51 protein-coding genes and 1 pseudogene are annotated in these 57,420 nt (G+C 66.3%); 30 read left to right on the top strand and 22 right to left on the bottom strand.

Annotation, left to right across the window (positions count from 1 at the left end; genetic code table 11):
* The first annotated feature begins 99 nt into the window (after nt 1-99).
* From pobA to HWW87_RS35565, 7 genes are all read left to right on the top strand, one after another.
* Nucleotides 100-1,332, top strand: a complete 1,233-nt coding sequence (gene pobA, locus HWW87_RS35595; protein WP_175824195.1) for a 4-hydroxybenzoate 3-monooxygenase — start codon at nt 100-102, stop codon at nt 1,330-1,332.
* A gap of 143 nt (nt 1,333-1,475) precedes the next feature.
* Complete coding sequence (locus tag HWW87_RS35590; RefSeq protein WP_174390191.1) at nt 1,476-2,192, top strand: 3-oxoacid CoA-transferase subunit A; 717 nt, start codon at nt 1,476-1,478, stop codon at nt 2,190-2,192.
* A gap of 69 nt (nt 2,193-2,261) precedes the next feature.
* A complete protein-coding gene (locus HWW87_RS35585) occupies nt 2,262-2,918 on the top strand; it encodes a CoA transferase subunit B (RefSeq protein ID WP_175824194.1) in 657 nt (218 codons plus the stop codon).
* A gap of 88 nt (nt 2,919-3,006) precedes the next feature.
* A complete protein-coding gene (locus HWW87_RS35580; RefSeq protein ID WP_175824193.1) occupies nt 3,007-4,365 on the top strand; it encodes a 3-carboxy-cis,cis-muconate cycloisomerase in 1,359 nt (452 codons plus the stop codon).
* Nucleotides 4,366-4,381: 16 nt separating this feature from the next.
* Entirely contained in the window at nt 4,382-5,167 is a 786-nt protein-coding gene (gene pcaD, locus HWW87_RS35575; protein WP_174390188.1) for a 3-oxoadipate enol-lactonase, read from the top strand.
* 10 nt (nt 5,168-5,177) lie between these two features.
* Nucleotides 5,178-5,564: a 4-carboxymuconolactone decarboxylase gene (pcaC, locus tag HWW87_RS35570; RefSeq protein ID WP_089443676.1), complete on the top strand. Its 387-nt coding sequence runs from the start codon at nt 5,178-5,180 to the stop codon at nt 5,562-5,564.
* A 267-nt stretch (nt 5,565-5,831) separates the two neighbouring features.
* A complete protein-coding gene (locus tag HWW87_RS35565; RefSeq protein WP_175824192.1) occupies nt 5,832-7,190 on the top strand; it encodes an MFS transporter in 1,359 nt (452 codons plus the stop codon).
* Nucleotides 7,191-7,324: 134 nt separating this feature from the next.
* Here the strand turns inward: HWW87_RS35565 and HWW87_RS35560 are convergent, their stop codons facing one another.
* The 8 genes from HWW87_RS35560 to HWW87_RS35530 form a co-directional block, all read right to left on the bottom strand.
* A complete protein-coding gene (locus HWW87_RS35560) occupies nt 7,325-7,573 on the bottom strand; it encodes a hypothetical protein (protein ID WP_174390186.1) in 249 nt (82 codons plus the stop codon).
* 110 nt (nt 7,574-7,683) lie between these two features.
* Entirely contained in the window at nt 7,684-8,301 is a 618-nt protein-coding gene (locus HWW87_RS35555; RefSeq protein ID WP_175824191.1) for a LysE family translocator, read from the bottom strand.
* 254 nt (nt 8,302-8,555) lie between these two features.
* On the bottom strand, nt 8,556-9,071 hold the full coding sequence (locus HWW87_RS35550) for a RidA family protein (protein WP_175824190.1): 516 nt from the start codon (nt 9,069-9,071) through the stop codon (nt 8,556-8,558).
* Nucleotides 9,072-9,100: 29 nt separating this feature from the next.
* A complete protein-coding gene (locus HWW87_RS35545) occupies nt 9,101-10,333 on the bottom strand; it encodes an acyl-CoA dehydrogenase family protein (protein WP_175824243.1) in 1,233 nt (410 codons plus the stop codon).
* Nucleotides 10,333-11,472, bottom strand: a complete 1,140-nt coding sequence (locus tag HWW87_RS37035) for a class I SAM-dependent methyltransferase (protein WP_244107406.1) — start codon at nt 11,470-11,472, stop codon at nt 10,333-10,335. The genes HWW87_RS35545 and HWW87_RS37035 overlap by 1 nt, the downstream gene beginning before the upstream one ends.
* Nucleotides 11,367-12,875 carry a class I adenylate-forming enzyme family protein gene (locus tag HWW87_RS37030; protein WP_208449974.1) on the bottom strand — a complete coding sequence of 503 codons (1,509 nt, stop codon included), beginning with the start codon at nt 12,873-12,875 and terminating at the stop codon, nt 11,367-11,369. Before HWW87_RS37030 ends, HWW87_RS37035 begins: the two co-directional genes overlap by 106 nt.
* 4 nt (nt 12,876-12,879) lie before the next feature.
* Nucleotides 12,880-14,100 (bottom strand): MFS transporter, encoded by a 1,221-nt coding sequence (locus HWW87_RS35535; protein ID WP_175824189.1) that lies wholly within the window; start codon nt 14,098-14,100, stop codon nt 12,880-12,882.
* A 107-nt stretch (nt 14,101-14,207) separates the two neighbouring features.
* The gene (locus tag HWW87_RS35530) at nt 14,208-14,594 is read right to left on the bottom strand and encodes an ectoine synthase (protein WP_174433576.1); all 387 of its coding nucleotides are present in this window, start codon (nt 14,592-14,594) and stop codon (nt 14,208-14,210) included.
* 469 nt (nt 14,595-15,063) lie between these two features.
* On the opposite strand from HWW87_RS35530, the gene HWW87_RS35525 reads away from it, so the two are divergent.
* Both HWW87_RS35525 and HWW87_RS35520 read left to right on the top strand, forming a co-directional pair.
* Nucleotides 15,064-15,270 (top strand): hypothetical protein, encoded by a 207-nt coding sequence (locus HWW87_RS35525; RefSeq protein ID WP_175824155.1) that lies wholly within the window; start codon nt 15,064-15,066, stop codon nt 15,268-15,270.
* Nucleotides 15,271-15,276: 6 nt separating this feature from the next.
* The gene (locus HWW87_RS35520) at nt 15,277-16,527 is read left to right on the top strand and encodes an MFS transporter (protein ID WP_175824188.1); all 1,251 of its coding nucleotides are present in this window, start codon (nt 15,277-15,279) and stop codon (nt 16,525-16,527) included.
* Between the two features lie 41 nt (nt 16,528-16,568).
* On the opposite strand, the gene HWW87_RS35515 is transcribed toward HWW87_RS35520, so the two are convergent.
* Nucleotides 16,569-17,687 (bottom strand): LuxR C-terminal-related transcriptional regulator, encoded by a 1,119-nt coding sequence (locus HWW87_RS35515; RefSeq protein ID WP_175824187.1) that lies wholly within the window; start codon nt 17,685-17,687, stop codon nt 16,569-16,571.
* 237 nt (nt 17,688-17,924) lie between these two features.
* On the opposite strand from HWW87_RS35515, the gene HWW87_RS35510 reads away from it, so the two are divergent.
* Complete coding sequence (locus HWW87_RS35510) at nt 17,925-20,006, top strand: hypothetical protein (protein ID WP_175824186.1); 2,082 nt, start codon at nt 17,925-17,927, stop codon at nt 20,004-20,006.
* A 170-nt stretch (nt 20,007-20,176) separates the two neighbouring features.
* On the opposite strand, the pseudogene HWW87_RS37360 reads toward HWW87_RS35510, so the two are convergent.
* Nucleotides 20,177-20,380 (bottom strand): annotated as a pseudogene (locus tag HWW87_RS37360) (polysaccharide deacetylase family protein); the annotation flags it as partial.
* A 485-nt stretch (nt 20,381-20,865) separates the two neighbouring features.
* On the opposite strand from HWW87_RS37360, the gene HWW87_RS35505 reads away from it, so the two are divergent.
* From HWW87_RS35505 to HWW87_RS35495, 3 genes are all read left to right on the top strand, one after another.
* Complete coding sequence (locus HWW87_RS35505) at nt 20,866-22,161, top strand: dicarboxylate/amino acid:cation symporter (RefSeq protein WP_175824185.1); 1,296 nt, start codon at nt 20,866-20,868, stop codon at nt 22,159-22,161.
* Between the two features lie 443 nt (nt 22,162-22,604).
* Nucleotides 22,605-24,539, top strand: a complete 1,935-nt coding sequence (locus HWW87_RS35500) for an SMP-30/gluconolactonase/LRE family protein (RefSeq protein ID WP_175824184.1) — start codon at nt 22,605-22,607, stop codon at nt 24,537-24,539.
* 275 nt (nt 24,540-24,814) lie between these two features.
* Nucleotides 24,815-25,645 carry a peptidyl-prolyl cis-trans isomerase gene (locus tag HWW87_RS35495; RefSeq protein WP_175824183.1) on the top strand — a complete coding sequence of 277 codons (831 nt, stop codon included), beginning with the start codon at nt 24,815-24,817 and terminating at the stop codon, nt 25,643-25,645.
* A 30-nt stretch (nt 25,646-25,675) separates the two neighbouring features.
* Here HWW87_RS35495 and HWW87_RS35490 read toward each other — a convergent pair whose 3' ends face one another.
* Nucleotides 25,676-26,113, bottom strand: coding sequence for a GNAT family N-acetyltransferase (locus HWW87_RS35490; protein WP_175824182.1), 438 nt, complete (start codon nt 26,111-26,113; stop codon nt 25,676-25,678).
* 42 nt (nt 26,114-26,155) lie between these two features.
* Complete coding sequence (locus HWW87_RS35485; protein WP_175824181.1) at nt 26,156-27,109, bottom strand: hypothetical protein; 954 nt, start codon at nt 27,107-27,109, stop codon at nt 26,156-26,158.
* Nucleotides 27,110-27,415: 306 nt separating this feature from the next.
* Between HWW87_RS35485 and HWW87_RS35480 the strand changes: the two genes are divergently transcribed.
* Nucleotides 27,416-28,708 (top strand): MASE1 domain-containing protein, encoded by a 1,293-nt coding sequence (locus HWW87_RS35480; protein WP_175824180.1) that lies wholly within the window; start codon nt 27,416-27,418, stop codon nt 28,706-28,708.
* Nucleotides 28,709-28,721: 13 nt separating this feature from the next.
* A complete protein-coding gene (locus HWW87_RS35475) occupies nt 28,722-29,537 on the top strand; it encodes an alpha/beta fold hydrolase (protein WP_175824179.1) in 816 nt (271 codons plus the stop codon).
* A gap of 7 nt (nt 29,538-29,544) precedes the next feature.
* On the opposite strand, the gene HWW87_RS35470 is transcribed toward HWW87_RS35475, so the two are convergent.
* Nucleotides 29,545-30,567, bottom strand: a complete 1,023-nt coding sequence (locus tag HWW87_RS35470) for a MerR family transcriptional regulator (protein ID WP_175824178.1) — start codon at nt 30,565-30,567, stop codon at nt 29,545-29,547.
* Nucleotides 30,568-30,726: 159 nt separating this feature from the next.
* On the opposite strand from HWW87_RS35470, the gene HWW87_RS35465 reads away from it, so the two are divergent.
* The 4 genes from HWW87_RS35465 to HWW87_RS35450 all read left to right on the top strand — a co-directional run bounded on the left by HWW87_RS35465 (nt 30,727) and on the right by HWW87_RS35450 (nt 36,131).
* Nucleotides 30,727-31,830, top strand: coding sequence for a LysR family transcriptional regulator (locus tag HWW87_RS35465; protein ID WP_244107405.1), 1,104 nt, complete (start codon nt 30,727-30,729; stop codon nt 31,828-31,830).
* A gap of 153 nt (nt 31,831-31,983) precedes the next feature.
* Nucleotides 31,984-33,672, top strand: coding sequence for a GMC oxidoreductase (locus tag HWW87_RS35460; protein WP_175824177.1), 1,689 nt, complete (start codon nt 31,984-31,986; stop codon nt 33,670-33,672).
* A gap of 12 nt (nt 33,673-33,684) precedes the next feature.
* Nucleotides 33,685-35,142 carry an aldehyde dehydrogenase family protein gene (locus HWW87_RS35455; protein WP_175824176.1) on the top strand — a complete coding sequence of 486 codons (1,458 nt, stop codon included), beginning with the start codon at nt 33,685-33,687 and terminating at the stop codon, nt 35,140-35,142.
* On the top strand, nt 35,139-36,131 hold the full coding sequence (locus HWW87_RS35450; RefSeq protein WP_175824175.1) for an amidohydrolase family protein: 993 nt from the start codon (nt 35,139-35,141) through the stop codon (nt 36,129-36,131). The genes HWW87_RS35455 and HWW87_RS35450 overlap by 4 nt, the downstream gene beginning before the upstream one ends.
* 106 nt (nt 36,132-36,237) lie before the next feature.
* Here the strand turns inward: HWW87_RS35450 and HWW87_RS35445 are convergent, their stop codons facing one another.
* The 6 genes from HWW87_RS35445 to HWW87_RS35420 form a co-directional block, all read right to left on the bottom strand.
* Complete coding sequence (locus tag HWW87_RS35445) at nt 36,238-37,221, bottom strand: amidohydrolase family protein (protein WP_175824174.1); 984 nt, start codon at nt 37,219-37,221, stop codon at nt 36,238-36,240.
* Nucleotides 37,199-38,146, bottom strand: coding sequence for a YncE family protein (locus HWW87_RS35440; protein ID WP_175824173.1), 948 nt, complete (start codon nt 38,144-38,146; stop codon nt 37,199-37,201). Before HWW87_RS35440 ends, HWW87_RS35445 begins: the two co-directional genes overlap by 23 nt.
* A 46-nt stretch (nt 38,147-38,192) precedes the next feature.
* A complete protein-coding gene (locus HWW87_RS35435) occupies nt 38,193-39,476 on the bottom strand; it encodes an MFS transporter (protein ID WP_175824172.1) in 1,284 nt (427 codons plus the stop codon).
* Nucleotides 39,477-39,583: 107 nt separating this feature from the next.
* A complete protein-coding gene (locus HWW87_RS35430) occupies nt 39,584-40,501 on the bottom strand; it encodes a dihydrodipicolinate synthase family protein (protein WP_175824171.1) in 918 nt (305 codons plus the stop codon).
* A gap of 8 nt (nt 40,502-40,509) precedes the next feature.
* The gene (locus HWW87_RS35425; RefSeq protein WP_175824170.1) at nt 40,510-41,682 is read right to left on the bottom strand and encodes an L-rhamnonate dehydratase; all 1,173 of its coding nucleotides are present in this window, start codon (nt 41,680-41,682) and stop codon (nt 40,510-40,512) included.
* A gap of 49 nt (nt 41,683-41,731) precedes the next feature.
* Entirely contained in the window at nt 41,732-42,787 is a 1,056-nt protein-coding gene (locus HWW87_RS35420; protein ID WP_175824169.1) for a 4-hydroxythreonine-4-phosphate dehydrogenase PdxA, read from the bottom strand.
* A 115-nt stretch (nt 42,788-42,902) separates the two neighbouring features.
* Between HWW87_RS35420 and HWW87_RS35415 the strand changes: the two genes are divergently transcribed.
* Nucleotides 42,903-43,850 (top strand): LysR family transcriptional regulator, encoded by a 948-nt coding sequence (locus HWW87_RS35415; RefSeq protein WP_175824168.1) that lies wholly within the window; start codon nt 42,903-42,905, stop codon nt 43,848-43,850.
* The gene (locus tag HWW87_RS37355) at nt 43,834-44,193 is read left to right on the top strand and encodes a hypothetical protein (protein ID WP_244107404.1); all 360 of its coding nucleotides are present in this window, start codon (nt 43,834-43,836) and stop codon (nt 44,191-44,193) included. The genes HWW87_RS35415 and HWW87_RS37355 overlap by 17 nt, the downstream gene beginning before the upstream one ends.
* 57 nt (nt 44,194-44,250) lie before the next feature.
* On the opposite strand, the gene HWW87_RS35405 is transcribed toward HWW87_RS37355, so the two are convergent.
* Nucleotides 44,251-45,522, bottom strand: a complete 1,272-nt coding sequence (locus tag HWW87_RS35405; protein ID WP_175824166.1) for an MFS transporter — start codon at nt 45,520-45,522, stop codon at nt 44,251-44,253.
* A gap of 181 nt (nt 45,523-45,703) precedes the next feature.
* On the opposite strand from HWW87_RS35405, the gene HWW87_RS35400 reads away from it, so the two are divergent.
* Nucleotides 45,704-46,390: a hypothetical protein gene (locus HWW87_RS35400; protein WP_175824165.1), complete on the top strand. Its 687-nt coding sequence runs from the start codon at nt 45,704-45,706 to the stop codon at nt 46,388-46,390.
* 17 nt (nt 46,391-46,407) lie between these two features.
* Here the strand turns inward: HWW87_RS35400 and HWW87_RS35395 are convergent, their stop codons facing one another.
* Both HWW87_RS35395 and HWW87_RS35390 read right to left on the bottom strand, forming a co-directional pair.
* Nucleotides 46,408-47,493 carry an ATP-binding protein gene (locus HWW87_RS35395; RefSeq protein WP_175824164.1) on the bottom strand — a complete coding sequence of 362 codons (1,086 nt, stop codon included), beginning with the start codon at nt 47,491-47,493 and terminating at the stop codon, nt 46,408-46,410.
* Complete coding sequence (locus HWW87_RS35390; protein WP_175824163.1) at nt 47,490-48,227, bottom strand: response regulator; 738 nt, start codon at nt 48,225-48,227, stop codon at nt 47,490-47,492. Before HWW87_RS35390 ends, HWW87_RS35395 begins: the two co-directional genes overlap by 4 nt.
* 442 nt (nt 48,228-48,669) lie before the next feature.
* Between HWW87_RS35390 and HWW87_RS35385 the strand changes: the two genes are divergently transcribed.
* The 8 genes from HWW87_RS35385 to HWW87_RS35350 all read left to right on the top strand — a co-directional run bounded on the left by HWW87_RS35385 (nt 48,670) and on the right by HWW87_RS35350 (nt 57,248).
* Nucleotides 48,670-50,154, top strand: a complete 1,485-nt coding sequence (locus tag HWW87_RS35385; RefSeq protein ID WP_175824162.1) for an FAD-dependent oxidoreductase — start codon at nt 48,670-48,672, stop codon at nt 50,152-50,154.
* A gap of 10 nt (nt 50,155-50,164) precedes the next feature.
* Nucleotides 50,165-50,824 carry a c-type cytochrome gene (locus tag HWW87_RS35380; RefSeq protein ID WP_175824161.1) on the top strand — a complete coding sequence of 220 codons (660 nt, stop codon included), beginning with the start codon at nt 50,165-50,167 and terminating at the stop codon, nt 50,822-50,824.
* Nucleotides 50,825-50,859: 35 nt separating this feature from the next.
* Nucleotides 50,860-51,534: a hypothetical protein gene (locus HWW87_RS35375; protein WP_175824160.1), complete on the top strand. Its 675-nt coding sequence runs from the start codon at nt 50,860-50,862 to the stop codon at nt 51,532-51,534.
* A gap of 76 nt (nt 51,535-51,610) precedes the next feature.
* Complete coding sequence (locus tag HWW87_RS35370; RefSeq protein ID WP_175824159.1) at nt 51,611-52,231, top strand: TetR family transcriptional regulator; 621 nt, start codon at nt 51,611-51,613, stop codon at nt 52,229-52,231.
* A gap of 244 nt (nt 52,232-52,475) precedes the next feature.
* Complete coding sequence (locus HWW87_RS35365) at nt 52,476-53,309, top strand: phytanoyl-CoA dioxygenase family protein (RefSeq protein WP_175824158.1); 834 nt, start codon at nt 52,476-52,478, stop codon at nt 53,307-53,309.
* Nucleotides 53,310-53,325: 16 nt separating this feature from the next.
* Nucleotides 53,326-53,739, top strand: a complete 414-nt coding sequence (locus HWW87_RS35360; RefSeq protein ID WP_174385554.1) for a RidA family protein — start codon at nt 53,326-53,328, stop codon at nt 53,737-53,739.
* A 218-nt stretch (nt 53,740-53,957) separates the two neighbouring features.
* Nucleotides 53,958-55,325 carry a DUF1329 domain-containing protein gene (locus HWW87_RS35355; protein WP_175824157.1) on the top strand — a complete coding sequence of 456 codons (1,368 nt, stop codon included), beginning with the start codon at nt 53,958-53,960 and terminating at the stop codon, nt 55,323-55,325.
* A 78-nt stretch (nt 55,326-55,403) separates the two neighbouring features.
* Complete coding sequence (locus HWW87_RS35350; protein WP_175824156.1) at nt 55,404-57,248, top strand: DUF1302 domain-containing protein; 1,845 nt, start codon at nt 55,404-55,406, stop codon at nt 57,246-57,248.
* Nucleotides 57,249-57,420: the final 172 nt, after the last annotated feature.

The following is a 57,420-nucleotide window of genomic DNA, read 5'->3' as shown; positions in this document are numbered from 1 at the left end:
GGAAACGTATACAACTTATCTCCAAAATCGCGTTGCCGCATAGTCGGGAAAGCGCTCAAATTGTTTCCACTACTCGAACCAAAGTTCTGGAGACGAACAATGCGCACCCAAGTCGCCATCATCGGCGCCGGCCCGTCCGGCCTTCTGCTTTCCCATCTGCTGCGCCTGCAAGGCGTCGATTCCATCCTCGTCGAAGCGCGTTCGCGCGAATACTGCGAGAACCGCATTCGCGCCGGCGTGCTGGAGCAGGGCACGGTCGACACGCTGAACGAAGCCGGCCTCGGCGACCGGATGCGCCGCGAAGGGCTCGAACATCACGGCATCGAGCTGCTGTTCGACGGCCAGCGCCATCGCATCGACCTGTCCGAACTGACCGGCGGGCGCGCGATCACCGTCTACAGCCAGCACGAAGTGGTGCGCGACCTGATCGCGGCCGGCGTCGAGCACGGTCATCAGATGCATTTCGAAGTCAGCGACGTCGCGCTGCACGATGTCGAAAGCGAGCACCCGTTCGTCACGTTCAAGCACGCGGACGGCCGCGCGGACCGCATCGACTGCGATTACATCGCCGGCTGCGACGGCTTCCACGGCATCGCGCGCCAGACGATTCCCGCCGAGCGGCTGAACACGTTCGAGCGCGTCTATCCGTTCGCGTGGCTCGGCATCCTCGCCGACGCGGCGCCGTCGCTCGACGAACTCGTGTACGCGCACCACGACAACGGCTTCGCGCTGTTCTCGATGCGCTCGCCGACGGTCACGCGCCTGTACCTGCAGTGCAAGCCCGACGAGGATCTTGCCGAATGGTCCGACGCGCGGATCTGGGACGAACTGCACACGCGCTTCTCGAACGACACCGGCTGGACGCCGACCGAGGGCCGGATCACGCAGAAGAGCGTGACGCCGATGCGCAGCTTCGTGTCGGAGACGATGCAGCACGGGCGCCTGTTCCTCGCCGGCGACGCCGCGCACATCGTGCCGCCGACCGGCGCGAAGGGCATGAACCTCGCGGTGGCCGACGTCCGCGCGCTGTCCCGCGCGCTCGGCGCGCGCTACCGCAACGGCGACGCGACGCCGCTCGAGCGCTATTCGGCGACCTGCCTCGAACGCGTGTGGCGCGCCGAGCACTTCTCGTACTTCATGACGAACATGCTGCATGCGTCGCCGGACGACTCGCCGTTCGTCAATCGCCTGAAGTTTGCCGAGCTGAAATACGTGACGCGTTCGCGCGCCGCCGCGCAGTCGCTCGCCGAAAACTACGTCGGCTTGCCGTTCGACGACGCGACCGCCCCCGAGGGAACCCGCCTTGACAACGCGCTGTGCGCGACTCTATGATCGGCCATCGTTCGCTAATCGAATCTAGGTTCGACTAGCGAACAAATGCCGAGGGTCGACTCAGGCCTCCGGCGCGGCACGCGGCACACGCGTGTCCCCTCGACAGGCCGCGCACGAGCCGCGGGTTCGCATCAGGAAGAGACATGGTCAACAAGATTTTCGAATCGCTTCAGTCGGCGGTCGCCGACGTCCACGATGGCGCGACAATCATGATCGGCGGTTTCGGCACGGCCGGCATGCCGTCCGAGCTGATCGACGCGCTGATCGAACAGGGCGCGCGCGACCTGACGATCGTCAACAACAACGCGGGCAACGGCGAGACGGGTCTCGCGGCGCTCCTGAAGGCGAAACAGGTGCGCAAGATCATCTGTTCGTTCCCGCGCCAGAGCGACTCGCAGGTGTTCGACGCGCTGTACCGCGCGGGCGAGATCGAGCTGGAACTGGTGCCGCAGGGCAACCTCGCAGAGCGCATCCGCGCGGCGGGCGCCGGCATCGGCGGTTTCTTCACGCCGACGGGCTACGGCACCAAGCTCGCGGAAGGCAAGGAAACGCGCGTGATCGACGGCAAGCCGTATGTGTTCGAGACGCCGATCCACGCCGATTTCGCGCTCGTGAAGGCGTACAAGGGCGATCGCTGGGGCAATCTCGTGTATCGCAAGACCGCGCGCAATTTCGGACCGATCATGGCCAGCGCCGCGAAGGTCGCGATCGTCCAGGTGTCGGAAGTCGTGCCGCTCGGCGCGCTGAACCCGGAACACATCGTGACGCCGGGCATTTTCGTGCAGCGCGTCGTCGAAGTGCCGCAGGCCGCGCATGCGGCCGAGCTGGCCGCCGAACACGCAGCATCGCAAGCCGCCTGACCGCCCTGAACTTTGTATGGGACCGGAGTAAGCGCTGAAGCGCCAACTCCGGTCGACAGGAGACCCGACATGAAACGACTGACCCGCGATGAAATGGCCAAGCGCGTCGCCCAGGACATCCCCGAAGGCGCGTACGTGAACCTCGGCATCGGCGTGCCGACGCTGGTGGCGAACCACCTCGATCAAGCCAAGGAGATCTTCCTGCACAGCGAGAACGGCCTGCTCGGCATGGGCCCGGCGCCCGCGCCCGGCGAGGAAGACGACGAACTGATCAACGCCGGCAAGCAGCACGTGACGCTGCTCACCGGCGGCGCGTATTTCCACCACTCGGATTCGTTCGCGATGATGCGCGGCGGCCACCTCGACTACTGCGTGCTCGGCGCGTTCCAGGTGTCGGCGAACGGCGACCTCGCGAACTGGCATACGGGCGCGCCCGATGCGATTCCGGCCGTCGGCGGCGCGATGGACCTCGCGATCGGCGCGAAGCAGGTATTCGTGATGATGGAGCACCTGACGAAGCAGGGCGAAAGCAAGATCGTCGCGCAGTGCTCGTATCCGGTCACCGGCGTGCAATGCGTGAGCCGTATCTATACCGATCTCGCCGTGCTCGACGTGACGGCAGACGGCCTCGCGGTGAGCGAGATTTTCACCGACCTGTCGTTCGACGAACTGCAGAAGCTGACCGGCGTGCCGCTGATCGACGCGACGCAGAAGGCCGCCGCCTGAACGGCAAGCGTGCCGGTGCGCGCATTCGAGCGCACGCCGGCACGCTTGGGTAGACAATAGGCGCACGCCGCTTCCCCATTCTGATGCCATGCTCGAAGACAGCGCCCGCCTGACCTCCCTGATCTGCGGCACCGAGCCGCTCAACCGGATCTGGTCGCCCCGCGCGACGATCCAGCGAATGCTCGACGTCGAGGCCGCGCTTGCGCGCGCGCTCGCCGCGCAGCAGGTGATTCCCGCCGCCGCGGTCGCGCCGATCGAACGCGCGTGCGATGCCGGCCGGCTCGACGCCGACGCGCTCGCGCACGGTGCGGCGCTCGGCGGCAATCTCGCGATTCCGCTCGTCAAGCAGCTCACCGCGCAAGTGAAGGCCGACGACCCGGAGGCCGCGAAGTTCGTGCATTGGGGTGCGACGAGCCAGGACATCATCGATACCGCGACCGTGCTGCAGTTGCGCGACACGCTCGACGTGCTCGAACCGATGCTCGACGAAGCCTGCGCGTCGCTCGCGGCGCTCGCGCGCACGCATCGCGCGACGCCGATGATCGGCCGCACGTGGCTGCAGCAGGCGCTGCCGATCACGCTCGGCCTCAAATTCGCGCAATGGCTCGATGCGCTGCTGCGCCATCGCGCGCGCTTTGCCGAATTGCGCGAGCGGGCGCTCGTGCTGCAGTTCGGCGGCGCGGCCGGCACGCTGGCGAGCCTGCGTGAACACGCGGCCGGCGTGACGTCCGCGCTCGCGGCCGACCTGAAGCTCGCGGCGCCGGCCGTGCCGTGGCATACGCAGCGCGACCGCATCGCGGAAGCCGCATCGTGCTTCGGCATGCTGACCGGCACGCTCGGCAAGATCGCGCGCGACGTGTCGCTGCAGATGCAGACCGAAGTCGGCGAGCTCGGCGAACCGGCCGCGGCCGGCAAGGGCGGCTCGTCGACGATGCCGCACAAGCGCAACCCGGTCGGCTGCGCGGCCGTGCTGACCGCCGCGGTGCGCGCGCCGAACCTCGTCGCGACCGTGTTCGCGGGGATGGTGCAGGAGCATGAGCGCGCGCTCGGCGGCTGGCAGGCCGAATGGGACGCGTTGCCCGACCTCGCGCGCCTCACCGGCGGCGCGCTCGCGCAGATCGCGCAGATCGTCGCGGGCCTCGACGTCAACACCGAACGCCTCGCCGCGAACCTCGACCTCACGCACGGGCTGATCCTCGGCGAAGCCGTGATGCTCGCGCTCGGCGACCGTATCGGCCGGCTCGATGCGCATCACGTCGTCGAGCACGCGTCGAAGGAAGCCGTGCGCACCGGCGCGACGCTGTTCGACGTGCTCGCCGCCGATGCGACCGTGTCGGCTCACCTGTCGCGCGACGCGCTCGCGCGACTGCTCGATCCCGCACATTACGTCGGCGAGGCGCAGGCCTATGTCGACGCCGTGCTCGCGCTGCATGCGGGCGCGCAATAACCAGGAGAACCTTGAGATGCCTTTCGCCACTGTCAACGGCGTGAAACTGCATTACCGGATCGACCGTGCCGCACGCGACGACGCGCCGTGGCTCGTCTTCTCGAACTCGCTCGGCGCCGACCTGCAGATGTGGGCGCCGCAGATCCGTCCGCTCACGCAGCACTTCAATATCCTGCGCTACGACACGCGCGGCCATGGCCATTCCGACGCGCCGGCTGGTTCGTACACGATCGAGCAACTGGCGGGCGACGTGATCGGCCTGCTCGACCACGTCGGCATCGAGCGTGCGCATTTCTGCGGGATCTCGATGGGCGGGCTGACGGGCGCCGCGCTCGCCGCACGCTACCCGTCGCGCATCGTGCGCGCGGTGCTGTCGAACACCGCCGCGAAGATCGGCTCGCCGGAAGTGTGGGCGCCGCGTGCGCAGAAGGCGCGTACCGAAGGGATGGCCGCGCTGGCTGATGCGGTGCTGCCGCGCTGGTTCACCGACGCGTTCGTCGAGCGCGAGCCGCGCCTGTTCGACGCGATCCGCGACACCTTCGTGCATACCGACAAGGACGGCTATGCGGCGAACTGCGACGCGCTGAACGCGGCCGACCTGCGCGAGGAGGTGAAGGGCATCGCGTTGCCGGTGCTCGTCGTGACCGGCGCGAAGGACATGTCGACGCCGCCCGACCAGGGCCGCGCGCTCGCCGCCGCGATTCCCGGTGCGCTGCACGTCGAATTCGACGCCGCGCACATTTCGAACATCGAATGCACCGGCGGTTTCAACCGCGCGCTGCTCGATTTCCTGACTGCGTGAGGCATTGGCGATGGACGACCAGGAACGTTATGAAGCAGGGATGAAGGTGCGTCGCGCGGTGCTCGGCGACGCGCACGTCGACCGTTCGATCGAGAACCGCACCGAGGTGACCGACGAATTCCAGAACCTGATCACGCGCTATGCATGGGGCGAGATCTGGACCCGCGACGGGCTGCCGCGCCATACGCGCAGCCTGCTGACCATCGCGATGATGGTCGCGCTGAACCGCGGCGAGGAACTGGCGCTGCACCTGCGCGCCGCGCGCAACAACGGCGTGACGCGCGACGAGATCAAGGAAGTGCTGCTGCAGACCGCGATCTATTGCGGCGTGCCGGCCGCGAATTCCGCGTTCCATCTCGCGGACAAGATCTTCAAGGAACAGGACGGGGCCGCCTAGGCGGGGCCGCCGCGTAAGACGGCCGGTCACGCGCGGCCGGATGAGGGCGGCCGCAACCGATCGTACGGCCTGCTTTCGCAAGCGGGCCGTCGACGACGGGATCGATGAACGCGCCGGCAGAGCATCGGCGCGCGGCGCACCGGATGGCTGGTGCGCGAACAAAGGAAGGGCGCGGCTGCCATGCCGTATTGCTCATACATATATTAGCGTTGCATGGGACCGGAGTAAGCGCTGAAGCGCCCACTTCGGCCGACAAGGAGACAAGCGATGAATCGCGCACCCGTGGTCGATGTCCAGACCTTCATCAACGAGCAGCCGTTCGGCGGCTTTCAATGGCTCGTATTCCTCATGTGTTTCGTGATCGTGCTGCTCGACGGCTTCGATACGGCCGCGATCGGCTTTATCGCGCCGTCGCTGCTCGGCGAATGGAACCTCACCAAGCCCGATCTCGCGCCCGTGCTCAGTGCCGCGCTGTTCGGCCTTGCATGTGGCGCGCTCGTATCGGGCCCGCTGTCCGACCGGCTCGGCCGCCGCTCGCTGTTGCTCGGCTCGGTGTTCCTGTTCGGCGTCGCGTGCCTGATGTCCGCGTTCTCGAACACGATCGGACACCTGACGATCCTGCGCTTCATCACCGGCGTCGGGCTCGGCGCCGCGATGCCGAACGCGGTCACGATGATGGGCGAATTCTGCCCGGACAAGCGCCGCGCGACCGTGATCAACCTGATGTTCTGCGGCTTCCCGCTCGGAGCTGCGTTCGGCGGTTTTCTCGCCGCGTGGATGATTCCGCATTTCGGCTGGCGCAGCGTGCTGATGCTCGGCGGCGTGACGCCGCTGCTGCTCGGCGTGCTGTTGCTGCTGAAGATGCCGGAATCGGTGCGCTTCATGGTCGCGAGCGGCCAGTCCATCGACAAGATCCGCGCCACGCTCGCGCGCATCTCGCGCGACGCGCTGAACGCCGGCTCGTTCGCATTGACCGAAGCCGTGCCGCAGACCGGCGGCAAGGGCCTCGGTGTCGTGCTGTCGCGCTCGTACATCGTCGGCTCGGTGATGCTGTGGCTCGCGTACTTCATGGGCCTCGTGATCTTCTACGCATCGATCAACTGGATGCCGATCCTGCTGAAGGATGCGGGCCTGACGCCGAAGAGCGCGACGCTGATCTCGGCGCTGTTCCCGCTCGGCGGCGTGGGCGCCGTGCTGTGCGGCGTGCTGATGGACCGCTTCAACGCGAACCGCGTGATCGCCGTGTGCTATGCGCTGACGGCGGTGAGCGTGTATGCGATCGGGCAGGCGGCCGGCAACGTCGGGCTGCTGGTGCTGGTCGTGTTCGTGGCCGGCGTGCTGATGAACACCGCGCAATCGTCGATGCCGGCGCTGGCCGCCGCGTTCTATCCGACCGAAGGGCGCGGCACGGGTGTCGCGTGGATGCTCGGCGTCGGCCGCTTCGGCGGGATCGCGGGGTCGTTCCTCGTCGCCGAACTGACGCGCCGGCACTTCTCGTTTGCGGGTGTGTTCGCGACGATCGCCGTCGCGGGCGTGCTCGCGTGTATAGCGCTGCTGATCAAGCAGATGGCGCGGCCGCATGGTGTCGCGCAGCCGGCAGGCAAGATCGAGTCGCTCGGGCATTGAGCGACGGACGGGCCGGTGCGTGTTGTTCCGGCCCTATGCATGATGGATGCAGGCCGGCGGTGAGCAGATCGACCGGCGCACGACAGCAGACCGGGCCGCCTTCGCGGCCCGTCGACATTCCGGCCGTCGCACCGTTACTCCTCCGCGTCGTGCTCCTTGACGAAGTTGCGCAGATACGCGCGCAACGCGGCTTCCTGGCTGCGATGATCGTCGTGATTCGCGGCGCCCATCTCTTCCTCGTCGCCGAACAGCGTCGGCGGCGCGCAGTAAGTGCCGACTTCGATGTTCTCGCGCAGCACGCGGATATCGTGCGTGAGCGGGTGATACTCGGCGATCCAGTGCATGCCCTCGATGTGCTCGCCCGCTCTGAGCATTGGCTTCATCAGCAATCTCCATGCAGAGCGGCGGTGCAACTGCCGAAGCGGTTGCACGCGCCCGTACCGAAAGGGTACGCCTGCATCCCGTGAAGCTCAACGGGCGCGCTTGTGAGCGCTTACTGCGGCAGCAGATGGGCGACCAGCGGATACAGCGACAGGATCAGCAGCACGGCCATCGTCACGTTGAAGATGCGCAGCGCTCGGGGATTCGACAGGAAGCGCCGCAGGCCGAGGCCGAACGCAGCCCACAGGCAGATGCACGGGAAGCCGATCAGGATGAACACGACGGACATCCACGCGGCGTTCATTCCATAGTCGGCGGACAGCTGGACCGTCGTCGCGGCGGTCAGCACCATCATCCACGCTTTCGGGTTGACCCACTGGAACGCGGCGGCTTCGATGAACGTCATCGGCCGCGGCTTGGCGCCGTGCGCCTTCACTTCGCCCGACGTGCCGATGCGCCACGCGAGGTACAGCAGGTACGCGACGCTCGCGGCTTCGAGGATCGTGTACAGCAGCGGCAGGCGCTTGAACGCTTCGCCGAGGCCGAAGCCGACGCACAGCATCAGGATCGCGACGCCGGTGCTGATGCCGAACAAGTGCGGCATCGTGCGGCGGAAACCGAAGTTGACGCCGGACGCGAGCAGCATCGTGTTGTTCGGGCCGGGCGTGATCGACGTGACGAGCGCGAACAGCATGCCGGCAGGCAATGCGCTGAGGGTGAGGAATTCCATCGCGGATTCTCCATTCGGTTCGATGGCTGGGATGGGGATCAGTTTAGCGACGGTTTTCTGTACAGTACCGGTACAGTTGGATTGACGATTGCCGGTACGGGGGGCTTGCTGGGGGAGGAGAGGTCACCACCCCTTTGTTGTCTCTCAGAAAAGATGTCCGCAGTCTCAATATGTTGTCTTTGAATTGATGATGAAAACACCTCGAAATAATCTGCTTTTAACCGCCGCAATTTTTGGAATTTTGCGTCTGCACCTTACCCCCTCGCCGTGAGCCTCCCTTCAGCGGAATCCTGCCAGACGAATGCAACCAGATCCACTTCGACCGCAGCGTATCGAGGCAGCCGGAATGCGCTGAGTGACGTTCTGGCGTGTACGCCCGCTTCGCCGAACACGGAATACACTACCTCCGATGCGCCATCGGCGACGGCACTGTGTTCTTCGAATGCAGGGTCGCTTTGCATGTAGACGCCGATGCGCGGAACTGCCCGGACCCGATCGAGGGTGCCGAGTGACCGTTGTAATAGCGCGATGCAGCGAGCGGCACAGATCATCGCGCCGCGCCGACCACTGTCCACCGACACTTCCGATCCGATCAAACCGCGAATGATGATTTCGCCGTTAAGCTTCGGAATTTGTCCACTGACGAAGATCTGGTTATCACAGCGCATGAGCGGAGCGTACCGCCCGGCCGCACCAAGGTCCTCGTCTACGGCGAGTCCCAGCGCATCGGCAATTCCGCGGAATATCGCGTCCCGGTTCATGTCGATCATCTCCGTTTCGTCGTCCGGCGCCGCGGTATTCATTGATACCCCGGCGGGGAATCGCGGGAGGTGCCCGTCGAATGCGCGATCGCGTGGCCGCCATACGCAACAGCCGCCGCGTCCCAGCCGACGTCGATGTGCGATGCCATGACCTGCAGGTCGCGCCAGTGACGTTGTGCAGGATGGGCGTCGAATGCCACGGCGGTGCCCATGCTGCCGATCAGTCGTCGGATCGCGTCGACGCAAAGCTGCGCGATGAATGCGCGATCACGCCTGATGCGGACCGTCTCGGCAGGCGACACCGCGCGCCGCGCGATGCCGGCCGTGTGCAAGGTGCGGACCAGCGCGTCGTAGAGACGACCCGCGCAGGCGAGCTCCGCGTCGCTTTTCGCGATGTGCCCGCAAAGCACCGCGTCGCCGCTTCTACCGCGGCTGCGGAGCGTATTGATGCAGTGCATATACGCGCTCTGTGCGCAGCCCAGAATCGGTCCGATGATCCACGTCGTGCTGTACGGGATGAGCGGCACGTCGTACAGATACGCGTCGGGATGCAGGTCGGCGCCGGCGGGATGCGGGCCAAAATAGTTCGAACGAGCGAAGATCCACTCGTCCGATACGTACAGCTTGTCGAATGCAATATCCCTGGAACCTGTCGCGCGCATGCCGGACACGTGCCACGTGTCGAGCGCACGGACGTCTTCGCGTCGAACCACGACCTTGAAGATCTCCTGGGCCTCCGGTGCGTCCGTCCCGCTGAGTCGTGCCGAGACGATCACCCAGGTTGCGTGATCGATGCCCGAGCTGTAGCGCCAGATGCCGTTCAACCGGAATCCGCTGCCGTCCCTGACGAACGTGCCGTTCTGAACCGTGGCCGTCGCGAACAGCTGTCGCGGCCCGTTCGCGAAGATGATGTCCTGGCAGGCGGCGGGCAGGCGCGCCGCAGTCGTCACATGTCCGCCGACGACACTCAACATCCAGGCCGTGGACGCGCACGCGGTGGCCGCGAGCCGCGCAGCTTCGACGAGTGTCGGAAAGTCCTGCTGCAATCCGCCGTAGCGGCGCGGTGTCAGCAGGTGGAGGAGCCCGGTGTCGTGCAGCTCGGCCATTGTCTCGGGCGACAGGCGCGCGAACTGATCGGCGGCCTGTGCGCGAGCCTGCCAGCGCGGGAGCAGTTGTTCGATGCGTCGTCCGATCTGCGTGCGCTCGAGTTCGAGCCCGTCCACGCATGACTGGATCGTATCCATCGACGGGAGGTCATCATGCAGCGGCATCACGTCGCGTCTCCTCGCGGCCCGGCCACTCTGCGCGGTACGGGGTGATCGAAGCAGAACACGGGCTCGATGCAGGGTTCGCCGAGCAGCGAGACGAATGCCTCGATCGATCGTGCGTCGTTGGAGGCGACGAACTCGTGAAAATTCGTCCCGTTCCAGAGCAGATAGACATGTTCGAACTGCTCGTGGATCGACGCGACGAGCGTATCGAACGTCACCTGTCCGTTTTGCATCTGCGAAAGCATCTGGTTGCGCTTCCAGTCGATTTCCTCGCGGCTGAAGTAATGACGCTTGTGCAGTTCGTCCTTGACGCTCTCGCGCTTGTCGTACTCGTCGAGCGAATCGCAGTTGAGCTTCTCGAAGAAAAAGATCAATCCGTTCGGCTTGAGCAGACGCGCGACATGACGAATCTGGTCCGCGCGATCCACGCCATAGAACTGAAATGCGGCAGTCTCGTAGATATAGTCGAACGTGCCGGAGAAGCGGCCGAGGCGCGCATGCTCCCGGAACAGCCGGGGGGTGACGTGGGCGAATGCCTGCGGGTGGAACGTCGAGAAGTCGTGATTGGCGAACTGGTTGAACGCCGTTTCGTTGGCCGGATTGGGCGAGTTCGTGAAAGTGCGGATCAGGCCGTTCGATCGTTTTGCCAGCGTTCTGCCGTTGGTGCCGTCGAAGGCATCGACTTCGTAAAACTCGAAGTGCTGATCCGCGTGCTGCCTGCGGCGTTCGGAGTACCGCGTGAGCGCGACGCCGACGCGCGACATTTCCTCCAGTATGGCCGGCACGCTGGCAAGGAAATGCGTGAACAGCGGCCCGGCTTCGGCGACCATCAGGTCGTGATACGCAAGCACGTCCGGATCGCGCAGCAAATGGCGGATGCGGCTCGCGACCGATTGTTTCGGCACCTGCGTCGCGCCCGTCGCCAGGCTGTGAAAATAACTTGCCATCCGGATCATCGGCGCGCTTTCCAGGTATTGCTCCGCGCCGTCCTCGATTCCGCTTGACGTCATGGTTGACCTCTTCGCATGTGGTATCAGTTCAAGCCCTGGGCGGACACCTTGCCGCCGAACGTCCTTGGCAGCGCTCGCAGAAAGTCGATGCTTGCCGGAACCGCGGCGGAATCCAGATGGCGGCGACAATGATCGAGCAGCTCGATTGCATTGGCCGCAGATGTCGCAGCCGGAACGACATAGGCTTTGGGGACGCGTGCGCCGTCGGACCGGGAAACCGGTACGACGAGCGCTTCCGTAACGGATTCGTGGTCGAGCAATACCCGCTCGACGGCGCGCGGATTCACCGGCACGCCGTCTCGATCGAACAGGTCGCCCTTCCTGCATTGAAAGAACAGGAATCCGTCCTCGTCCATCGCGAACAGATCACCGGTCATGAACACGCGCGATTCACCGAAGCATCCTTTGCGAATGACGCGGGCGGTATCGCTTTCGCGCCCCCAGTATTTCTCCATCAGCAGATCGCCGGCTACCGCCAGTTCACCGACCTGCCAGGGCTGGACCACGAGCGCATCGTCGTTGCCGACGAGGTAGGTTCTGATGCCCGGAATGGCTTTGCCGACCGAGCCGATACGTCGATCGAGTTCGGCGGGCGGCAGGTAGGCGACGCGTTTGCACTCGGTCGAACCGTAGTTGCAGTAGATCAGGACAGCCGGTAGCGCACGCCTGAGCTGGCGAATGTACTTGCCGGGCAACGCCTGTCCGCTGGTCGAGACATACCTCAGCGATTGCAGTCTCGAGGCAGGCAGGTCGCCCGATTCGCACAGACGGAAAAGCGCCGGCGGAAAGACGTGCAGGCCGGTTACGCCGTGTCGCTCGATGATGTCGACGATGGCGGCGGCCGACGCGGGCAACGCCGTCTCGACCACGGCACGGCCCCCGAACAGCAGCGGCATGACCGTGTTGTAAAAGCCGTAGTCCGAGCTCAAGCCCGGGGAGAAACTGAGCACGATGTCGCGTTCGCTATTGGCGAGATAGCCGGAGACCGAGCGGAACGCGGCAATCATGTTCCGGTGCGTGACGAGCACACCCTTCGAATCGCCGGTCGAGCCGGATGTGTAGAAGATCGTTGCGGCGTCATCCATGGAGGGATTGCCCGCTTCGGATGCGCCGTCGGTCGCGAAGCAGACGACATATTCCGACAGGTCGCCGCGGGTCGCGTCGATCGTGACCGCGCGATGACGGGATGCGACGCGGGGCGAGGTCGATCGCGATGCCACGAGCGCGCTGGCGCCGCAATCCGCGATCTGCTGCTCCAGTTCGGCGGTGTCGATCGTGTGCCTGATGCATGCCAGTACGCATCCCGCCTTCAGGATGCCGAATGCAGCCGCCACCGCATGCACGGACATCTCCGAATAGAGCGCGACGCGCGCGCCGGCGGGAATGCCGAGACGGCGAAGCGTATCGGCTATCGTCAACGTCACGTCCAGCAATTCGCCGTAGGTTGCCGAACGTCCGTCGACCACCAGCGCGACTTTGTCTCGCCGGCTGCTCGCGCTGCGCTCGAAGTATGTCGGGAATCGTTCAATCATGGCATCAGCCTTCACGTGAGGACACCGAGGCCGACGAGGGGCTGTGGTCCTTGCGAATGCGGGGCGCGAGCGAGACCAGCAACCCGAGGCAACCCATGCACACGGACAGCACCATGATCACCGTGTCTGGTCCGAAACGCGTCGAGAATGCGCCTACCGCGACGCCCGCGAGCGGCTGTGTCATGTTGTTGAGGAGGATGACGACTCCCGTCGTCTTGCCGTAGTCGCGCGCGGGGATGATCTTCTGCCGCGTGCTCCGGATGTACACGTTGAACATCTTGTCGAATCCGACGATCAGCAGGAAGCCGAAAACGTACCCCGCAATTCCCGGGCTGGCTGCCGCGATAACGCCGCCGACACAGATCGAACCGAAGCCGACGAGGCCGAGGACGCGCCTCGGGACATGCAACCTCGCCGTCATCAGCAGAATCGCGATCGTCACGCACGCGCCTGCCGTTTGCAGTCCTGCGTAATAGCGTCCGCTTTCGTGATGAAAGCCGGTGACCATCGCGGCGGATGTCGCGAGCGTGACGCCGATCACGAGGTTCTCCGCGGCAGCCAGCATGATGACGGACTTGAGGCCCGGGAGACGGGCGACGTGAGACAAGGCCGTCTTGATCGGCGTGAACCAGGTGCCGTGCGTGCCTTCCGGCATCGCGAATTCGAACGCGCTGGCCTTTTGCCAATAGGCGAGCGCGACGTCGGCTGTGACAAACAGCACGGCCGCGGCCGCCACGACGAATTCCCAGCGCCACCAGGACAGCAGGATCGCCGCGAGCATGGGGCCGAGCACCAGGCCAAGCTGGTCGGCCAATTGCGAATACGACAGCACTTTTTCGAAGCGATGGCTGCTGAATATCTGCGGCAGCATCACCTCGCGCGCCACGATGCCCTGACTCGTCAGCATGCCGCACAACGCGGACAGCGCGATCAGCCATCCGATGCCGCCGACGAGGTCGTAGGCGGCGACGCCCGCGACGCATACCGCCGCGCGGAGAACCTGACTGACGCGCATCAGTTTCGTGGGCGAATACCGGTCGCAAAGCGCGCCTAGAAACGGGAAGCACAGGTATCTCGGCAGTGTTTCGAGCGAAAACGCGATGCCCGACCAGGACACGCGCCCTGTCATCTGAAAGATGACCAGCGGCACGAGAAACAACAGAATCTGGTCGGCGAGGCGGGCAAGGAAAAGCGAATGGAAAAAGGCTTGATGCTGGGCGCGCACGAACAGTCACCTTTCTTTTGCGCGGAGCACGCGATGCATGCGCGCTCCTGCGGACGTTGCCGGGAGGGCGGGTACCCCGGGGCCTCCCGGAATGAGCGTATCGAGCTTCAGTAAGCGGACGCTTCCGCAGACTCCAGGTTATGCCGTTCGTGTCCCTTGAGCGGGGGATTGAAGACGCTGACAAGCACCAGATCCCCGTCTTTGCCGCCGCGCAGGTAATGCTGGTCGTGTCGATCGAGCACGTAGAGGGTGCCCGGGCGGATCGGAAAGACGTTACCGTTCATGTCCTCGACCTCGCCTTCGCCTGCAATGCAATAACAGGCTTCGAGATGGTTGCGGTATTGCAGGAGCGATTCCGTACCCGCACGCACCACCGTATGGCAGACGCCGTAGCCCATGCCGTCCTTTTCCGTCAACAAGCGATGGCTTGTGCCGGAGCCCCATTCGACAAGCAGTCCATCTTTTTCGACATCTCTCAGGTTCCTGACAAACATATTCGCACTCCTTTCTTTTGTGTAAGAAATTACTGTCCTGCTCTCGGCGGAAGCGAAGCCACGAAAAAGAAAGCCAGTGCTCGTAACAGAATGGCCGGCTAAATCATGTAGTTTTTCAACATTAACCGCTGATGGCGTGGCTGGTCAAGGGCGGGATATGGGAGAATTCCCGGTGATTAATGTCAATATGCCTTGTGGGTATTGGGGGTGGAGCTGGGTAGATGCTATGTAGTTTATCTACATTTTTGGTGGATTGCATGGCGTGCCGACATAAAATACGTGGCGGTGTCATCTGACTCTCACGCGCGATCTTGCTATCAAAATGTAAGGCGCGACGCCCTGAAGTATTCGATATCGGGATTGATTCAAAGGCGTCTTGATGAGGGGTGTTTTAATAATTTGGGAAGAGTTGAGTGTTCTATCTTCGATGGATGTATTAAACCTGCCATTTCTGCGAGGTGCGTGATCCTTGATTATCGAATTGATGCTGATTGGTAATTGTAAAGAACGCGAGGGCATTGTTCCATTGTTCGCACGGCCGCTGAAGGATTTCCTCGATACCGTGGTCGTGAACGACGCCGTGCTGTACCCGAGTGCCAATGCCGTTCAGCAAGCCAACCCTGACGAACTCGCGTTCCGGGACATGTTGCTGATTTCCTTTTCCTCAGCGAGATGAGCTGACATGAAATCCGAGCTGGTTCTAGAAAAACGCGCTTCGTCTTCGTTGACGCAGTTGTACGTCTGGTTGTCGTTCAAGACGATCTCCGACATCAGTTCGACGATGATCAGCATCGTTCTGGCGACCTACGCGCTCGAGGTCACGGGCTCTGCCGCGCTGCTCGGCCTGACGATGGCGTCGCGTCTGCTGGGTGCGGTCGCGGGCGGTGCCGCAGTGCCGCGGCTGAGCCGGTTCTCCCGCCGTACCCTGATCTTCGCCGCGGAAGCGGGCAGTGCACTGGCGATCGGCGTGCTGGCTACGTCGTCGCGTGCCGCCGACGCGTCGCTCATCTATTTCGTGCCTTTCTTCATCGGCCTTTTTCAGGGGATGTACCGGGTGTCCATCATGTCCGAGGTTCCGGAAATGGTCGGGCAGGAGGGCCGGCATCGTTTCAATGCGATCCTCAGTGCGACCGATGGCGTGTCGGTGGTCGGCGGCAGCCTGCTTGCATCGGTGATCACGCAGTACCTGGCCTACAAGCGCGTATTCCTGATCGATTCGATCACGTTTGCGGTCTCCGCCATTGCATTCCTGATGCTGGTGGGCAACATGCCGCGCCGACATCGACCGGCCGACGAGGCACACGCTGCCGCCGAGGCCGGCGCACTGCCAGGCGCGGCGCGTTATCTGTCGGCCATCGTGATGCTGGTGATCGGCGCGCGCTTCGTCGAAGCGTTCGGCTCCGGTACGCACAATGTCGGCTTCCCGATCAGGTCGCAGCTGTTCGACGCGAATCAGCCCGCGTTTCTGTACGGCTGGCTGATGGCGGTGTGGGGTGTCGGACGGCTCGTTTCCGCGGCAGTGACGCCGCGCTTGCTGGAGCGTCTCGAATCGCGTCACCAGCCGCTCGAGCCGTATTTCATCGCGTTGCTGATCTTGACCTTCGCGTGCTTCCTCGGCGTCTTCGAGGTGCGTGGTATGCCGGGCATGTTGGGTTTCGTCTTGCTGGCAGGCATTTTCGATGCCGCCACGGAGACGATCTACTATTCGCTCCTGCAATCGACACCGGCCGCGTCACGCGATCGCGTGATCGGTATCTCGTACGTTGCGGAGCGCACCGGCCTCGGATTGGGCATGCTGGCGGTCGGGTTCGTGTTCTCCCGGCTGGGAACGGATGTGACGGCGCTGCTGTTCTATTGTGGATCCATCGCGCTGGCCGGCTTGGCGTTCGTGGGCGTCAAAAGACGGTTGGCGCAGGGGGCAGCGGTCCGGTAGATCGACTGAGCCAGATACGACCCGCTAGCCCCTTCGACGTCTCAATCCTCGCGCTTGTACTGCGGGAGCACCCAAAGCATTCGCCCGACCGCTTCGGCCTGATTCCGCGAATGTGTCTTTTCATAGATCGCCCGCAATTGGGTGCGAACCGTCGCCAGCGACACACCAGCGCTCGCAGCACATTCATCAGGCGTCTTGCCGTTGATCAGCGCTTCCGCCACCGCGGCTTCGGCGCTCGACAAACCGAACGACTGCCGCAACTGTTGCGCGACGACCAGCGGGGCGGCGCTGCGTCGCCTGACCGTGATCAGCATCGTCGCATCGCCGAACGTCGCATGGAGCGCTTGTCCGGACAGCGCCGCGATGCTGAGAAAAATTTCATGCGCCGCCACCAACGTGCCGGAAAGCGCAAGGCTCTCGCCCTTGCGGGTCTTCGCGACACGCGTCAACGCCGCCTTGAATGCATCGTTCTGCGGCGCGCTCGTCGCGCTCAGGCATCCGTTCTCGATCTTGAGGCAGGTGGTGGCGCGCAGCATCGACTCGGCCGCCCGGTTGACGAAGACGACGCGCGCGTGCCTGTCCAGTGCAAAGACGGAAAGACCCAGCTCCTCCATCAGTTCGGCGCCGAGCGTGGCGTCGCGATGCAACACGCGCGCGTCTCGCCACAGGTTGATCGAGCGTTGCAGATGCCCGGCCATACCGGTCAGGGTCGCGCGTTCTTCCGACGAATACGGCGTGCGGCCGTGCGCTCGCAGTAACCCGAGCAGAATGTTGTCGCTGCCGGGGCGCGCGAAGCGAATCCCCATCAGGTAGCGAAATCCCGACGGAATCTGGAAGTCCTGGAAGAACTCGCTGCGTTCGACGTCGCAGTCGGTGAGGTGATCCTGACAGCACACGAATTCGCCGAGCGGTGCGTTCTCGACGAAGCCGCGGCGTGGATCGAGCGCGCCGTAATACTGGTCGTAGCGGGCGATGATCTCGTCGAATTCCGCGCGCGGCGAATAGATCGAGAATTGCGGCGCATTGCGCGCGGCGTCCCAACTGAACATGTGAAAAACGTTTGCGCCGAGCGATTCGGATACTCGATGAAAAACTTCGAGAAAACCGTCCGGTTGCAGCGCGGCCTCATAGAGGTCCCCGATGAGTTGGTCCCGTTGCATGCTTCCCCCGTCGCTTCGCGATCTTCGTATGTGGATTTTGTCTGACGATATTGCTTCGAATACCGAATTTTTTTCAGGCTAACACAGGTTATTTGCGTTTCATGTGGTGTTATTTCCCGATTTTCATCCACCTGAATGATGATCGCAAAAATCGGCTTTGCGAGAATCCTCGCCGTCCAGCGTGCATGAGCGGTGCATATGACACGCATCAACCAGAAGGATGTCGGGGGAAACGCAATGAAACTCACGCCTGTCGTATCCGGTATTGCAGCGCTCGTCCTGTCGGCGTGCGGTGGTAGCGACAGTTCTTCGTCGCCGCCCGGGGCACCCGCGGCGCAGACGGTCAGCGGGGTCGCGGCCGCCGGCGCGGCGATGCAGGGCGCCACCGTTAAGCTGGTCGATGCGACCGGCAAGGCGGTCGACTGCCCGGCCGATGCGTCAACCGGCGGGTTTCATTGCGCGGTGACTGGCCTGACCGCACCTTTTGCGTTGTCCGCATACGGCAACGTCGCCGATTCGCAGGCCACGCTGATCGCGCTCAGCGCCACGGCCGGCACGCAGACGATCAACATCACGCCGATCACGAACGCGATCGCCGCCACGATCATCGGGGACAATCCGACGAAGCTGATGGCCGATACCGGTTTGCTGCAAAGCAAGGTTACGGCCCAGGCGGTTGCCGGCACGGTGCAGGCTTATTCGTCGGTGTTGGCCGACCTGCTGGCCGCTACCGGCAATACGGGCGTCGACCTGATTTCCGGCCCGTTGACCGCGGGTGCGCCGGGGCTCGACCGGTTGCTCGATCAGGTGAAGATCAACGTCCTGCCGGACGGCGGCGTCCAGATCAGCTCGGTGGCGGGCGCGTCCAGCGATACGCCGGTGCAGCTTCAGCTCGCGCCCGGCGTCGCGCCGCAGGCGAGCGACAAGGCCAGCCTGCCGGCCGCCGCGACGATCAATGGCGCGGTGGTGTCGAACCTGCCGAGCGCCAGCGATCTGGCGGCGTTGCAGCGCGTGCTCAACCAGTGTTTCGCCGGTTCGACCGGCGCGGCGCGCACGGGCGGCAGCGTATCGGCATGCGGCCAGATCTTCGTCGACGATGTCGGATCCGGCGCGCTGAATGCAGGCGTGCCCGCCGCGTATCTCAACAACGGGATGTCGGTCGACCAGGAATTCGGTGCGCCCGCCGGCGGCACGCCGGGCATCGTGGCCGACGATGCGATGAACAACGCCAGCTTCAGCTTGCCGGAAGTCATCCGCGTCGTCGCCAGCGACACGATGTGGGTCAAGCTCGCGTGGACGCGCAGCGACGGCATTCGCGACGGCATGCAGCAACATGTGCAGCTCGCGGTGCGGGCGGGCAGTCTCGCGAATGGCGATACCGGCTGGCGCGTGATCGGCAACCAGCGCGCGGTACTGAGCAAGGTCAACGCGAACGCGCAGAAGTGGGACTGGTTGAATCCGGCCATCCCGTCGACGGGGACCAACGCGTTCGTCGATTCGCTCAACCTGCAGGTGGGGGCCGTCGACGCGGCCGGCACCGCGGTGGACTTCGCGATCGTCAACGGCCCCGGCTTGCGCAACGGCGTGTTCCTCCAGCCGTCGAGCGGCACCTGCGACACGCTGAACATCCGTGCGCAGATCGCAAGCGGGCAGACGCCGGCGCAGCTCGCCGCCCTGGCGAAGAGCGCGCAGTGCCGCAACAACTTCCGCCTGGCCGGCGTCGCGCAGGACCCGGCCAACCAGGGCCTGTTCACGTGGCCCGGCGACGCGCCGCGCAACAACACCGCGTGGGCGAAACCGCAACTGAGCGCCGCCGAGCTGGCCGACATCAAGCCGTTCAGCGCCTATACGATCGACGTCTACCAGAACGGCAACACGTCGACGCCGGCCAGGCACTACACGGTGCGGGTGCGTACGCCGTCGCCGTCGCCCGACGCGCTGCGTCAGTACGCGTGGCACGATCTCGCGCAGTCCACGCGCGACAAGCTGACGCCGGGTTCCGCCGGCACGTTCGCGGGCGGCACGATCTTCCCGCTGGGCTGGACGTCGAAAGCGGGGCTGCCGTTCGTCAAGCGCGGCAACGTGCAGATTCGCGCAACCGCGGCCGGGCAGACCGTGGCGACGTTCGTCAACGGTACGGCATCGGCGCCGCCGGTCCAGCCGGGTGCGGCGGTGACGCTCAACGTGCCGGGCGATCAGGGCGTCGCGTTCCCATCGGTGGCCGGCTGGGGCGGCAGCACGGACTTCTCGTTCGTGAGCCTGACCTGGTCCGATTCGATCGACACGGTCTTCACCGAGTCCTTCGAATACGACCGGTAACGGACAGCCGGGCCGATGCGTCCGGCGAGCACATGGCCGGCGGGACGATTCGCGATCCCGTCGGCGCGTTCCCGCTCGCCGGTTTGACCTGACGGCGAGGCCCGTCCGTGCGCACGCATGGCAAGGACGGGTATCGAGAGGTCGGTGGATGAGTCGCGTTCCGACGCATGCTATCCGCGCGACGCAAACCGCCCCTTCGCGCACTTGAACCACAGCCCCACAGCGCCGACCCCGCCCGCCACCGGAATCCGCGGCAGCAGAAACGGATCGTCGGCCGCACCGGCACATCCGCGGCGGGTCGTCGTCGCATTGCCGTAACCGGCAGCGATGACCTGGTCGCGCACGCGTGCGTCGAGATCCCCGTACGGATAACAGAGCGGTTACGTGCGGTAGTGTCGATGTCTGCGCATCTTTGTGACGATGTGTCGCGATCGCTGGATCGTGTCGGCCCGTGTGCGACGGTTTCCCGCGAAAGCGATCGTGACCGGCATGGCGGCCGACACCTGCGTGTTGGTTGCCTGACGCCCGGCGTCGCCGGCCTGCCGCGTCTTTTCGGGCCGGCCGCCTTCTGCGTGACTCACTGACATTCCCCGGCATCCCGCCGCACAGGAAGCGGGCCGGACCGCGACGACACGTCCTTTCCCGACGACATCAGGACGCAAATCAACCCGCGCCGCTTTCAGAATTGAAAGCCGGGGCGCCATTTGCGTTAGAATGCCCCCCCTGTCCGCCCTGGTGACCGCCGGAGACCGCCCGAAGCGGACAGATCGCCCGCATGGCGACACAGGTTTCGATTCGCAGCCGGACGCGACTGATTGACCAGCCGTTAGCAACATACGCCTTGTAATTTGGACCACTAATGAAGAAGAAGCACAACATTACCAAGTACATCGTTGTCGCGATGATTCTTGGCATCGCCGTAGGTTACGCGTGCCATAGCGCGTTTCCCGACCCGAAGATGGCGAAGGAAGTCGCCGGTTACGTGTCGTTGCTGTCCGACGTGTTCCTGCGCTTGATCAAGATGATCATCGCGCCGCTGGTGTTCGCGACGCTGACCGTGGGCATCGCGCAGATGGGCGACGGCAGCGCGGTGGGCCGCGTGGGCGTCAAGGCGTTCGGCTGGTTCTTCATCGCGTCGTTCACGTCGCTGCTGCTCGGCCTGCTGACCGCGACGCTCCTGCAGCCGGGCAGCCACCTGAGCCTGCCGCTGCCGCCGTCCGATGCGGCGCTCAACCTGAAGACGGGCGCGTTCACGCTGAAGGATTTCGTGGTGCACCTGGTGCCGAAGTCGATCGCCGAGGCGATGGCGAACAACGAAATCCTGCAGATCGTCGTGTTCTCGATCTTCTTCGGCACCGCGCTGTCCGCGCTCGGCGAATCGGGCAAGCGCCTGACCGGCGTGATCGACGATCTCGCGCAGGTGATGCTGAAGGTGACGGGGGCGGTGATGTTGTTCGCGCCGGTCGCGGTGTTCGCGGCGCTGGCATCGACGATCACGACCGAAGGGCTCGGCATCCTGCTCACGTTCGCGAAGTTCATGGCGAGCTTCTATCTGGCGCTCGTGCTGCTGTGGGCCGTGCTGACGCTCGCCGGCGTGACGTTCCTCGGCAAGCGTGCGTTCACGCTGCTCCGGCTGATTCGCGAGCCGTTCCTGCTGTCGTTCGCGACGGCCAGCTCCGAGGCCGCGTATCCGAAGCTGCTGGACGCGCTCGACCGCTTCGGCGTGAACCGCAAGATCTCGAGCTTCGTGCTGCCGATCGGCTATTCGTTCAACCTCGACGGCTCGATGATGTACTGCACGTTCGCGGTGTTGTTCATCGCGCAGGTGTACGGCATCCATCTGCCGCTCGGCACGCAGATCACGATGCTGCTGATGCTGATGGTGACGTCGAAGGGGATGGCCGGCGTGCCGCGCGCGTCGCTGGTCGTGATCGCGGCGACGCTCAACCAGTTCAACCTGCCCGAAGCCGGCTTGCTGCTGATCATGGGCGTCGACATGTTCCTCGACATGGGGCGCTCGGCCACCAACGCGGTCGGCAACTCGATCGCGGCGGCCGTGGTCGCGAAGTGGGAAGGGCAGCTCGACGCGCCGCGCGACGACGATTCGGACGGCGCGCGTGTAGCCGAAGTGAAGGTGCGCGAAACGTCGGCATGATGCATGGCAACGCGACGACGCGTTGCCTGCCCCGTAGTCAATGACGATCGCCGGCCTGGATTCGATACGGATTCAGGTCGGCGATTTGTTTCGTGCAGTGGTTTTTCCGATACTTCCGGAATGGCATTCGTCGTTTCAATTTATCGACGCCGAATTGGCGGCGATATTCCCGCAGGTAACAGCCTGATTCTTCCGATTCCCGATTCGGCGTGGAAGTGACCATTCACTGACGCGCGGCGGCGCTTGTCGCAAGCGCGGGTGATTCGCAATTTTTTTTGATTTATATAACGCTATTCTCGCCCTGCGCATTATCGAATGCATGCCGTACATCATACCGACCGCGCCGGATGATTCGGGGAAGAATTTACATCTCGCGGACTTCAAGCCATCTGGCCGGCCGATCCCTTATGTGAATGACTACCCCATTCAGGAGAGCATCCGTCATGGTCGTCAGAAAACCCATCCGGGCTGCGCTCGTTGCCGCAGCGATCGCCGCGCTTGCGCCCGCTGCTCACGCAACCAACACCACCGACTGGATCGCGAATACGTACGGCACGCTCGCGGCGCACGTGGGCAACGTCGCGCGCGCGATGTGGGTCGCGCCCGAAGGCGTGATCTACACGGCGTCGATGTGGGACGAGGATGAAGGCGGCGTCGCGATCTACCAGAACGGCAAGAGCCTCGGCTCGATCGGCGCGCATTCGGAATTCCAGGGCAGCGCGATCACCGGCAATGCGACGTCGCTGTTCGTCGCGCTGCAGCCCGGTAAGACGTACGGCAGCGGCGCGGTGGGGCGCTACAACCGCGCGACGAAGTATCGCGACCTCGTGATCCAGGTCAGCGCGGCGACCAACCAGCCGCGCATCGACGTCGTCACCGGACTCGCGACGGCCGGCTCGCTGCTCTATGCGAGCGACTTCTACGGCAATCGCGTGCGCGTGTTCACCACCGATGGCGTGTGGCAGCGGGACATCGGCGTGTCGGCGCCGGGCGCGCTCGCGGTGGACAGCGCGGGCAACGTGTGGGTCGCGCAGAAGAGTGCCGGCTCGATCGTCGGCTTCAGCCCGGCCGGCGCGCTGCTGAACACGATCCGGATGCCGGCCGGCTCGCACCCGTCGGCGCTGTATGTCGATGCGGCGGCCGGGCAACTGTTGGTGGGCGACGAAGGCCCCGACCAGAACATCAAGCGTTATTCGATCTCGGGCCGGCCCGCGCTGGCCGGCACGTTCGGCGTACGCGGCGGCTATCTCGACACGACGACGGGCATCAAGGGGCAGGTCGGCCCGCAACGCTTCACGCGCATCGTCGGGATCGGCAAGGACACCGGCGGCAACCTCTATGTGCTCAACAACCCGTGGGGCGGCAGCTGGGATCTCGGCCGCAACGGCGCGACCGACATTCACGCGTACGGCAGCAGCGGCAACCTGCGCTGGACGCTGCAGTCGCTGAACTTCGAAGGCATCGCCGCGCCGGACCCGGTCACGGACGGCGCGCTGTTCTACGGCGGCACGCATATCTACAGCGGCAGCGCGGGCGGCAAGTTCGTCGCGAACACCGTCGATCCGTTCACGTATCCGTCGGACCCGCGCATCAACATGAGCGATACGCAGCGCGACGAACACTTCGGGCTGCTCACGTCGGTCGGCGCGAACCGGATCCTCGTCGCGGCCGGCCAGAATCCACCGATCTTCTACTTCTATCATTTCAACGCGGCGAACGGCTACATCGCGATTCCGGACGGCTCGATTCCGGGCCCCGCGTTCAACACGACGCAGCGCGTGACGGGCGGCTTCAGCGTCGACAGCCAGGGCGGCGTATGGGCCGGCCTCGACAAGACCGGCGCGATCACGCATTACCCGCTGACCGGCTTCGACGCGAACGGCAAGCCGTCGTGGGGAGCCGGCGTCGCGACCCGCATTCCGGCCAGCATCCAGCCGCTCACGCGCATCGTCTATCTCGCGGACAGCGACACGATGGTGCTCGCGCAGGGCGCGGTCGGCAGCAACGACTGGACGTCGATCGGCACGCGCATCGAGGTGTATCACGGCTGGCGCGCGGGCAATACGACGAAGCCGGACCCGGTGATCACGCTGCCGCACAGCGGCGCGAAATCGATCGACGCGGCGGGCAACCACCTGTTCGTCGGCTACTGGTTCAGCAGCAGCGGGCCGCTGTGGCCGAACGTCGACGCGTTCAACCTCAGCACCGGCAATCTCGACACGACGCTGGTCAACGCGAGCCCCGCGACCGTCGATACCAGCAGCGCGATCGATGCGATGTACAGCATCCGCGCGTACCGCCGCTCGAACGGCGAGTACGTGGTGATGAAGAACAACGTGAAGGGGAACAGCATCACCGTGTACCGGTGGACGCCCTGACGTGCTGAACGTGCGGCCGCTTCGGGCGGCGGCCGTAGTCGCGAAGTCGTGAAAGCAATCGTGAGCATTTCCGCGGATTGTTGCTCAACGTGCATGCAATGAACTGCGGGCACAATGCGTGCGGCGCCGCGTCGGACCCGCTTCCCCGACCTCCCGACGTGGAAACGCGGTTCCGTGCACAATGACAGCGGCTCCCGCAGACGTCGTGCGGGCGTGCACGATGAACGGGCGCGGCTGCCCTCTGCCGCGTTTCTTATGCTTGAAGCGACATCACGATGAAAATGAAAACGATACCGAACCGCCTGTTGACGATCGTCGCGCTGGCCGGCGCACTGAGCGGCCCTGTCCACGCGCAGACGGCGGCGACCGTCGCGACCGTCAACGGCACGCCGATCACGCAGGCCGACGTCGATACGCTGCTGCGCGCGTCCGGGCAGCCCGATTCGCCGCAGATCCGCCAGGCGATCAAGAACCAGCTGATCACGCGCGTGCTGGTTCAGCAGGCGGCCGAGAAGGCGAACTACGCGGACAAGCCCGAGGTCAAGGCGGCGATGCAGCAGGCGAAGGTGACGGCCGAGGTGCAACTGTACCTGCGCGACAACGTGAAGCCGGAGCCGGTGACCGACGAGCAGGTCAAGGCGCGCTACGACGAACTCGTCGCGGCGCTCGGCAAGAACGAATACAAGCCGCGCGTGATCGTCGTCAAGGATGCGGTCGCGGCGGCGACGGTGCTGAGCGAACTGAAAGCGGGCAAGTCGTTCGACGGGCTGGCACGCCAGTACAGCCTGGCGCCGAGCCGCGATACCGGCGGCGAGCTGCCGTGGGTGAGCTTCAACACGCCGGCGGCGGAAGGCAAGACGGCCGGGTTGCCGCTGCCGGTCGCGCAGGCGCTCGAGAAACTGACGGTCGGCGCGGCGACGAAGGATTCGATTCCGGTCGATGGCGCGCGGGCGATCGTGAAGCTGGATGCGAAGCGGCCGACGCAGGTGCCGGGTTTCGAAACCGCGAAGCCGACGCTTCAGCAGCAGTTGCAGGCGATCGCGGCCGAGAAGGCGAGTGCGCAGATGATCGGCAATCTGCTGAAGGACGCGAAGATCACGCAGTAATGGAATGCGGTGGCGTCGAAACGACGCGCGTCACGCGTGCCGGATCAGGTTCGCGCTCGTGTCGGTTTCCGACGCGACGCGGAAGCCGAGGCGTTCATAGAGCCGTCGCGCCGGGTTGCCGTGCAGCACGCTGAGCGACGCCGGCACGTGCGCGCGTGCCGCGTCGGTCAGCAATGCGTTCAGCACGGCCTCGCCGATTCCGCGGCCCTGGCGCGCGGGGAGGATCTGGATCTGATGGACGTGCCATTCGCCGGCGGCGCGCGTCACCTTCAGCAGGCCGATGGCGTCGGCGCCTTCGCAGACGATCATCGCGTCGTCGAAGTTCGCACGGATGCGCCGGTCGTGCGCTTCATCGTCGGTCGGCGCGCCGACGCGCTGCAGGTGCTCGGTCATCGTGAGTCGACGGAGCGTCAGCAGGAACGGGAGATCTTCCTGAGACGCCGTACGCAGATGGATCGCCGGTTTCACGAGTGATGAGAAGTTGCGTCGGGTGCGAGGCGTCGGTGTGGATCACATGCCCGGCAACCGAATTTGCAGGCCGGCCGGGCGATGTTCGAGGACATCCGTGACCTCGTACTCGGTTTTTGCCCCGTCCGAAGTTTGCCACTGCTGCATACGGACATTGCACAACAGCACGTCTCCCTTGCTGAAACTGATCTGGCTGTTGTTCACGCGCGACAGGAAGCCGGCATCGGTGATCGTCGCGTGAATCGTCGACGTGCCGTCGTACAGGCGCCACTTGTTGTCGTCCTTGAACGCGAGCGACACGATCGAGAACGCCATCTTGCGATGCTCGTCGAGCAGGAGCGCATCGGTTGGCTCGGGCGCATGAAACCATGCGATCTCGTTGCGGGTGACCGTCTCGTACACCTCGGTATCGGTGCCGGCCGCGAAAATCTCGATGCCTTCGCGCGCGAGCGGCGCAAGCACTTGCGCGATAGCTTGGCGAACGCGGACGTCACTCAGCAGCGTGAGGACGGGCAGGTCGATTTCGAGTTCGTCGCCGTCGACGTCCAGCACCGCGGTGTGGGCCTGCATCCGCACGTGCGTGATCTCGCGCCCGCGCAGCCATTTGACGACGGCGAAAAGCCCCTTCCTCGCCCTGGGCGCGGCGATGCCGAGCGCGGTCAGGATCGTGACCGCATTGGCGAGCGCCGTGCCTTCGTTGCCGCTCAGCATGTCGCGCATGCGGCCGAGCAGCGAGGTCGCGAGTGTGAAGTCGATGCCGAAGCTGCCGGTCTTGAAGCTGCCGCGCACGTTGACCTGCGGTCGTACCTGAGCGCCGCACAGTGCGCGGGTGGACGCGTCTAGCAAATCGCCGAACGCCAGCAGCGCGGGCGCGAGTTCGCGCACGTCCATCTCCGACGAGTCGAGCGTGGGCCCGTCGTACGTGATGCGAAATCGGCTCATGGTGCCGAAGGGGCCGATATCGGCCGGGTCGGTACTGTTTTCATGTGCGGTCATGTGGAATGCGGGTGTGAGAGGTGGACGATACCCGAAACGAACGCTTTCGGATGCCTTTCATGGTAGGGGCGAACGGCCGGCCGCGCGCGATTTTGGCCATCCGGACAAGGCGGCTTGCGGACGTGTCCCGATAGCGCCCGGCAAGCAACGAACTTTTCCGATACTTTCCCGGTCACACTCGCCAGCTTGCGGGGGGCGCGCCGGTGCCCCGAACGTGCTGCCGCCTGCCGGTATTCCGCCGTTCGACCCGCCCGCCTATCATGCGCACATCGCTCGCACGCACGGCGCAATACACAGGGATTCTCGATGGACACCAAACGACCGCGGCCGGGGCTCGTCGCCGCGCTGCTCTGGGCGGCGCTGTATCTCGCGACCGGCTACATCTCGCACGAATTCAACGGCCCCGTCCGGCTGACCGGCTACATCTGGCTGCCGGCCGGCGTGACGGTCGGCGCGTTCATGCTGCGGCCGGTGCGCGAATGGCTGACGCTGGCCGGCGCGTTCCTGGTCGGGCAGCTCGCGCTGACCGGCATCGAGCACGGCAGCCTCGTCAACGCGGTGCTGTTCACGGTCGACGAGGTCGGCGCGGCCGCGCTCGCGGTCTGGCTCGTGCAGCGCGTGCGCTTTTCGCTCGAAGGGCTGTACTTCCTGCGCTCGGTGATCCTCGCCGGCTTGATCGCGGGCGTCGTCGGCGCGATCGGCGGCGCGGCGTGGTACACGACGGTCAAGGGGGCGCCGTTCTTCGACGTGTGGTGGGTGTGGGCCGCGTCCGATTTCGTCGGCGTGCTGCTGGTCACGCCGGTGCTCGCGTCGTGGTCGCGCTTTCGCGCGCACCGCTCGGGCGACCACGAGCGCTTCGACCTGATGCTCGGCATCGTCGCGTTCGCGCTGCTCGCGGTCGTCGCGCTCGTGATCTTCGACGGCGATACGTCGCAGAAATTCGGCACGGGCGCCGGCTTCGCGCTCACGTATGTCCCACTGTTCCTGACGGTCGCGGTGACGCTGCTGCTCGGCGGCCGCGCGGGCTCGTCGTCGGTGCTGGTGCTCGCGCTGATCGTGATCGAGCAGACCGCGCAAGGCGACGGCCCGTTTACGTCGTTCCACGAGCATTACGGCAGTGCACTGCTCGAGGCGCAGCTCTATCTGGCGGTCGCGTCGCTGCTGGTGCTGACGGTGAGCACGCTGAAGACGACGCGCGAGCGCGTGCACGAGCATGCGGCCGTCCTGCAGAACAACATGGAGCTCGCGCTCGCGAGCGCCGGCCAGCTCGCGTACGTGCTCGATCCCGAGTCGGGCCGGATCGAATGGAGCGGCGACGTCGAGCGGGTGTTCGGCGTCGGCGTCGACGCTGCGCAGATCGCGAGCGTGCCGCTCGTGCTCGAACGCGTGCAGCCGGGCGACCGCGACGCGCTGTGCGACTACTGGAATGCAGAGATCGCGGGCGAGGACCGCGCGTCGCTGTCGCTGCGCATCGTGCTGCGCGACGGCGGCACGCGGACGATCACCGACCACGGCGCGCCGCTGCTCGATTCGAACGTCGACGTGACGGTGGTGGCGGGCGTGTGGCAGATCGAGCGCGTATGGCCGGCGGACGAATGAGCGGGCGCGCGTCATGACGGGCCGCACGGGCGTGCTGCTGATCCACGGGCTCGGCGGCACGCAATACGATCTCGGTTCGCTGCACAAGGCGATGCGGCGCGCGGGCGGCGACACGCACATGATCACGCTGCCGGGGCACGGCACGCGCCCCGAGGATCTGATTGGCGTGCGCGCGGAGGCGTGGCTCGACGCGGTGACCGCGCAGTATCGCGCGCTGGAACGCGAGTACGACACGCTGCACGTCGCGGGGATGTGCATGGGCGCACTCGTCGCGCTGCTGCTGTGTCATCGCGTGCAGCATGCGCGCGGCCGGCTCGCGCTGCTGGCCACGCCGGTGTTCATCGACGGCTGGTCGACGCCGTGGTACCGGTCGCTGCGGCACGTGCTGTATCGCGTGCCGGGTATCGCCGAGCGAATGCGCGTGGAGGAAGGCGATCCGTTCGGCATCAAGAACGCGACGATCCGCGCGATCGTGAAGAAGAAGTTCGAGCGGCAGGACAGTTTCCACTATGCGTGGGTGCCGCTCGCGTGCATGCGGCAGGTGGACCGGATGCGCGACTGGGTGCTCGACGCGGCGGCCGGCACGCCGTGCCCGACGCTCGTGCTGCATGCGCGCGAGGACGAGCTGACGAGCCTGCGCTCGGCCGATTTCCTGCTGGAGAAGATGCCCGACGCGCGCGGGATCGTGCTGGAGAACAGCTATCACATGATCTGCGCGGACAACGATCGCGACGACGTCGCGCGGCACGTGCTCGAATTCTTCGGCTTCGATCCCGTGCATGCGGTGAGCCCGGCGATGGCGCGGAGGATGGGGCGGCTGGAATCGTGACGGCGGCTCACGCCGTTATCGGCCGCCGCGCGATCCGCTCCCGAACCTCCGGCGTCGCGAGGCACGTGGCCACGGCCTCATACCCCGGCGCGCCGGAATAAGGCGCCACGCGCGCAGGCGGGCTGTGATTGGCCGGGCACAACAGGATGGTTTCGTCGGGGCCGACCGCCGTCAGATCGAGGATCGCCGACGAGCGCGTCAGCACGAACAGCGGCCGCATGCCGGCGGCTGCGCATGCGCGCAGATGCGCGATCAACGCCAGTTGCGTGGCCCGGTCGAGGCCCTGTTCGATCATGTCGACGATCCGCACGCGCGGGCCTTCCGCTTCGAGGTCGACGAGCAGCGCGGTCAGCGCCGCCGACGGCGTCGCGCCCCTGCCGGCGAGCAACGCCGACGTGCGGTCGACGCGCGACTTCAGTGCCGGATCGGCGCGCAATGCGTCGGATGCCGCGGCACAATCGTCGTCCAGCCGATCGAGGCCGACGAACACGGCGCCGGGCAGTGCGTCGGCCAGCCGAAGCGCGAGCCGCGTCTTGCCGCTCCCCAGCGAACCGATGATGTAGTTCAACGGCCGGATATCGCGGCACTCGAACCATTCGCCGCCCCACGGCCACGGCAGGCTGAACGCGACGCCGGCGCTGCCAGGGTCGAGCAGCCGCGTCAGTTCGCCATCGGCCGGCATCCGGCCGCGCGCCAAGCCGGCGCGCATCGCGCGCACGCGGTCGAGCTTGATCACGAGATCCTGAATCCCGTGATCGAGCGCCGCCTCGTGAGCAGCCAGCGCGGCATCGAGACTGCGCGCGTCGCCATCGAGCACGCTCGCCACCTGCGCGAGACCGAGGCCGAGCTTGCGCAGCGCCGCGATGTCGGCGGCGCGCGCGAGGTCGTCCGGGCCGTACGCGCGGTATCCGGCCGGCGTGCGTTCGGGCGTGACGAGGCCGTGCCGCTCGTACAGCCGCAGCGCCTTGATCGAGACGCCGAGCCGCGCGGCGGCGGCCGATGCGTTCAAACGGGGCGTGTCCGTACCCATCCGTCACCTCTTGGCTGTCGATTCGTTGCGCTCAGCATAAAGGCGATCCCAGGGGCCGGGTCAAGCGCGATCGCGCGGCAGTGCTTGTTCGAATGCCGCCGATGACGGCAGGGACAATGGTGTGACGCGGGCGACGCGATCACCACATCAAAAGAGTTCGTGAACCGATACTTTTTGCTCAGGGTCGGTCGTGCGATGCACAAAATGTGTCGGTTGGGGAGGGCGGACGGGCGAGAGGCCGGCGGTGGCGTAACCGGGCACGTTCGGCCCGCGCGTGGCACCATCGCCGACATTGCGCCTCTCGCCCAGTCGAAACGGATCATGAACAAATTTTCCGACATGAGTACGTTCGTGGCAGTGGTCGAGGCGGGGAGCTTCTCCGAAGCCGCTCGTCGCCTCGGCACCACCAAGTCGATCGTCAGTGCCCGTATCCAGAAGCTCGAGCGACGCCTCACTTGCGCGTTGCTCAAGCGCGGCCGTGCGCTGCAACTGACCGATCCGGGGCAGCGGTTCTTCGAGCAATCCCGGCAGCTTCTGCAGGAACTCGAGCGTATCGAAGGCGAAGTGAACGAAGCCGGCTCGAGCCTGAGCGGCAACCTGACGCTTTCCGTTCCGGTCACCTTCGTCGCGCGCTATCTTGCGCCGCTGCTGTCGCGTTTCGCGGAAATGTATCCGGCGCTTTGCCTCGACGTCGAAGCGGACGACCGGCTGTCGAATCTTCAGGACGGGCACTTCGATGCGGCGATCCGGATCGGCCAACTGGCCGATTCGAGCCTGATCGCCCGCCCCGTCACCGTCAACCGGCACCTGATATGTGCGAGCCCGGGCTATCTCGAGCGGCGCGGCGTGCCGGTGCATCCCGACGACCTGCCGCAACACGACGGATTGCTCTATCTGAACCGCGAACCCCATGGCATGTGGAGCCTGCCGCTCGAATACGAAAAGCAATCGTTTCGCGTGAGGGTACGCATGCGGACCGATTCGGGTTTTCAACTGCTTGCCGGTGCGATCGCCGGGCTGGGGCTGGCGATCCTGCCGACGTTTCTGGCGTCCGACGCGCTGGTTGCTGGCGAACTCGTGTCGGTGCTGCCGGAATATGCGCCGTCAGGCGGGCAGGTCAATGTCGTCTATCGCAAGACGGTTCGCACGTCGCCCAAGATTCAGGCACTGGTCCAGTTCCTCGACGAAGCGATCGGACACCCGGCCCGTTGGGACGTGCCGCTGATCGAACGCGGCCTGCTTCCGCATCCTTCGCATACGTGAGCGCGCGGTCGCCTCGCCAATGAGGGCCGCGCGCATGACGGGCGGATGCGCGCGTTCGGAAAAAGCGAACCACCGGTTCGGTTTCCGGTAGCTATCGGGTCGCGGCGCCCCACCGTACTGTGGCAGACGCATTCAATGGAGAACGCGTCTGCCATGAAGAACACCACGCCGTATCGTCCCGCGCGCCGCGTCCTGCTCGCGCAAACCCTCGCCCATTCGGCGACGCTCGCTGTCGGTTCGCTGTTCGGCGCCGACGCGATCGCGGCAAGTGCGGCAAACTCGTCGAACTCGCTGAACTCGTCCGGCTCGGGCGCCGCCGGCACGTCGCCCCGCACCACGACCGGAAGCGGCCCGCGAACCGTCGATGTGCTGGTCGTCGGCGGCGGTTCCGCCGGTGCCGTCATGGCGGCCCGCCTGAGCGAGAAGGCAAGTCGCAACGTCCTGCTGCTCGAGGCCGGGCACGACTACGCTGCCTGGGACTACCCGCACGTCATCGCCAGCAGCGATATCGTCGGTGGCGATGCGCGACATGAATGGGGGTACCGCACCCGGGCCGGCTACGTCGATCACCCGATCAACGCCCTGCGCGGCAAGGTGCTCGGCGGCAGTTCGGCGATCAACGGTGCCGTCGCCATTCGCGCGCGGCCGCAGGATCTGAAGCACTGGAATCTTCCCGGCTGGTCGTACGAGGCGATGCTGCCGTCGTTCCGGCGGCTCGAACATCGCGACAACGACAGCGTGTCGCACGGCCAGGCGGGGCCGCTGCCCGTGCGTCAACTGACGCGCGAGGACCTCACGCCGATGCAGCGCGCGTTCGTCGATGCGACCGTCGCGAACGGCTATCGCGCGATCGAGGATTTCGACGGCGTGGACGCCAACGGCGTCGGCCCGTATCCGATGAATATCGTCAACGGCGTGCGCGTCAACACGGGCATGGCCTACCTGACCAATGAGGTCCGGGCGCGGTCGAATCTGGCGATTCGCGGCGGCGCGCTGGTCGATCGCGTGCTGGTCGCGCAGGGGCGGGCCATCGGCGTGCGGCTCGAAAACGGCGAGGACATTCACGCGAACGAGGTGATCCTGAGTGCGGGCGCCTATGGCAGCGCGGCCATTCTGCTGCGTTCGGGCATCGGGCCGGGTGCCGACCTGCGCGCACTGTCGATTCCCGAAGTCGCCGCGTTGCCGGTTGGCCGGCGCCTGAAAGATCATCCGTTCTATTACAACGCGTATGCCGCCCGTCCTGACCGGATCGGCGAGCAGTCGCCGTCGATCGGTGCGTTCCTGTGGACGAACAGTTCGACGGCGCAGCACGGCGATCTCGATCTGCATGTCACCGCGACGCATCTGTTCCCGCACGACCAGAGCCCGACCAAGGTCGGTTTCGTCCTCGCGGTCGCGCTCACGCGTCCGTTGTCGGTCGGCAGCCTTAAACTCGCGAGCCGGCAGCCGGGAGACGCGCCCGTGATCGACCTGAATTTCCTCGGCGAAGAGCAGGATCGCGTGCGGCTGCTCGAAGGCATCAAACTGGCGCGCCGCATCGGCCGCACCGCGCCGCTGTCCGGCCTCGTTCATTCGGAAATCAATCCGGGGCCGGGCGCGGAATCCGACGAACGGATTCTGGCGTCGGCGCGAGCGACGCTCGACACGTACCACCATCCGACTTCGACCGCGCCGATGGGCGCCATCGACGATCCGCATGCCGTCGTCGATCTCGAAGGACGGGTGCACGGCGTGAGCGGCCTGCGTGTCGTCGACGCGTCGATTTTTCCGGATGCGATTTCGGTCGCGACCAACATCACCACCATTGCGGCGGCCGAGCATATCGCCCGCCGCTACAGCTGACAGGAGAACGTCATGACTGTTGCTGCTCCCGTATTGCACTGGATCGACGGCGAGTGGGTGGATTCCGTCGCTCATCGCGATTCCGTCGACCCCGCGACAGGCTCGGTGATCGGCCGTTATGCCGACGGCGGCGAGCCCGAGGCGCGCGCGGCGATCGACGCAGCCCTGCGCGCGTTTCACGACACGCCGTGGAAGCGCGATGCCGCGCTGCGCGCACGCGTGCTGGACGAACTGGCCGCCGCATTCGAGCGGCATGCCGACGCGCTGATCGAACTGCTGGCGCTCGAGAACGGCAAGATCAAGCCCGAAGCGCGTTTCGAAGTGTCGATGGTGCCGTCGAAGCTGCGCTACTACGCGGCGCTGGCGCGGGCCGAAACGGGCCGCAGCGGAACGCCTCGGCCGGACGTCGTGTCGCTCGTGCTGCGCGAGCCGATGGGCGTTGCCGGCATCATCGTGCCGTGGAATTCCCCCGTCGTGCTGATGGTGCGTTCGCTCGCGCCGGCGCTGGCGGCGGGGACGACCGCCGTCGTCAAGATGCCGGGCCAGACCGCGCAGACCAATGCGCTCGTGGCACGGGTCCTGTCCGAAGCGCCGTCGCTGCCGCGCGGCGTCGTCAATCTGTTCAGCGAATCGGGCGCGGCCGGAGCGAAGCACCTGATCGCCTCTGCCGACGTGCCCGTCATCAGCTTCACGGGCTCGACCGCGACGGGGCGCGCGATTGCCGCCGTCGGCGCGCAGCGGCTCAAGCGCGTCGGTCTCGAGCTCGGCGGAAAGACGCCGCACGTCATGTTCGACGACACGGATCTCGATTCGGCCTTGCCCGTCATCGAGAAATCGCTGACGGTGTTCGCCGGGCAGTTCTGCATGACCGGCTCGCGCGTGCTGGTGCAACGCGGCATCGCGGACACCGTGCGCGCGCGTCTCGCGCAACGCCTGGCCGCGGCGCGGGTCGGCCCGGCCGCCGATCCGCTCAGCGACATGGGGCCGCTCATCGACCGGCCCAACGTCGAGCGCGTGAATCGCGCGGTCGAAGCGGCGATCGCGGCGGGCGCGAAAGTGGTCGTTCGCGGCGGCCCGGTGACCGAGGGCGAGCTTGCGCGCGGTGCGTTCTATCGTCCGACGTTGCTCGAAGTCGACAGCGCCCGGCTCGATATCGTTCAGCAGGAAACCTTCGGGCCCGTCATGACGATGCAGGTATTCGATACCGAGGCGGAAGCCGTCGCGCTGGCCAACGACAGCGAATATGGCCTGGCCGCGGCGGTCTGGACCCGTGACGTGCAGCGTTCGATCCGCGTGGCGCGGTCGCTTCAGGCGGGCACGGTGTGGATCAACGACTGGGCGAAGGTGTACGACGAATTCGAGGAGGGCGGGTATCGGCAATCCGGCCTGGGCCGCCTCAACGGCGCTGCCGCGATCGACGACTTCATCGAATACAAACACATCACGCTGACTACCGGAGAAGCACCTTGAAAGCCAAGATCGTACTGGAAGAGCACCTGTCGACCGCGCTCAACAACAGCATGTGGGACGCGTCCGGCGAAGCCGAGCGCAACGGGAAGCGCTACATGGACGACGTCGACGCGCGACTGCTTGACGCGGACCGGCGGATCGAGGAGATGGACCGCTGCGGGATCGACATCGCGGTGCTGTCGCTCACGTCGCCCGGTGCGCAATCGATTCTCGACCGCGCGGCGGCCATCGATTTCGCGAAGCGGACCAACGACGAGATCGCCGAGCGCTTCACCTCCGTGCATCCCGGGCGCCTGCAGGCGTTCGCGACCGTCGCGCTGCAGTCGCCGAAGGACGCGGCGGACGAACTCGAACGGGCCGTCGCGGAGCTCGGGATGCGGGGGGCGCTCGTGAACGGCTATACGAATATCGGCGACGCGGACACCGCGCAGTATCTCGACGAGGCGCCGGTCTGGGAATTCTGGGAACGCGCGGCCGCCCTCGACGTGCCTGTCTATCTTCATCCGCGCGAGCCGCTGCCGAGCCAGCGGCGGATCTACGACGGCTATTCGTCGCTCGTCGGCTCGGCATGGGGGTTCGCGCATGAGACCGCCACGCATGCGATCCGCTTGATGCTGAGCGGCCTGTTCGATCGCTATCCGAACCTGACGATCATCCTGGGGCATCTCGGTGAAGGGTTGCCGCTGATGTTGCCGCGCCTCGAGCATCGCCTTCGCATGCAGCGGGACGGCACTGGGCTGGGGCAGGCGAAGCGTCCGGTCGGCGAGTATTTCAGCCGCAACTTCTACGTCACGACGAGCGGCCACTTTCATACGAAGGGGCTGCTCAACACGATCAGTGAAGTCGGCGTCGATCGCGTGCTGTTTTCCGCCGACTACCCGTACGAGAGCATGCAGACTGCCAGCGAGTGGTTCGACCACGCATTGCTGAGCGAAAACGACCGGGTCAAGATCGGCCGCACGAATGCGGCGCGTCTGTTCGGTTTCTGATCCCGGCGGCATCTGAAAGCGGGACGCGTTTCGTTTCCGCGATGACACGCGGCGCGCTCATGGGCGTCGCGTGCCGTTTCAGGTAGTGGGGTACGGTGCGCGGTCGTCAGTCTGCGCGCGCGGCAGCGGCACCGACATCGATCCGGTACACCCGCAGCGCGTTGTCATGCCAGATCGCGCGGCGCGCGGCGTCATCGAGGTGCGTCATCGCTAAGGCGAACGTGCGCAGCAGCGCGGGATACGACACGCGCAGGCCGGCCACGGGGAAATTGCTGGCGAACAGGCAGCGCTGCGAGCCGAAGATCGCGATCGTGTCGCGGATGATCCTTGCGTTGTCCGCATCGTTCCACACTGCATCGCGCAGGCCGAGCTCGGAGATTTTCACGGTAACGCGCGGCAACGCGGCGAGCGCGGCCATGCCGCTGCGCCAGCGCGCGAGCCCGGCTTCGGAACGATCACACGGCAGTCCCGCATGTTCGAGCACGACGTCGACGTCGGGCGCGTCGGCCAGCATCGCGGCCGCGTCGCCGAGATGCCAGAACGGCACGCGCAGATCCCAGCTCAGGCCGTGCGCGGCGACGCGTTCGAGCGCGACCGGCCAGCGCGGATCACGCAGCGCGCCCGGCCCGTCGATGGACGCATCCGGCGCGGTCGCGGTGCGCGGCTTGAAACGCACGCCGCGCACGCGCGGCCACGCGGCCTGTTCGGCGAGCCGTTCGTCCGCATCGCCGGCCAGCAGGTCGACCCACGCGACGATCGCCGACGGCAGCGCGTGCGCGGCCGCGACCTCGTGCAGCCAGCGCGTTTCCGCGAGCGCTTCATCGCGCGCCCGTTCCGCCTCGACGTGCACGCTCGCGACGATCGGCGCGCCTTGCGCGGCGTGCCGGAAGTCGTCCACACCGAAATCGCGGCACAGCGCCGCGTAGTCGCCGAACATGAAGCGCGCCGGATCGTACTGCTCCTGCAGCCATGGATAGTGCGCACCCGCATCGAGTCGCCACAGGTGGTGATGCGCATCGACGATCGCCGCCGGCATCGCGTCCGGCGGCGGTGCGTCGTCGCGCCGCTCAGCGCGTGCCGGCGAGCACATACGACGCATCCGGTTCACGCAGCGTCGGCAACGCACCGACGAACCGCCACGCATCGAGATCGAGTTCGCGCACATAGTCGTCCTGGAACGACACATAAGCGACGCGCCGCGACGGATGGAACGACAGCGCGGTCGGGTTCGCGGGCAGCGCGACGCGTTTGATCTCTTCCAGCTGCCGCGCATCGAACACCGAGATCGATTGCTCCCCGGAATTGGTCAGCAGCAGCAGGTCGCGGCCGTCGGGCGCGCTCGTCCGGTAGATGCGGTTCGGGTCGCTGCGGGTTTTCACGCGGCGGCCGCAGGTCATCGTCTCCGTGTCGATCTCGACCAGCGTGTCGTCGCCGCGATTCGCGACGAACAGCGTGCGCTCGTCGCTCGACAGCGCATTGCCTTCGGGGCGCGGGCCGGGCATCACCGCGCGCGGCGCGACCGTCGCGTCGCGCGGATGGAATTGCGTGACCGTGTTCGACAGCAGATGCACGCCGTACGCGCGGCTCGCGTCGCGTGTGAGCGTCACGAGGTGCGTCTTCACGCCGCCGGACGGCACGGCCATGTTCGGTACCGGCTGCCGGGTCGGCTCGTCGAATACGAGCAGCATGTCGTGCGCCTCGCTCATCGCATAGAGCCGGCCGTCGCGGTCGCTCGCCATCCCGTGCGGCCGGTAGTACGGCCACAGGTCGAGCATTCGCGTGTGGGTGCGCTCGACGAGATCGATCTCGGCGATCCGGTGATCGCCTTCATGGCCGCGCGACCATGCGGTCTCGATTCCGAAGATGCCGACGTACGCATAGCGCTCGTTCACGTCGACGGTGAATTCGTGCGGGAAGTTCGGCAGCACGATGTGCTTGAGCGCGGCTTTCGTTTCGAGGTCGTAGAAGCTGAAGGTATGGGCGCATTTCTGCACCAGCAGCAGGATGTCGTTCATCGTGTGTCTCCGTTGTTTCGTTCGCGTGACCGCGTGTCGATGCGCTTCAGTCTTCGCAGCGGCGGGGCAGCGTCAGTGCGAGCAGGCCGGCCACTGCAAGCGTGACCGCGAGGCTGTAGACGCCGGCCGCCGCGCTCACGTGCTGCGTCAGCACGCCGACCGCATACGGGCCGCAGAAGCCGCCGAGATTGCCGAGCGCGTTGATCAGGCCGCGTGCGCTGCCGGCCGCCTCGACGCTGCACAGCTTCGGCGGAATCGCCCAGAACACGCCGGCCGCCGCCTGCAGGAAGAAGCCGCAACCGATCAGGAACGCGAACGACACGGCCATCGACGCATGCGTGAGCACCGATAGCGCGAGGCATGCGGCGAACCCGACGAGCGGCAGCAGCACGAACAGGCGCCGCTTGCCGGTCCGGTCAGACCAATACGACGTGACGAGCATCCCGATCACCATCGCGACGTACGGCAGCATCGCGAGCAGGCCGATCTTGCCCATCCCGCTGTGCGTGAGGTTTTTCAGCAGGGTCGGCAGCCACATCGTATAGCCGTAGATGCCGGCCTGATAGCAGAAGTTGATCGCGATGAGCAGCCAGATCGTCGGGTGGCGCAGCAGCGCGCCGAACGAGGCGGCGGCCGGCGTGCCGGCCGCGCGCTTGCGTTCCTGCTCGTCGCGCAGCGCGTCGAGGATGTACGCCTTCTCGCGCGGCGATACCCAGCGCGCGGTCTCCGGGCCGTCATCGGCGAACAGCATCCACACGACCAGGCACAGCAGCGACAGCGCGCCCGCGCTGAAGAACAGGTGATGCCAGTCGTACGCGGCGAGGATGAAGCCGGACAGCGGCGCGGTGATCATGCCGGCGAGCGGCACGAACAGGATGACCATCGCATTCGCGCGGCCGCGTTCGCGGTCGGGAAACCAGTGGCTGACCATCGTCAGCACGACGGGCAGCATCCCGCCCTCGGCCACGCCGAGCAGGAAGCGCAGCGTCAGGAGTTGCCACGTATGGGTGACGAGCCCGGTCAGCACCGACAGCACGGCCCAGCTCACGAGCGACCACGCGATGAAGGTCTTGCCGCTGCCGCGCGCCGCGAGCCGGCCGCCGGGAATCTGCAGGAACAGGTAGCCGAAGAAGAAGATGCCGCCGGCGAGGCCGGCCATCGTCGCGTCCATGCCGAGATCGGCGTTCATCCCGCCGGGCATCGCGAACGCGATGTTCACGCGGTCCATGTACGAAATGATGCACGCGAGCAGCAGCGGCGGAATCACGCGCAGCCAGCGGCGGCGCGGAATGGCTTCGCCGGCTTCGTAGGCCGGGTTCAACAGGTTCATGGTGTCTCCAATCCATGTGATCCATCTGACGGGCGGCGGCGGCCTTCTGTCGGGCCGCCGTCACGCCGATGCGCAACGCATGCGCGTTGCGGGTACAAAAACGATGTCTAGCGCCCCCAGCGCAGCACGAGCGGGTCGAGCCGCCGCGCCGTATCGAGCAGGCCGGCGCGCACCTGCGGATGCAACTCGGGCCACGGCGAGCGCGGCCGGTCGCACGCGATCACGCCGCCTTCCTTCATCAGCGCCTTCGCGGTGAGGAAGCCCGACTGGCGATTCTCGTAGTTGATCAGCGGCAGCCAGCGCGCGTACTGCTCGTACGCGTCGTCGCGGCGCCCGGCGAAATACGCATCGGTGATCCGGCGAATCCCGTCCGGATAACCGCCGCCCGTCATCGCGCCGGTCGCCCCGGCATCGAGATCGGCGAGCAGCGTGATGCCTTCCTCGCCGTCCCACGGCCCCTCGATCGCGTCGCCGCCGAGCGCAATCAGCCCGCGCAGCTTCGACGCGGCGCCGGCCGTCTCGATCTTGAAGTACGACACCGCGTCGATCTCGCGTGCCAGCGTCGCGAGCAGCGACGCCGGCAGCGCGACGCCGCTCGCCGGCGCGTCCTGGATCATCAGCGGAATGTCGAGGCCGTCGGCGACTTCGCGGAAGTACGCGCGCACCTGGGCTTCGGGCACGCGGAACGTCGCGCCGTGGTACGGCGGCATCACCATCACCATCGCCGCGCCGAGCGCCTGGGCCTGCCGGTTGCGCTCGGCGCAGATCCGCGCGCTGAAGTGCGACGTCGTGACGATCACCGGCACGCGGCCCGCGACGTGTTCGAGCGTCGTGCGCGTGATGAGATCGCGTTCGTCGTCGCCGAGCGCGAACTGCTCCGAGTAGTTCGCGTGGATGCAGAGGCCGTGCGAGCCGGCATCGATCATGAAGTCGATGCAGCGGCGCTGGCCGTCGAGATCGAGCGCGCCGTGCGCGTCGAAGATCGTCGGCACGACGGGAAAGACGCCCCGGTAGCGTGCGTGCATGGTCGGCCTCACTCGACGATGTCGAACTGGTCGAGGAATTCGGTCTTCAGCGTGAGGCCGAGGCCCGGCACGTCGTCGCGCAGTTGCAGGAAGCCGTTCTCGGCCACCGGCTCGCCGTCGAAGATGTAATAGAACAGCTCGTTGCCGACCTCGACGTCGAACATCGGGAAGTACTCGCTCATCGGCGACGCGAGCGTGCTCATCGTCAGGTGGTAGTTGTGCATCTGGCCCGCATGCGGAATCACCGGCACGCTGTACGCCTCGCACAGCGCGTTGATCTTGTGCGCCATCGTGATCCCTCCGACGCGGTTCGTGTCGTACTGGACGACCGACACGGCCTTGCGATCGAGCAGTTGCTTGAAGCCGTACAGCGAGAATTCGTGCTCGCCGCCGGAGATCGGGATGCGCGTGAGCTGGTTCAGCTCGGCGTAGCCGTCGATGTCGTCGGCGATTACCGGTTCTTCCAGCCAGCGCGGCTGGTACTTCTCGAGCTTCGGCAGGATGCGCTTCGCATACTCGAGGTTCCAGCCCATGTAGCACTCGAGCATCAGGTCGTTGTCGTAGCCGATCACCTCGCGGATCGCCGCGACCGACTTCAGGTTTTCGACCACGCCTTGCTGCCCGTGCGAGGGCCCATAGCCGAAGCGCATCTTGAACGCGCGGAAGCCTTCCTTCAGGTACTGCTGCGCTTCCTCCTGCATCGCCTTCAGGTCGGTGCGGTAGAGCTTCGAGTAGTAGCAGGGAATCTTTTCCTTGGTGCGGCCGCCGAGCAGCTTGAAGACCGGCTTGCCGACGCTCTTGCCGAGGATGTCCCAGATCGCGATGTCGATCGCCGAGATCGCCGCCATGCCGATGCCCTTGCGGCCCCATGCGTGGGTCGCGCGGTACATCCGCTGGTTCAGGTACTCGTAGTCCCACGGGTCCTGGCCGATCACGAGCGGCGCGAGGTACTGGTCGATGATGACCTTCGCGACGTGCGGCGCGAGCGCGACGTTGCCGAGGCCGACGATGCCGTCGTCGGTCTCGACTTCGACGACCGTCCACGCGTGGAAGCGGAACGTGCTCATGGTTTCCTGCGGCGCGTACAGCAGGTCCATCGCGTTCGAGCAGAAGTTGCCTTGCGGCGGGACGGTCTTGCCTTTCCACTGGAATACGCGGGCGCGTACGGAACGGATCTTCATGAAGGTGTCTCCAGAATCGATGTTGTCGTGTGGTGAAGGCGTGCGGGCGTCACGCCGAAACGGTGGGCGAGCGCCGCGCGGCGCCCATTCGGCATGCGATCTGCAGCGCCTGCCAGGTCGCGCCGACGTCGGCCGTGCCGCGGCCCGCGATGTCGTATGCGGTGCCGTGCGCGGGCGTCGTGATCGGCACGGGCAGCCCGCCCTGCACGGTCACGCCGCGCGAGAAGCCGAGCAGCTTGATCGCGATCTGCCCCTGGTCGTGATACATCGTGACGATCGCCTGGTAGTCGCCCGCCTGCGCCTTCAGGAAGATCGTGTCGGCCGGGAACGGGCCGTGGAACGGCGCGTCGGTCGGCCAGTCGCGCGCGTGCAACCGGCGCACGGCCGGCTCGATGATGTCGACTTCCTCGCGGCCGCAACTGCCGCCGTCGCCGCCGTGCGGGTTGAACGCGGCGATCGCGACTTTCGGTGCCGCGACGCCGTTTGCGAGCAGCGACCGGTAGATCAGTTCGGACGCCTGCTCGATCCGCTCGACGCTCAGTTGGGCCGCCGCATCCTTCAGCGGAATGTGCGACGAGATCCGCGCGGTCCACAGTTCGCCGAGCGTGTTGAATTCGCAGAAATAGCCGGTCACGCCGAGCGCGGCGGCGAAGTGGTGCAGCTCGTCGTCGTGGCGCAGCCCGCCGAGCTTCATCGCGTACTTGTTCAGCGGCGCGAAGCAGATTGCGTCGATATCGCCGGCCAGGGCGGCGTCGAGGCAGAGGTCGAGCACGGTCAGCGTCGAGCGGCCGCCGGCCGCACCCGCCTGGCCGACCGTGACCTGCGCGGGATGGATCGTATCGACTGCGACGAACGCGGCGCGCGCGGTCGACGGCCGGCCGCGCACGGCGGCGAGCGACGCGACGGGTTCGACGTCGACCTCGACGCCGGCGACCCGCTGGCCGGCTTCCCACAGCCAGCGATCGCCGATCAGCACGAGGTTTGCGCGGGCGGTCGCGTCGGGGCGGGCGAGCAGTTTCGCGATCAGTTCGGCGCCGATGCCGGCGGGGTCGCCGAGCGTCAGCGCGACGACGGGCAGGGGGGCGGCGGTCGAGGGGGTATGCATGCGATGTCTCCGGTGGCGGCGCGTGGCCGTTCGTCTATGGGGTTCATGCTAGGTAGACGGAATGAGTCGGTAAATTGAAAACTCTTGATGAATCGATAACCTGGAGTAATCAAAGATGGGCTCGATCGACCGACGAGACTCGACCCCGCAACTGCTGAACCGGTTGCGCATGCGGCAGATCGCGCTGCTGCTGGCCGTGGACGAATGCTCGACGCTGCGCGCGGCGGCCGAGCAGATGGGCCTCACGCAACCGGCCGCGACGAAGATGCTGGCCGAACTGGAGAGCGCGCTCGGCCAGCGGCTGTTCGACCGCATCGGGCGCGGGCTCGTGCTGAACCCGGCCGGCGAGCGCGTGCTCGGCTATTTCCGCGGCATCCGCGGCAGCATGGAAGCGCTGAACCGCGAGCTCGGCGAGCTGCAACTGGGCAGCGCGGGGCGGCTCGCGATCGGCAGCATCATGGCGGCGTCGCCGGGGCGGCTGACCGAGGCGCTGGTGCAGTTGAAGGCGCGTTATCCGCTGCTCGCGATCGACATCGCGGTCGATACGAGCGACCGGCTGATGCCGCAGCTGCGCGAAGGCGTGCTCGAAGTGGTGATCGGCCGCAATGTCGGCACGGATTGCGACTTCCGCGTGGTCGACGACGAGGCGCTCGCGATCATCGCGGGCCGCGACCATCCGCTCGCGGGCGCGGGGCCGGTCGAATTCGATGCGCTGCTCGATTACGCATGGATCCTGCAGCCGGCCGGCAGCCCGGCGCGCGAGGTCGTCGAGCGCGAATTCCGCGCGCGTCACCAGCCGATGCCGCGCGGGCTCGTCGAAACGGGCTCGATCCTGACGACGATGAACCTCGTCGACCGTTCGCCGATGCTCGGCGTGATTCCGCAGACGGTCGCGCAGCGCAACGCGGCGCACGGGCTCGTCGCGATCATCGATTACACGCTCGAACAGAAGCTGCCGTCGTACGGCAGCCTCGTGCGGCGCGACCGGCCGTTGAGCATTCCCGCGCAGCAGTTTCTCGCGCTGTTTCATCAGGACGCTGCGGGGGATGACGGCGGTGCGTAATCGCGCGGTTTGCCAGCCGAGGCGGCCGAGCCAGCCGCGCCAACCGCGCTGGCCGAACAGGCCGAACAGGCCGATCAAGCCGATCAAGCCGATCAAGCCGATCAAGCCGATCAAGCCGAACCAACCGAACCAACCGAACCAACCGAACCAGCCGAACCAGCCGAACCAGCCGAACCAGCCGAACCAGCCGAACCAACCGAACCAACCGAACCAACCGAACCAACCGAACCAACCGAACCAACCGAACCAACCGAACCAACCGAACCAACCGAACCAGCCGAACCAGCCGAACCAGCCGAACCAGCCGAACCAGCCAAGCCCCCACCATCGCGGAACGCGGTGAAGCGTGATGGCGACGCCGGCGAGGCGGCCGAGGCAGGCGAACCCGAAGCGAACCGCTTCAGCGCACCGACGGCGCGGCGGGTGCGTCGGCGAGCGCCGGCGTCGAGTCGGACAGCGCCCGGTCCGGCCGAATCCGCAGCGCGGCGACGATGCCGATCAGCAGCATCGCGACCGAGCCGATGAACGGCACCGTCCAGCTGCCGGTGCGATCGACGAGATAGCCGAACAGGATCGGCGACAGGATCCCCGAGATCGCGGAACCGGCGTTCATCATCCCGCTCGCGATGCCGGCGTGGGTCGGCGCGATGTCGCTCGGCACGGCCCAGATCGGCCCGATCGTCAGTTCGAGGCACAGGAACGATCCCGACAGGCACAGCGCGACGCCGGTCGTCGAGTGCACGACCGCGAGCGGCAGCAGGCAGGTGAGCGCGCCGACGAAGCTCGTCACGATCACGCTCTGGCGCGACAGCGCGAGGTTGCCGGTCTTCCGGTAGATGCGGTCGCAGAGCCAGCCGCCGAGCGTGTCGCCGACCACACCCGCGAAGAACACGCCGGACGCGAACAACGCGGTCGATTTCAGGTTCAGGCCCTGGCCGTTCAGGAAGAAGGTCGGCAGCCACGTGAAGAACAGCCACGCGGTCCAGCCGTAGCAGAAATAGACGAAGATGGTCGGCCCCATCCGGCGGAACAGCGGCCCCCACGGCGTGGGCCCGGACGGTGCGGCAGGGCGGCGGGTGCGCGTGCGGCCGTCGTCGTCGCCGAGCGGATGCTCGCGGAAGCCGACGATCCACCACGCGAGCCAGACGAGCGTGACCGCGCCGATCACGAAGAACGCCGCGCGCCACGACAGCCACGTCATCAGCGCGGCGACGATCGGCGGCGTGACCGCGTTGCCGAGCCGGGAGAACGAATGCGTGAAGCCCTGCACGACGCCGCGCCGCTCGCGCGGGAACCAGTGCGTGATCGCCCGGGCCTGAGCCGGCAGCGTCGCGCCTTCGCCGATACCGAGCAGCAGGCGCGCGGCGAACAGCAGCCCGAGACTGTGCACGAGCCCGGTCGTGAACGTGGAGACGACCCAGATCAGCCCGCAGCCGATCAGCGTGATGCGGGCGCCGAACCGGTCGGCGATCCAGCCGCCGCCGATCTGGCAGATTGCATAGGAATACGCGAACGCGGAGAATGCGACGCCAAGCTCGGTATTCGACAGCCCGAGTTCGGCCTTGATCGCGCCGGCCGCGGTGGCGAGGTTGACGCGGTCGACGTAGAGGATGAACGAAAGCGCGCACAGCAGCCACAGCGTGTGGCGCCGTTGACGATGGTCGGTGGGCATGTGTCTCACTCCATGTTCGTGCGCGGCGTTGCAATGACGCCGCGTTCACGGGCGGGCCCAGCATCGCGCGGCGGCGGAGACACAGTCCAATGAATCTTTGGGATCAATCGATAACCGCAGGTATTCATTCCCGTTTCGGCCGCACCGGGCGCACGGATGCAACGGACACACAGGTGACGAATTGACCGACGACGACGAACTTTCGCTCCGCCCGGAGAGCCGCTTCTGGCAGCTCGCGCCGGTGAGATGGTGGATCCGCGGGCACGGCCGCGACGGCTATTCGTTCCGCCTGCTGCTGTGCCCGCTCGCGATCGTATTCGTGCTCGAATTCGTCTGCGTGATGGCCGGCGCGCTGTACACCAGCATCGCGATCAGCGCGGCCGCGACGCTGTTCCTCGGCATCGCCGGGTTCTACGGTGCGCAGCGCGAATGGCTGATGACGCCCGCGCCCGCCCGCGCGCTCGCGAAGGCGCGCATGAAGCAGGCGGCCGAGCGGCTCGCGTCGCTGGGCGTCGGTGCGACCGTGCTCGCGATCTTCGTCGCCGCGACGTCGCTGTCGCTCGTGATGTCGGGCCAGCCGGTGCTGGACAGCGTGTCGAAGGACGCGGTGTCGATCTTCATCGCGCTGGCGTTTTTGCCCGTGTACGTGTCCGGCGCGGTACGCAAGCTGGCGATCGCGCGGATCGAGGCATTGGAGGCGTTGCGCCAGGCGACCGTCGGCACGCGGCTGAGATTCGACCGCGCCGGCGCCGTGCGCGCGGTGGTCGTGCAGGGCGCGGCCGGGAAAGGGACGGTATCGGTAATGGAATACACGGTGCTCGGGTTCAGCCCGCCGCTCGAACAGGTCGGGCGCGAACCGCGCGCATGAGCGGCAAGGCTCGCACGTTACGCCGGGAAGCGCTCGCTTTCAGGCACCGGCACGAGATCGTCGGGCCACTGCACCTCGAACCGCGTGCCGCCCGCGCCGGTCGGCACGCACAGCGCTTCGCCATGGTGCGCATGCGCGATCGCCGCGACGACGGCGAGCCCGAGGCCGGTGCCGCCGGGTTGCGACTCGTCGACGCGCCGGAACGCCTGGAACACGTGCGGCGCGAACTCGGCCGGGATGCCGGGGCCGTCGTCCTCGACGCGCAGCCGGCACATGCCGTTCTCGATGCGCGTCTGGATCCGGATCGCGCCGGGCACCGCATGGCGGCGTGCGTTCTCCAGCAGCGCGAGTAAAGCCTGACGGATGCGGACCGGGTCGCAGCACATGCGACGCGGGTCGAGATCGAGTGCCGGATGCTGACCGGCGGCCTGCAGCGCGTGCGCGAACACGTCGACCACGGCGCGCACCTCGGCGGCGAGATCGGTGTCGCGGATCTCGATGCTCAGGTGGCCGCTGTCGGCGAGGCTGACCACGCGCAGATCCTCGATCAGCCGCGTCAGCCCTTCGACCTGCGCGAGCAGGCTGCGGTACAGCGCGTCGCTCGGCGTGAACACGCCTTCGGCGAGCCCCTGCAGCCGGCCGCGCAGCACGGTCACGGGCGTGCGCAGTTCGTGCGCGATCGCCGCGTTCCAGAAGGTTTGCTCGTCGGTCACGCGCTGCAGCTCGCTCGCGAGCACGTTGAAGTTGTCGGCGAGCAGCGCCGCTTCCTTCAACGAACGGTCGCCGGCGACGGCCCGTGCGCCGAGATCGCCGCGCGCGACGCGGCGGATGCTGTCCGTTACCGAATTCAGCGGCACGAGGATGCGGCGCGACAGGTTGATCGCGACGACGATCGCGATCAGCAGGCCGACCAGCGTGGTCGAGATGATCCACACCCACTCCGGCCCGCTCGGGAGCCAGCTCACCGCCTGGAACGACTCCGGCGAGTACTGGTACAGCAGGTAGTAGAACGCATAGGCCGTCACGACGATCAGCACCGTGACGCCGAAGGCGATCGCGCCCATCGTCAGCGCGATCTGGCGGCTCAGGCCATCGAGTCTCACTCGCCGCTCCACAGTTTGTAGCCGACGCCGCGAACGCTTGCCGGCACGCCCGCGACGCCGAGATCGTCGAGTTTCTTGCGCAGTTTGCTGACGTGGCTGTCGACCGTGCGCTCCAGCGCGTCGCCTTCCGGCAGGCAGGTGGCCATCAGCTCGGCGCGGCTGAACACGCGGCGCGGCGCGCGCGCGAGCTGCGCGAGCAGCTTGAATTCGGTGAGCGTCAGCACGAGCGTGTGGCGCGTGCCGTCGATTTCGACCGTCGCTTCGTGGTGTTCGAGATCGATCTCGAACGGCGCGGCGCGCAGCACGCGCTGCTCTTCCTGGCGCGAGCCGCCCATCGACCGGCGCAGCACCGCCTGGGCGCGCGCGACGACTTCGGCCGGGTTGAACGGCTTGACCACGTAGTCGTCGGCGCCGATGCGCAGCCCGGTCAGCTTGTCGATGTCCTGGTCGAGCGCCGTCAGCATGATGACCGGCGTGTCGCCGCGATGGCGGATCTCGGCGAGCACCTTCCAGCCGTCGACGTGCGGCATCTGCACGTCGAGCAGCACGAGGTCGGGCTTCAGCGACAGGTGGAGTTCGAGCGCGCGGCGGCCGTCGGCGGCGTGCACGGTGCGCAGGCCGTTGCGCGCGAAATAGGCGAGCAGGATCTCGGCGATCTCGGGTTCGTCCTCGGCGATGAGGACGAGCGCCTGCGCGCGCTGGCCGGCGCCGGGGGATGAAGAAAATTCGGGCATGGCCACTCGTTCAGATCCATCGGGGTTCCATCGAATCGCCATACTACCGTACGGCCCGCGCAACCGAACGGAGACGGGCGCGGCCGCGCCGATCGCCGTCGCGTGCGCCGTCTTTCCGCAACCTTTCGGAAGCGCTGCAAGGCGTTGCCTGACAGGGGAATACCCTGTCTTTTTTTTTCAATCCTGTTTTATGTATCATGACCTAACTTTTGCAACATGTACTAATTCAGGGCGCCGGAAAATCCTTATCGGTACGGGGTAGTACGGCGCGTGTCCAGGCAGGAATGCGAACCGGATTCGCGCGCCCCGTCAGGGGGCGGGCGGGCCGGCGGCAGGTGAAGCGGATCGGGATCGCATCCCGTCGTCAGACTCCGCGCGAACGATGGCCCCTGCCGCCGGGGCGGCCGGCGTTCGCGCCCATTGCAGGCGTCATTCACAGATCATGTCCAGGAAGTCATCCATCAGCGGGTCGGCCGACCTGCAGCGCAGGCAGTGGCTCAAGGTCGCGGGCGCGTCGGTCGCGGCGGGCGGCCTTGCACTCGGCGCCGCGCGGGCGAAGGCCGATGCGGCGCCTGCCGCCGGCCACGACGGCGACGTACTCGATATCGCGATCGTCGGCGCCGGGCTGGCCGGCCTGACGGCCGCGCGCGACCTGCGCTACGCGGGCTGCGAATCCTTCGTCGTGCTCGAGGCGCGCGACCGCGTGGGCGGCCGCACGCTGAACTACGACGTGGGCGGCGGCTTCGTGACCGAAGTCGGCGGCCAGTGGATCGGCCCGGGCCAGACGGCGGTCGCCGATCTCGCCCGCGAGCTGGAAGTCGGCACGTTCCCGAGCTACTACGCGGGCAAGACGGTGATCCTCGGCGGCGACGGGCGCGCCGAGCTCGACCTGGAGGGCACCTTCGGCACCGACGAGGCCGTCGCGGCGAAGCTGAGCAAGCTGTCGCGCGACGTGCCGTCCGGTGCGCCGTGGACGTCGCCGAAGGCCGGCGAGCTCGACCGGCTGTCGGTCGGCGACTGGCTCGCGACGCAGGGTATCAAGGCGGAAGACCGGATGGGCTGGAACGCGTCGATCTCGCTGTCGGGCGGCATCGCGCCGGCGAAGATGGGGCTGCTGCACTTCCTGTCGATGATCAACTCCGCCGATTGCGATTACGCGCAGCTCGACTCGATCAAGCACAGCGCGCAGGAAACCCGCTTCGTCGGCGGCTCGCAGCTTCTCAGCATCCGGATGGCGCAGCAACTGGGCGACAAGGTGCGGCTGTCGTCGCCGGTGCGGCGGATCGTCGGCTGGGATCGCGACGTCGTGACGCTGGAAACCGATCGCGGCACGGTGCGCGCGAAAAAGGTCGTGATGGCGCTTCATCCGGCGCTGTGCCACCAGGTGCAGTTCGATCCGCCGCTGCCCGACAAGCGCGTCGCGCTGCAGCGCGCCTGGCCGGCCCATTCGCCGGCGCGCAAGACGGCGATGGCTTACCGCCGCCCGTTCTGGCGCGACAAGGGCTTGAACGGCCACATCTTCCAGACCGACGGGCCGGTGTTCTGGGCTTACGACAATTCGCCGCCGGGCGGCGAGATCGGTGTGATCAACGCATTCGTCCGGAATGCGCTGGTGCCGTCGGATCCGCAGGCCGCGAAGCAGATGCACGTGGAGCTCTATGCGCAGGCGTGGGGCGACGAAGCGCGCGCGCCGGTGTCGTATCACGATCGCGACTGGGGGCTCGCCGACCCGTGGACGCTCACGTGCGTGTCGGCGATCCCGCCCGGTTTCTGGAGCGCGCACGGCGACGCGCTGCGCGCGCCGTGCGGCAACCTGATCTGGTCGGGCACCGAGACCGCGAACATCTGGGCCGGCTACATGGACGGCGCCGTGCGCTCCGGTCACCAAAGCGCGCTTCAGGCGCTCAATGCGTTGCGTCGTGCTTAGGAGAGCGAAGATGAAGAAACGCATGCTGCTCGTCGCGGCGCTCGTGGTGATCGGCGCGTTGCTGGCGCTCTACGGTCCGACGCTGCTGGGCTTCTACCGCCTGCAGCGCCATATCGATACGGCCGCGCAAGCCGACGACGCCGACGGCGGCCCGTGGCCGCGCGTGACCGACGCGTGCATGAGCTGCCATGGCGTGAAGGGCACGTCGCTCAACCAGGCGTATCCGAGCCTCGCCGGCCAGCCGGCGCAATACGTGGCCGCGCAGCTTCGTGCGTTTGCGGGCGGGCAACGCGCGAACCCGACGATGGGCCCGCTCGCGATGACGATGAGCGAAGCCGAGATCACGCGTCTGGCCGGCTATTACGCGAAGCAGGCGCCGCTGGACAACGGCTCTTTCAAGCCGGATGCACGGCTGCGCACGAAAGGCGAGCAACTGGTGACGGGCGGCGCGTGCGCCGCCTGCCACGGCGCACGGCTGACGGGCCAGGCGCAGTTCCCGCGTCTGGCCGGGCAGGGTTACGACTACCTGCTGGCGCAGCTCGACGCGTTCGCGACGGGCTCGCGCAGCGAGGCGACCGGCACGATGCAGCGCGTCGCGCAGGCGATGTCGGCGGATGATCGCGCGGCAGTGGCGACCTATCTCGCGAGCCTCGGCCCCGCCAGGCAGTGAATCAACGGCAGCAATCGACCTCGGGAGTTCGAACCATGGATCACAGATCACTTGTCCTTTGTCTTTCCAGCGCGACGCTCGCGGCGACGACCGGCGTCTACGGCTTCAAGTTCGTGCGCAAGCGTAACTTCCTGATCGGCCTCGAGTGGTGGATCGTGACGATCTCCGCGTCCAACGCCGTGATCTTCTTCGCGACGGAATCGCCGGTGTCGTACTTCATTTCGCACTTTCTCGACGCCTTCTCGCGCGGGTTCGGGATGCCGGTGATCGCGGTCGCCGGCCTGATGGCGGTCACGCACGGCTACCGGCCGTCGATGCGGCAGGACGTGACGCTGTTCGTGCTCGCGACGCTCGGGACGATCGCGCTCGTGGCCGGCGTGTTGCAGCACGCGTTGCCGTACTTCTACGTGGCGATGTGGACGCTGATGTCGATCTATCTCGCCAGCTTCGTGTGGCGGCTCGTGCGTGCCGGCCACCCGTTCCATGCGCTGACGACGACGCTCGCGCTCGTCGCTTCGCAGGCGATCGCGTGCATCTACGATTTCTACAAGATCCCGGGCGAGGAAACCAACGTCGTGTTCAATTTCTATGTATTGGCGTTGCTGACCTGGTCGTACCTGACCGTCGTGCTCTATTACGCGTATTGCGCACTGGAGCGGGAGAATGGGCGCAGTCGGGCCGGTGCCGGTGTGTTGTCGTATCCGAAATGAGTAGATGTACTGAGAAAGTGATCGGCATGCACGTATCGCGGGCGACCGGCTGCCGCGGTGGTGGTGGAACGGTCCGATGGACTCGCCGCGCCTGACCCGCGCCGAGCGGCGCGATGCGACGCGCGAACGCCTGCTTGGCGCCGCGCACGCGATCTTCGCGGAGAAGGGGTATGCGGCCGCGAGCGTGGAAGACATTGCAGTGGCGGCCGGGCATACGCGTGGCGCGTTCTACTCGAACTTCCACGGCAAGGCCGACGTGCTGTTCGAGCTGCTGCGACGCGATCGGGACGAGGCTGCCGCGGCATTGCAGCGGATCGTCGGTTCGCATGACCCGGACCACGATGCGCAGCGCGCGATGCTCGCGTACTGGCGAAGGGGCATGACCCAGCCTGCAGCGCAGCTGATGTGGCTCGACGCGCAGCTCCAGGCCGCGCGCGATCCGCGGTTCCGTGCGCGCTTCGGCGCATTGCTGCGCGACCGGCAGGCGCTCGCGGCCGCGTGCATCGACGCGTATGCGGCGCGGGCCGGCGTGTCGCTGCCGTTGCCCACGCCGGTGCTGGCGCTCGGCCTGACCGCGCTGTGCGACGGCATGCGGTCGCACGACGCAGCCGATGCACGAAGCACGGTCGACGCGCTGGCCGACGCGGTACTGGTCGGCTTCATCACGCACACGGTGTTCGACCGCGTGCGCGGATGAAGGCGCGAAGCAGCGGCGGCCGCGCGTCGTCGTGCGCTTGTATGAAGGCTGAAAGCAGATTGTCATGACGGGCCGGCGGCGGGCGGCGACGCACGTTCGATCATGCAGACGAAACAGGGAATACCCCGTCTTTATCTTTTATTTATTTTTGTCATGATGACCTAACATAGTCATCATGTTCTACTGAAGGGCCGGCAGTGAAGACGAACCGCCGGTTGTGGCTGAACGAATCGGGAGATAGACGATGGATGCAATGAAGCGAAGGGCGTTCTTCGAGGACGGAGCCGTGCTCATCGAAGGGGTGCTCGACGACGAACAACTCGCGCAATGCCGCGCGGTGTTCGACTGGGGAATGGAGAATCCGGGCCCGATGGCGACGACGCTGCTCGACGGCACCGAATACAAGTCGCACAACGACAACGCGAACCCGTATGCGAAGGAGCGGCTCGACGCGCTGGTCGGCACGCTGCCGTTCGGGCAGCTGTTCGCCGACCTGTGGGGCTCGAAGCACGTGTGGTATTTCGCCGAGGAGCTGTTCATGAAGGGCGGCGGCAAGAGCGCACGCTCGCCGTGGCACCAGGACACGTCGTACCTGCCGTGGCAGGGGATGCATTTCGGCAACGCGTGGATCAGCTTCGAGCACGTGCCGAAGCGCAATGCGCTGGAGATCGTGCGCGGCTCGCATCACGGTGTGCGGCATGACGGCACGACGTTCCAGAACGCCGAGGATCCGACCGACCCGTTGCATGGCGGCGACGTGTGGCCGCGCCTGCCGAACATCGAGGCCGAGCGCCGCACGGCGCCGGATGCGTACGACATCCTGTCGTGGGAAACGAAGCCGGGCGACGTGCTGCTGCTTCATCCGGGCGTGTTGCACGGCGGCGGCGCGGTCGATGCCGATTTCCCCGATCGCCATACGCTCGTGCTGCGCTTTTTCGGCGACGACGCGGTGTTCAGCCCGTTGCCCGACGAAAGCCGCTCGGGATTCACGCCGGCCGGCGTGCTGTTCGTCGAGGAGCTCGCTGCGCTGAAGGCCGGCGATCCGTTCCGCGCGCCGTGTTTCCGTCAACTCGTCTGAACCCGGAGAACTCATCATGACAGCAACCCCGAAGCGGCAATCGATCGTGCCGGCTGCGTTCCAGCCGTGGTACGACGCGTACCACTTCTCGCCGGCGACGCGCGTCGGCGACACGATCTGGGTATCGGGCCAGGTCGGCCTCGACGCGCAGATGCAGCCGGCCGACGGCGTGCAGGCGCAGGCAAAAATCGCGTTCGAGTGCCTGAAGATGATCCTCGAGGAAGCCGGCGCGAGCCTCGCCGACGTCGTCGAACTCACGACCTTCCACACGGATCTGCAGCGCGAGACCGAAGGCTTCGCGGCGGTCAAGGACGTGTATTTCCCCGACCGTTACCCGTCGTGGACGGCGGTCGGCGTCACGCAACTGGCGCTGCCGGGGCTGTGCGTCGAGATTCGCGCGGTGGCGGTGGCCGGTTCCGGCAAGGGCTGACGGAAGGCACGAGGGTTTTGCGTCGGATCTGCGTTCCATATGGATCGCAGTACTGAAGAAATAGTGCCAAGAGAGCAATCAATCAAGCGGCAGGCGGCCGGCCGGAACCCCGGCCGGCCTCGATCAGGGCGCGACGTCATCGTCGGCTGACGATGACGATCGAAGCAAACGCGTTTCGTCCGGGATGGGCGAGCGAAGGCGGAGCACGAAGGAGAACCATGATGAAGAAGCATCGTTTCTGGACCACGTCCGCGATCGCGGCCGCTGCATGTGTCGCGATCGGCACCGCCGTCGCGGCGGACGACCTGACGCCGGCCGGCGCCGACCGCTCGGCGAGCAAGGACGGCGCGGTGCCGGCCTATACGGGCAAGCAGTCGCCCGACGCCGGCTGGGAGTGGGGCAAGGTGCGCGGCGATTTCTGGAAGCATCGCAGCGAGAAGCCGCTCTACTCGATCGACGCGGCAAACGTCGACAAGTATGCGGACAAGCTGTCGCCCGGGCAGGTCGCGCTGATCAAGCAGAAGAAGGGCTACCGGATGGACGTCTACCCGTCCCATCGAGAATGCCAGTTGCCGGATGCCGCCGAGCAGAACTCGAAGGCGAACCTCACGGCCGCGAAGCTGGATGCGAGCGGCGAGAACCTCGCCGCGGCCGCGTTGCCCGGCGTGCCGTTTCCGCAACCGAAGAGCGGCATCGAAGCGATCCTGAACTACGAGATGCGCTATCGCGGCGAAGGCGTCGAATGGGCGCAGGTCGCCACGAGCATTTCGCCGCGCCCGGGCGGCAGCGAATGGATCGACGCGGTCGGGCCGCAGACGTTCTACTTCCCGTCGGCCAAGCTCGGCAAGACATCGCCGCAGGACGTCGACCAGTTGAGCGCCGCCGTCTACTTCCAGATGAACTCGCCGGCCGCACTGGCCGGGCAGGCCTTCGTCCAGCGGCAGTACTTCAACAAGGACTCGGAAACCTACTACTACTTCCCGGGCCAGCGCCGCGTGCGGCGCATGCCGGCCTATACGCACGACGCGCCGCTGATCGGCTTCGAGAACCAGTACCTGATCGACGAGGCCAACATGATCAACGGCTCGCTCGACCGGTTCAACTGGAAGCTGGTGGGCAAGAAGGAAATGCTCGTCCCGTACAACGCGTTCGGCATGTACAAGTTCAAGAGCAAGCTGCACGACGTCGCGACGCCCGACGGCCTCGCCGCTGCGAACCGCCGCTACGAGACGCATCGCGTGTGGGTCGTCGAAGCGACGCTGAAGCCGAGCGCGCGGCACGTCGCGTCGAAGAAGGTGTTCTATCTCGACGAAGACAGCTGGCTCGCGCTCGTCGGCGAGGACTACGACGCGCAGGGCAAGTTGTGGAAGGTGCGGGAAAGCTACCCGATTCCGGTCTGGGAACTCGGCGGCACCTGCGACAACGAACCGCTCGCGCAGTACGACATGATCAACGGCCGCTATGTGTTCGATGCGTCGTCGATCGGCCAGGGCAAGGACATTCGCTGGTTCGGTCAGGCCGACGATCCGCGCTTCAAGTCGGATTTCTACACGGCGGAATCGCTGCGCTCGGTCAGCGAACGCTGACGGCCGCCGGCTGACGGATAAAAGGACCGGCGCGCGCAACGATCGTGCGCCGGCATCGAACAGGGGCGGAGGTGGATCATGGAACCGGCAAGATTGTTCAGGAATGCTACCGTATCGGTGGCGATGGCGGGTGCCGCGACGTCGAGCGCGTACGCGTATGACTTCACGTTGAACGGCGGGGCCCTGCAAGGCTCGTGGGTGTCGAACCTGACGGCTGGCGCGGGCATCCGGACCAAAAATCCGAGCTGCTCACTCACCGGCGACCCGAACGCCTTCGGCTGCGGCGCGGCCGCGAACACCAACCAGTGGGGCTACGCGGACAACGGTGACCTGAACTACCGCAAGGGCCAGCCGTTCAGCACCTACATCAGCGCGACCAGCGAGCTGCTGCTGAAGATGCCGAGCGAAGGGCTGAAGTTCATGGTGCGCGGCACGGGCATGTACGACTTCATGGCCAAGAACACGAACCGCACGCCGTTGTCGAGCACCGCGGCCGCGCAGGTCGTCTACAACGCGCAGTTGCTCGATCTGTGGGCGCAGAAGGATTTCACGATCGGCGGGCGCAACGCGCACGTGCGGCTCGGCAACCAGGTGATCAACTGGGGCGAGAGCATGTTCGCGCAGAGCGGCATCAACGCGACGAACTCGATCGACGTGCAGAAGCTGCTGATCCCCGGCTCACAGCTCAAGCAGGCGCTGCTGCCCGCACCGATGGTGAGCCTGGCGGCCGACCTGTCGCACGGGTTCAGCACCGAGGCCTACTACCAGTTCCAGTGGAATGGCAACCGCTATCCGCCGGTCGGCTCGTACTGGTCGGTGACGAACGGTTTCGGCCGCGGTGCCGAGCCGTTCACGATCAACACGAATAACCTGAACGTGATCGGCCCGAGCGCGGGCACGATCGCCAACGCGATCGGCGGACCGGGCGCGGCCGGCAACCAGGACACGCTCAACGCGATCAAGAACGGGCTCGTGAACGGCACCTACGCCGGGCCGCCGTTCAACGACATCGGGCTGCCGTCGGTCACGAACCTGCCGGCGAAATACCGGCCGCAGTTCGGCGTGAAGTTCAACTACTCGCCGCGCTCGTTCGACGCGAACTTCGCGTTCTACTACCTGAACTACACCGACAAGTCGCCGGTGCTCGCGTCGCTCGCGAACGGCACCGAGCAATGGTCGTATCTCGGCCGGCGCCAGTTGTTCGGCGTCAGCGCGAACTTCGGCGTCGGCCCGTGGGCAATCGGCACCGAATTGTCGTACCGGCCGCGCGACGCGGTCGCACTGTCGAGCTGCTACGGCGCGGGCGGCCCGCTCGACCTGAACACGAACAGCGTGGTTGGCCTGGACTGCCCGCAATGGGTCGACAAGAAGAAGTTCCAGTACGACATCAACGGGCTGCTGGCACTCACGCGCAGCGAGTACCCGTTCCTGAAACTGCTCGGCGCCGATTCGGCCGCGCTGACGTGGGAACTGACGTGGATCTACTACCCGGGGCTGAGCTCGAGCGGCGTCACGCGCACGGTCGGCGGGCAGACCGTCACGCAGGTGCCGCAGACCGGTTACCTGCCGTGGCTGAACAACGGCTCGGCGGCCGGCTATCCGATCGGGATGAGCCAGGGCACGTCGAGCTCGGTGGGCGCGACGATCGACTTCAACTGGACCTATGACGGCTCGCTGATTCCGGGCTGGCAGGTTACGCCGGGCGTGACGTTCTCAACCGGCCTGTACGGCTATACGCCGACCTTCACCGCGAATTACATGCAGGGCGCGAAGTCGGTGAACGTCTACGTGCTGTTCAACCAGAACCCGCCGAACTGGCAGGCCGGCATCAACTTCACTTCGTTCTGGGGCGGGCACAACACGGTCGGCCAGCCCTACGCGGACCGGAATTTCGTCGGGCTGTTCGTCACCCGGAATTTCTGACGGTGATGCGCTTACGGGCGGCGCGCGCGGTGCGCCGCCGCCAATCATGAAGGGGTAACGTCGTGCTCAATCGTCTGGTCAGTCGCCTGGAAAGGTTCTTTTTCGGTCACCGCGCGATCGTGCTCGCGGCGATCGCGCTGTTCACCGTCGCGATGGCCGTGTTCGCCGTGCA

The sequence above is a fragment of the Burkholderia sp. BCC0419 genome (genome assembly GCF_902830285.1).
GTDB lineage: Bacteria > Pseudomonadota > Gammaproteobacteria > Burkholderiales > Burkholderiaceae > Burkholderia.
Note: the sequence above shows the minus strand (reverse complement) of the source record. Positions and strands in the feature narration are given on the sequence as shown.

Coding starts and splice junctions, on each gene's coding strand:
- HWW87_RS35515 (WP_175824187.1), bottom strand. CDS start 17,687: ATGCAACGGGACCAACTCATCGGGGACCTCTATGAGGCCGCGCTGCAA.
- HWW87_RS35405 (WP_175824166.1), bottom strand. CDS start 45,522: ATGCCCACCGACCATCGTCAACGGCGCCACACGCTGTGGCTGCTGTGC.
- HWW87_RS35480 (WP_175824180.1), top strand. CDS start 27,416: ATGGACACCAAACGACCGCGGCCGGGGCTCGTCGCCGCGCTGCTCTGG.
- HWW87_RS35580 (WP_175824193.1), top strand. CDS start 3,007: ATGCTCGAAGACAGCGCCCGCCTGACCTCCCTGATCTGCGGCACCGAG.
- pcaD (WP_174390188.1), top strand. CDS start 4,382: ATGCCTTTCGCCACTGTCAACGGCGTGAAACTGCATTACCGGATCGAC.
- HWW87_RS35460 (WP_175824177.1), top strand. CDS start 31,984: ATGAAGAACACCACGCCGTATCGTCCCGCGCGCCGCGTCCTGCTCGCG.
- pobA (WP_175824195.1), top strand. CDS start 100: ATGCGCACCCAAGTCGCCATCATCGGCGCCGGCCCGTCCGGCCTTCTG.
- HWW87_RS37355 (WP_244107404.1), top strand. CDS start 43,834: ATGACGGCGGTGCGTAATCGCGCGGTTTGCCAGCCGAGGCGGCCGAGC.
- HWW87_RS35530 (WP_174433576.1), bottom strand. CDS start 14,594: ATGTTTGTCAGGAACCTGAGAGATGTCGAAAAAGATGGACTGCTTGTC.
- HWW87_RS35590 (WP_174390191.1), top strand. CDS start 1,476: ATGGTCAACAAGATTTTCGAATCGCTTCAGTCGGCGGTCGCCGACGTC.
- pcaC (WP_089443676.1), top strand. CDS start 5,178: ATGGACGACCAGGAACGTTATGAAGCAGGGATGAAGGTGCGTCGCGCG.
- HWW87_RS35380 (WP_175824161.1), top strand. CDS start 50,165: ATGAAGAAACGCATGCTGCTCGTCGCGGCGCTCGTGGTGATCGGCGCG.
- HWW87_RS35560 (WP_174390186.1), bottom strand. CDS start 7,573: ATGAAGCCAATGCTCAGAGCGGGCGAGCACATCGAGGGCATGCACTGG.
- HWW87_RS37030 (WP_208449974.1), bottom strand. CDS start 12,875: ATGATTGAACGATTCCCGACATACTTCGAGCGCAGCGCGAGCAGCCGG.
- HWW87_RS35390 (WP_175824163.1), bottom strand. CDS start 48,227: ATGCCCGAATTTTCTTCATCCCCCGGCGCCGGCCAGCGCGCGCAGGCG.
- HWW87_RS35585 (WP_175824194.1), top strand. CDS start 2,262: ATGAAACGACTGACCCGCGATGAAATGGCCAAGCGCGTCGCCCAGGAC.
- HWW87_RS35475 (WP_175824179.1), top strand. CDS start 28,722: ATGACGGGCCGCACGGGCGTGCTGCTGATCCACGGGCTCGGCGGCACG.
- HWW87_RS35350 (WP_175824156.1), top strand. CDS start 55,404: ATGGAACCGGCAAGATTGTTCAGGAATGCTACCGTATCGGTGGCGATG.
- HWW87_RS35370 (WP_175824159.1), top strand. CDS start 51,611: ATGGACTCGCCGCGCCTGACCCGCGCCGAGCGGCGCGATGCGACGCGC.
- HWW87_RS35500 (WP_175824184.1), top strand. CDS start 22,605: ATGGTCGTCAGAAAACCCATCCGGGCTGCGCTCGTTGCCGCAGCGATC.
- HWW87_RS35495 (WP_175824183.1), top strand. CDS start 24,815: ATGAAAATGAAAACGATACCGAACCGCCTGTTGACGATCGTCGCGCTG.
- HWW87_RS35440 (WP_175824173.1), bottom strand. CDS start 38,146: ATGAACGACATCCTGCTGCTGGTGCAGAAATGCGCCCATACCTTCAGC.
- HWW87_RS35375 (WP_175824160.1), top strand. CDS start 50,860: ATGGATCACAGATCACTTGTCCTTTGTCTTTCCAGCGCGACGCTCGCG.
- HWW87_RS35435 (WP_175824172.1), bottom strand. CDS start 39,476: ATGAACCTGTTGAACCCGGCCTACGAAGCCGGCGAAGCCATTCCGCGC.
- HWW87_RS35550 (WP_175824190.1), bottom strand. CDS start 9,071: ATGATCGACATGAACCGGGACGCGATATTCCGCGGAATTGCCGATGCG.
- HWW87_RS35545 (WP_175824243.1), bottom strand. CDS start 10,333: ATGCCGCTGCATGATGACCTCCCGTCGATGGATACGATCCAGTCATGC.
- HWW87_RS35520 (WP_175824188.1), top strand. CDS start 15,277: ATGAAATCCGAGCTGGTTCTAGAAAAACGCGCTTCGTCTTCGTTGACG.
- HWW87_RS35430 (WP_175824171.1), bottom strand. CDS start 40,501: ATGCACGCACGCTACCGGGGCGTCTTTCCCGTCGTGCCGACGATCTTC.
- HWW87_RS35445 (WP_175824174.1), bottom strand. CDS start 37,221: ATGTGCTCGCCGGCACGCGCTGAGCGGCGCGACGACGCACCGCCGCCG.
- HWW87_RS35565 (WP_175824192.1), top strand. CDS start 5,832: ATGAATCGCGCACCCGTGGTCGATGTCCAGACCTTCATCAACGAGCAG.
- HWW87_RS35365 (WP_175824158.1), top strand. CDS start 52,476: ATGGATGCAATGAAGCGAAGGGCGTTCTTCGAGGACGGAGCCGTGCTC.
- HWW87_RS35425 (WP_175824170.1), bottom strand. CDS start 41,682: ATGAAGATCCGTTCCGTACGCGCCCGCGTATTCCAGTGGAAAGGCAAG.
- HWW87_RS35360 (WP_174385554.1), top strand. CDS start 53,326: ATGACAGCAACCCCGAAGCGGCAATCGATCGTGCCGGCTGCGTTCCAG.
- HWW87_RS35485 (WP_175824181.1), bottom strand. CDS start 27,109: ATGACCGCACATGAAAACAGTACCGACCCGGCCGATATCGGCCCCTTC.
- HWW87_RS35510 (WP_175824186.1), top strand. CDS start 17,925: ATGAAACTCACGCCTGTCGTATCCGGTATTGCAGCGCTCGTCCTGTCG.
- HWW87_RS35505 (WP_175824185.1), top strand. CDS start 20,866: ATGAAGAAGAAGCACAACATTACCAAGTACATCGTTGTCGCGATGATT.
- HWW87_RS35470 (WP_175824178.1), bottom strand. CDS start 30,567: ATGGGTACGGACACGCCCCGTTTGAACGCATCGGCCGCCGCCGCGCGG.
- HWW87_RS35385 (WP_175824162.1), top strand. CDS start 48,670: ATGTCCAGGAAGTCATCCATCAGCGGGTCGGCCGACCTGCAGCGCAGG.
- HWW87_RS35555 (WP_175824191.1), bottom strand. CDS start 8,301: ATGGAATTCCTCACCCTCAGCGCATTGCCTGCCGGCATGCTGTTCGCG.
- HWW87_RS35420 (WP_175824169.1), bottom strand. CDS start 42,787: ATGCATACCCCCTCGACCGCCGCCCCCCTGCCCGTCGTCGCGCTGACG.
- HWW87_RS35415 (WP_175824168.1), top strand. CDS start 42,903: ATGGGCTCGATCGACCGACGAGACTCGACCCCGCAACTGCTGAACCGG.
- HWW87_RS35455 (WP_175824176.1), top strand. CDS start 33,685: ATGACTGTTGCTGCTCCCGTATTGCACTGGATCGACGGCGAGTGGGTG.
- HWW87_RS35355 (WP_175824157.1), top strand. CDS start 53,958: ATGATGAAGAAGCATCGTTTCTGGACCACGTCCGCGATCGCGGCCGCT.